The organism is Pseudacidovorax intermedius (assembly GCF_003350475.1).
GTDB classification, from domain to species: domain Bacteria; phylum Pseudomonadota; class Gammaproteobacteria; order Burkholderiales; family Burkholderiaceae_C; genus Xenophilus; species Xenophilus intermedius.
In genome coordinates this window covers 302836-360506 of sequence record NZ_QQAV01000001.1, presented here as the reverse complement: position 1 = coordinate 360506, position 57671 = coordinate 302836, and the positions used below count along the sequence as shown (strand labels likewise).

13 protein-coding genes and 1 tRNA gene (1 of these 14 running past the window's edge) are annotated in these 57671 nt (G+C 72.2%); 11 read left to right on the top strand and 3 right to left on the bottom strand.

The genetic code is table 11. The annotated features are described in order from the left end of the window. Positions 1–19, bottom strand: partial view of an efflux RND transporter permease subunit gene (locus DFR41_RS01480; RefSeq protein WP_114801443.1) — the beginning only. 3155 nt of this gene lie to the left of the window's left edge; only the first 19 of its 3174 coding nucleotides appear in the window; its start codon is at positions 17–19; its stop codon lies beyond the left edge, outside the window. 50 nt (positions 20–69) lie between these two features. Next, positions 70–1341, bottom strand: a complete 1272-nt coding sequence (locus tag DFR41_RS01475; protein WP_114801442.1) for an efflux RND transporter periplasmic adaptor subunit — start codon at positions 1339–1341, stop codon at positions 70–72. Here DFR41_RS01475 and DFR41_RS28245 point away from each other — a divergent pair. From DFR41_RS28245 to DFR41_RS01460, 3 genes are all read left to right on the top strand, one after another. After that, positions 1332–2300 (top strand): TetR family transcriptional regulator, encoded by a 969-nt coding sequence (locus tag DFR41_RS28245; protein ID WP_081682351.1) that lies wholly within the window; start codon positions 1332–1334, stop codon positions 2298–2300. The two genes, DFR41_RS01475 and DFR41_RS28245, sit on opposite strands and share 10 nt — an antisense overlap. Further along, positions 2257–2331 (top strand) — tRNA-Arg (locus DFR41_RS01465). The genes DFR41_RS28245 and DFR41_RS01465 overlap by 44 nt, the downstream gene beginning before the upstream one ends. A gap of 243 nt (positions 2332–2574) precedes the next feature. After that, entirely contained in the window at positions 2575–3468 is an 894-nt protein-coding gene (locus DFR41_RS01460) for a LysR family transcriptional regulator (protein ID WP_114801441.1), read from the top strand. Between the two features lie 49 nt (positions 3469–3517). Here the strand turns inward: DFR41_RS01460 and DFR41_RS01455 are convergent, their stop codons facing one another. Next, entirely contained in the window at positions 3518–4159 is a 642-nt protein-coding gene (locus DFR41_RS01455; protein ID WP_114801440.1) for a hypothetical protein, read from the bottom strand. A 345-nt stretch (positions 4160–4504) separates the two neighbouring features. On the opposite strand from DFR41_RS01455, the gene DFR41_RS01450 reads away from it, so the two are divergent. The 8 genes from DFR41_RS01450 to DFR41_RS01415 all read left to right on the top strand — a co-directional run. Next, positions 4505–5218 carry a SapC family protein gene (locus tag DFR41_RS01450; protein ID WP_114801439.1) on the top strand — a complete coding sequence of 238 codons (714 nt, stop codon included), beginning with the start codon at positions 4505–4507 and terminating at the stop codon, positions 5216–5218. Positions 5219–5288: 70 nt separating this feature from the next. Next, positions 5289–6797, top strand: coding sequence for a TolC family protein (locus DFR41_RS01445; RefSeq protein WP_114801438.1), 1509 nt, complete (start codon positions 5289–5291; stop codon positions 6795–6797). Then, entirely contained in the window at positions 6794–7660 is an 867-nt protein-coding gene (locus tag DFR41_RS01440; protein WP_170159300.1) for an efflux RND transporter periplasmic adaptor subunit, read from the top strand. The genes DFR41_RS01445 and DFR41_RS01440 overlap by 4 nt, the downstream gene beginning before the upstream one ends. Next, entirely contained in the window at positions 7660–9537 is a 1878-nt protein-coding gene (locus DFR41_RS01435; RefSeq protein ID WP_114801436.1) for an RND family efflux transporter, read from the top strand. Before DFR41_RS01440 ends, DFR41_RS01435 begins: the two co-directional genes overlap by 1 nt. A gap of 15 nt (positions 9538–9552) precedes the next feature. Continuing rightward, positions 9553–11700: a biotin/lipoyl-binding protein gene (locus tag DFR41_RS01430; RefSeq protein WP_114801435.1), complete on the top strand. Its 2148-nt coding sequence runs from the start codon at positions 9553–9555 to the stop codon at positions 11698–11700. Continuing rightward, the gene (locus DFR41_RS01425) at positions 11697–13652 is read left to right on the top strand and encodes a hypothetical protein (protein ID WP_170159299.1); all 1956 of its coding nucleotides are present in this window, start codon (positions 11697–11699) and stop codon (positions 13650–13652) included. Before DFR41_RS01430 ends, DFR41_RS01425 begins: the two co-directional genes overlap by 4 nt. Next, positions 13636–15222, top strand: coding sequence for an Lcl C-terminal domain-containing protein (locus DFR41_RS01420; RefSeq protein ID WP_170159298.1), 1587 nt, complete (start codon positions 13636–13638; stop codon positions 15220–15222). The genes DFR41_RS01425 and DFR41_RS01420 overlap by 17 nt, the downstream gene beginning before the upstream one ends. 171 nt (positions 15223–15393) lie before the next feature. Then, positions 15394–57671: LEPR-XLL domain-containing protein (locus tag DFR41_RS01415; protein WP_114801432.1), on the top strand; the 42278-nt coding region annotated here is incomplete at its 3' end.

Genomic DNA, 57671 nt, shown 5'->3' with positions numbered 1-57671 from the left:
CGATGAAGAACTTGGCCATAGAGGTGCTCGCGTTCCTTCTTCGTGATCAGTCGGGGTTGCGGGCCGGCGTCATTGCTTGGCCGGTGCGGCCGCGGGGGCCGAGGCGCCGGCGGCCGGGGCCGCGGCGGCCGTCGCCGGCGGCTGCCAGGGCACGGCCTTCACCGGCGTGCCGGGCGGCAGCATCTGCAGCTTCTGGAAGCCGTCGACCATCACCTGCTCGCCTTCCTTGAGGCCCTCGGTGACGATCCAGCGGTTGTTCCTGCCGGCGGTGATCTTCACGTTGCGCTTGGACAGCTTGCCGTCCTGGCCCACGATGGTCACGGTGTCGCCCTGGTCGGTGCGCGTGACGGCCTGCTGGGGCACGCTGATGGCCTTGTCGACCTGGGCCTGCTCGGTGCGCACGCGCACGTACATGCCCGGCAGCAGCTCGCCCTTGGGGTTGGGCACCTCGGCGCGCAGGGTGATCTGGCCGGTGCTCGCATCCACCGTCAGGTCGGAGAAGAGCAGGCGGCCGCGCTGGGCGAACTCGGTGCCGTCCTCCAGCACGATGCGCACGTCGGCGGCGTCCGGGCCGCTGGCGCGCTGCAGCTTGCCCTGCGCCATCGCGCGGCGCATGCGCATCACCTCGGTCGCCGACTGCGTGAAGTTGACGTAGAGCGGATCGATCTGCTGGATGGTGGCGAGCTGGGTCGCCTCGCCCTGGCCCACCAGCGCGCCCTCGGTCACCAGCGCGCGGCCGATGCGGCCCGAGATGGGGGCTGTGACGGTGGCATAGCCCAGGTTGATGCGGGCCGTCGTCACGGAGGCGCGGCCGGCCAGCACGTCGGCCTCGGCGGCCTTCTGCGAGGCGATGGCGTTGGCATAGTCCTGCTTGCTCACTGCGTTGGCCTCGACCAGGGGCTTGTAGCGATCGGCCAGTGCCTTCGCCTGGGCCGCGTTGGCCTCGGCGCGCGCCAGGGTCGCCTCGGCGCTGCGCAGCGTGGCCTCGTAGGGCGAGGCGTCGATCCTGAACAGCGGCTGGCCGGCCTTCACGTCGCTGCCTTCCACGAACAGGCGCTTCTGCAGGATGCCGGCGGCACGGGCGCGCACCTGGGCCACGCGCGTGGCCTCGAGCCGGCCGGGCAGCTCGGTCACCAGCCCGACTTCGCCCGGGGTGGCGATCACCACGCCGACCTCGGGGGCCGGCATGCCGCCACCCGGAGGGCCGCCGGCCGGTGCCGCGGCGTCCTTCTTGCCGCAGGCCACCAGGGCCAGGCTCAGAAGGACCGCGGTGGCGGCGAGGGTCAGGGGCGAACCGGGACGAAACATCGAACGACTTGCAACAACATGCGATGCAGGCATGCGAATCCTCTTGGAGTGGGATTGAAAAAGCGGAGGAAGCGGACGCGCCGCGGATCGATCATGCGTGCAGGCAGATCGGGGCGCCAGAAGCTTGCCGGGGCAGCAAGTTTACATACATTCTTGAATGTATAGTCGCGGCCCTCACGTTTCGGTTTATTTCGTTTTCTTGCCAAGGAGATGCCGTGGTACGGCGCACGAAGGAAGAAGCCCTGGCCACCCGCCATCGCCTGCTCGATGCGGCCGAGCGGCTGTTCCAGGCCCAGGGCGTGTCGCGCACGTCATTGCAGCAGATCGCCGAGGAAGCGGGGGCCACCCGCGGCGCCGTCTACTGGCATTTCAAGGACAAGGCCGACCTCTTCAACGCCATGATGGAGCGGGTCACGCTGCCGATGGAGAAGGGCGTGCGCCAGGCCGCCGAGCCGGCCGGGGTCGATCCGCTGGACCTCATCGAGCAGGGCATGACGCGGGCGCTGGCGCTCATCGCCGACGACCCGCAGGTGCGCCGCGTCTTCCAGATCGCGGTGCACAAGGTCGAGTACACGGACGAGATGGCCTCGGTGCAGCAGCGGCACCTGGGCGCGCGCGATGCGTGCGTCATGGACTTCGAGAAGGCCCTGCGGCTGGCCGCGCGCATGCGCGGGCTGCGGCTGCCGGTGCCGGCCCGCACCGCGGCGCAGGGCCTGCATGCCCTGATGTCGGGCTTGATCGACGACTGGCTGCTGGAGCCGGCGGCCTTCGACCTCGTGCCCGCGGGCCGTCGGCTCTTCGGTGTCTATCTCGCCGGCCTGGGCCTTCCCCGCGGTGGGGAGGCGGCCGATGCGGCGGCTGCCGTCCTGCCAGCGGGGCGCGCCGAGCACGCCCAGCGCAGAAGATCGGTCATAATGCCGGGTTCGCGGCCGAGTTCGGCGCGACTTTCTCGCCGTATTTCAACGGATAGAATTCGGCCCTCCGAAGGCTGAGATCCAGGTTCGATTCCTGGCGGCGGGACCAGACACAAAACCCGGCTACGTTTCTGACGTAGCCGGGTTTTTCTTTGGCTCTCGCCGATGCGAAGGACCGGAGGCCCGGCCCCGGGGCCGACATGCGGCTTCTCGAAGATAAATGAACCACCAAGTTCATTTATGCTTCGGCGATGCGGATGTTCATGCGTTCTCGAGCCCCAGAGCCCGTTCGTGCGGCGGGCCGATTTCAACCGGATGCACAGGCATCGGCTTCGGCCGTTGCTGAAGCAGCATGTCGGTCGACAGCCTCGACCTGATCAAGACCTTCCATGAAGTTGCCAGCCGTGGCAGCTTCTCGAAGGCGGCCGTCTCGCTGCAGCTGTCCAAGGCGACGGCCAGCAAGTACGTGGCGGAACTCGAGCGGCGGCTCGGCGTGCGGCTGCTGCACCGCTCTACCCGCACGATCAGCCTGACCGATGCCGGCCAGCGTCTGCTCGAGCGCAGCACCTACCTCGTTTCCTACGCAGAGGAAATGATGGACGAGCTGCGCGAATTCGGCTCGTTGCCCAAGGGAGGGCTCACGCTGAGCGCACCCTACGGCCTGGTGTTCGGCGGCTTCAGCGACATCATCGCCACCTATGTGCGCAGCTACCCGGACGTGCGGCTCACCCTGCGCTTCACCAACGAACCGATCGATCTCATCCGCGAGGGCGTGGACCTGCACTTCGGCAGCGGCACCATCGCCGACCAGCAGCTCATCGCGCGCCGCGTGATGAAGTTCGACCTGGTGCTGTGCGCCGCGCCGGCCTATTGGGAGCGTTTCGGCAAACCGGCCACGCTCGATGAACTGACCCACCACAACGTGCTGCAGTACAGCGCCTGGGCGGCGGCAAGCCTGGCGCCGACACGTCGGCCGGACACGCCGGTCGCCCATCGGCTTGGCATCATCGAGGTCAACGACCCGGTGGCCGTGGTCCAGCTGGCGCTGCGGGGCGTCGGCATCGCGGTCGCTCCCAAGCCCGCCGTGGCGTCCTTCCTGGCGAATGGGGAACTGGTCCAGGCCCTGGACGAGCACATGCCCACGGACCTCTGGGTCTATGCAGCCTATTCCGAGCGGCGCCACAAGAGTGCGGCGCTGTCGGCGATGCTGCGCCTCCTGGATCGCTTCGGCCTGGATGTCCAGTGAGCGTGGCGGGACCGCGCTCCGGGTCTCGAAGGATGCCGAAGGTCAGGGTTCAGTCTGCGTGCGCGAGGGCCGTGACGGGCGGCCGCTGCGCCGCGGCCCACGTATGGGCGCCGGCGCGCACCGCGCCATCCATGCCGCAGCGGTAGCGGCGCAGCCAGTCGGCATCGACCGTGGGCCGTGCCGGTGCGCGCAGGGCCGCGATGGTGCGCAGATGGCCCGCGTCCCAGGGATCGAGTTCCTCGCCCTCGCTGCCGGCCAGGTCCACCCATTCGGCATCCACGGCCGCCACGCAGCCGATGCCCTCGGGCCACATGGGGCGGCCAAGTGCACGCACCAGATCGGCGAGCCGTTGGCGCTCCTGGTGGGCGTCCGGCGTGCAGGGCCAGGCCACGAAACAGTCCTCGGCCAGCACCGCCACGCGGCGGGGGTCCGTCACGGCCTGGCGCAGGCGGCGCAGCAGTTCCCGGCTCGCGCCGGTCGCCACGTCCTCGCCATAGGCGGCGCGGATGGCCCACAGGTCCGGCAGCGTCACCAGCGCTGCGCGCGAGCCCGACAGCTCGCCGCCCGGGCGTGCGCCGTCCGCGCGCGCAGTGGCGCTCCCGTGCCGCGCCGGCACCGGCGGGAACAGGCAGCGCCGCACCGCGACGCGCTCGTCGGTGCCTGTTCGCAGCAATGGCAGGGGTTCCAGCATGGCTGTCAATGTAGGAAGCCCTCGGGTCGCTGCCGAGCGGAAACGGCTTCGAAATGACAAGTCGCTGACATCTGCCCACCGCGCCCGTCAAAGGCGCCGCAGCGCCCAGTCAGAGATATGTCAGCCAGTTAACACCTGATGCGCGATGCACCATCGCGGTGAAAGAGGCGCCGCCCAATACTCGTGCCGCCATCAGGAGAGCGGGGATCTGTAAGGGCTGAGGAGGTGGGTGACCGACGCAGAGCATGCGTGCAAGCAATGCCCGGCGCCGGCGTGCCGTGCCTTGGGCTCCTGGCCGCCAAGCCGATGGCAATCCGGCTTGAATCTGTCCAAGGAGAACGTCAGTTGTTTGAAAAGGTCGTGCCCGTCAACAAAGAGCGCCATGCGCAAACGCGCATCAAGGAAATCACGGGCTTTTCCTTCGCCTCCAAGTTCCACATCGCCTACGTCACCATGCACGAGTTCGCCCGTGCCGCGGCGATCTATCCCATCGTCTTCCTCGAAGACAAGGAGAAGGACGAGTTCCGGCCCGTGGCCCTGCTGGGCCTCGACGCCGGCACCAACCTCTTCGTCGGTGCCGACGGCAAGTGGGACGCGTCCTATGTGCCGGCGATCATCCGCCGCTATCCCTTCGCGCTGGCCTCGTCCGACAAGGAAGGCCAGTTCACCATCTGCATCGACGAGGGCAGCGAGCTGGTGAGCAGCACCGAAGGCAGCCCGCTGTTCGACGACAAGGGCGAGCCCACGCAGGTCATCGAGAACGTCAAGCGCTACCTGTCGGAGCTGCAGCAGATGGACGCGCTGACCCGCGAGTTCGCCAAGTTCCTGGCCGCGCACAACATGCTCACGCCGCTGAACATGCGCGTGCGCGAGTCGGCCGGCATCAAGAACATCGCCGGCTGCTACGTGATCAACGAAGAGCGCCTGAACAACCTCTCGGACGAGCGCTTCCTGGAGATCCGTGCCAAGCGCTACCTGCCTGCGATCTATGCGCAGCTGATCTCGCTGGCCCAGATCGAGCGGCTGGTCACGCTGGCCGACAAGCGCGCGGGCAAGTAAGAAGACGCGGGCCGTGCGCAGGCGGGCGTCGACAAGGCGCGGCACGAAGCCGCGCGCAGGCTGGGTCGCGATGCTGGCCGCGGGCGCCTGCGCGCTCGCGCTGCCGGGCGCGGCGGCGCAGTCGGCAGCCGCTTCGGCGGCCGATGCACGCACGCTCACGCCCCGCCGCTTCATCCAGCTGGTGGTGGATCGCAATGCCGAGATCGCCTATGCCCGCCTGCAGGCCCGCATCGCGGACCGTGGCCTGGCGGCCGAGGCCTCGCTCTACCAGCCGACGGCCTTCGGCTCGGTGCGCCACGAAAGCCGGCGCCGCCAGCGCACCGCCGAGGAACAGCTCTCGTCCCTGGCCGCCCGCACCTCGGTGCTGGACGAGATGGTCAACACCGCCGAGGCCGGGCTGCGCATGCGCGCCTCCACCGGCGCGGAGATCAGCACCAGCCTGCAGCGCTCCCTGCGCCGCAACAACCTGATCGAGGCCCTCTACAACGACGGCAGCGACCGCGAGGCCACCGCGCAGCTGGTGGTCACCGTGCGCCAGCCACTGCTCAAGGGCCGCGGCACCGATGCCGTCGAGGCCGACCTGCGCGTGGCCGAACTCGAACGCGAGGTGGGCTACTGGACCTTCCGCCAGCAGCTGCTCAAGATGGGCAGCGAGGCCCTGTCCGCCTACTGGCAACTGCAGCGTGCGTACCGCTCGCACCCGCTGCGCCAGCGCCTGCTGGACAACGCCCGCGAAGCGCTGGCCGATGCGCGCGAGCGCGCGGCCGCCGGCCGCGTGGCCGTCACCGTCGAGGACGAGGCCCGTGCCCTGCTGTCGATGCGCGAGAGCGAGCTGCTGCGCAGCAGCCAGGCCATCGTCGAGGCCGAGGCCCGCATCCGCACGCTGCTGGACCTGCCGCCCGAGGACGGCGCCTGGGCCCTGCCGGCGCTGGCGCCGATGTCCGGCGACGACGCCGCGACCGCCGGGGCCTGGGAGCGCCGCCTCGACCAGTGGCCGCCCTTCCAGATCGCCAGCCTGCGCGTGCGCCAGAACCAGCATCGCCTGGACTTCGCGCGCAACCAGGCCCAGCCGCAGCTGGACCTGCAGGCCAACTGGGGCTCGCATGGCCTCGGCCGCAATCCGCACTCGGCCATGAACCCCGTGCCGCACAACCGCTACCCCGACTGGTACGTGGGCCTGTACTACGAGCAGCCGCTGGGCGGCACCACGCGCCCCGAGGCGCAGTACCAGGGCCAGCAGCTCAAGCTGGAGCAGGCCGAGCTGGAGGCGCGCAACGCCCGCATCGGCTTCGCCAACGACTGGCGCAGCCGGGCCGACGCGCTGCAGCTGGCCCGGCGCGACGTCGAGCAGCTGCGCGCCGACCTCGACAGCCGCGCCCGCCTGCTGCGGGCCGACGAGTCCGGCCTGCGCGACCAGCTGGTGCCGCGCGCCCGCGTGCTGCGTCGCGAGGCCGAGACGCTGGAGAGCGAGCTGCGCCTGGTCGAAGGCGAGGCCCGGCTGTGGACGGCCCTCACCCTGTTCCAGCAGTCCGAAGGGCTGCTGCTCACCGCCTACGGCGTGGACGTCACATGGCAATGAAACGACGCCCCGGCACCGAGCGCCTGCGGGGCCGGCGCGCCGCCGTGCTCGACCTGCGCACCGCGGGCTTCGGCCTGCTCCTGCTGGCCGCCAGCGCCGCGCTGCACGCGCGCGAATTCACCGGCCTGGTCCATGCGCGGCACGATCTGCTGCTGAGCGTGAGCGTGCCCGGCGTCGTGGCCCGCGTGCCCGTGGCCGTGGGCCAGCGGGTGGAGGCGCGCACGCCGCTGCTCTACATCGATGAGCGCATCCAGGCCACCGAGGTGCAGCGGCGCCGGGTGATGCTGGACGACCTTTCCGAGCTGCGCGCCACCGAGGAGCGCGTGCGCACCCTCGCCCCGCTGTACGAGGACACGCGCAAGCTGCTCAACGCCCGCGGCGCGGTCAGCCGCGACGAGGTCGCGCGGCTGGAGCTGGACCTGGTCACCGCGCGCGGCCGCGTCGCCCAGTTGCAGGCGCAGAAGGTGCGCGAGCGTGTCGAGCTGGCCGCGGCCGAGCAGGAGCGCGAGCTGCGCCGCCTGACGGCCCCCGTGGCCGGGGTGGTCACGCGCGTGGACACCGACGTGGGCGAATGGGCCAAGCCCGGCGACGCGCTGATCCAGCTGGTGGACGCGGACAACTGCTACCTCAAGCTCAACCTGCCGCCGGCCGCCGCGCTGCCGCTCAAGGCCGGCGCCGAGCTGCCGGTGCGCTTCGACCCGGCCACCGGCGTGGCACCGGTGCGGGCCCGCGTGAACTACGTCGCGCCGGTCATCGACGCCGCCAGCGGCCTGGTCGAGGTGCGGCTGGGCTTCGCCAATCCGAAGGGCGTGGTGCCGGCGGGCATCAAGGGCATCGTGGACCTGCAGGAAGGAAGTCGCTGATGGGCGCGGCCGACCCTCCCCACACGCTCGGCGCGCCGGACGCGCTGGGGCTGGTGCAGGCCCTGCAGGCGCTGCGCCGCCGCTCCAGCGGCGAGCCCGGCTTCTGGGACGAATACGCCGCCGGCCTGCGCCACCTGTGCCGCGCCCGCCGCGTGTGGATCGCCGGCCGCGTCGATGGCACCGATGCCGCCCCGGCCGACGGCAGCGGCTGGCAACTGCTGGGCGCTGTCGCCGAGGTGGCCCTGCCTGTGGCGGGCGCGCTCGATGCCGCCACGCTGGCCAGCCTGCAGGCCCTGGCGCCGCGCGCGGCCGACAAGGGCTTCGCGCTGATGCCCGTCACGCACGAGGGCGTCGCGCTGTTCCACCTGGCCGTGCGCCAGGCCGGCGAGCGGCCGGTGCTGGCCCTCATCGAGATCCCCCAGCGCGAGCGCGCCAGCCTCAACGAGCTGGCGCTGCGTGCGCAGCTCGTGGCCGACATGCCGGGCGTCGGCGCCCCGGCCGGCGTGGCGGTGGAAGAGGGCGTGCCGGCGGCCTCGCCCACGCTGCCCGCGCTGCTGGCGCTGGCCACCGAGGTGCAGCGCGCGGCCCACGGCAGTGCCGCCCGGCTGGCCCTGGTCAACGGCCTGGCCGCCTTGAGCGGCGCCTCGCACGTCGCGCTGGGCTGGGTCGACGAAGGCCGGGCGCAGCTGGCCGCCATCAGCCACCTGGACCGCTTCGAGGCCGGCACCGACCTGGCCGCCCTGGTCGAGGCCGCCATGGACGAGAGCCTGGCGCACGAGGGCGTGCTGCAGGCCGACCAGACGCCCGTGCTGCAGCGCCTGGGCGAGGCCCTGGGCCTGCCCGCGGTGTGCGCCATGGCCCTCGGCCCCGAGGACGGCCCGCCCGAGGCCGTGCTGCTGTTCGCGCTGCCCGAAGGCCGCGCCGTGGACGAGCCCGGCCTGGCCCGGGTGCGCGGCATGGCCGCGCTGGTGCTGCCGCGCCTGGCCGAGCTGCGCCAGCGCGAGCGCTGGTGGGGCCTGCGTGCGCGCGACGCCCTGCGGCTGCGCCTGGCGTCCTGGTTGGGGCCGCGCCATGTCTGGCCCAAGGCCGTGGCCGTGGCGGCCGGCCTGTTCGTGCTGTATGCCGCCTTCGCCACCTGGGACTACCGCGTACACGGCACCGGCCAGCTCGCCACCGACAGCACGCGGGTGCTGGCCGCCGGCTACGACGGCCGCGTCGACAGCGCCGAGACCAGCGCCGGCGAGCGCGTGCAGAGCGGCCAGCTGCTCGCCACGCTCGACACCCGCGAGCTGCGCCAGCAGGAGAACGATGCCGACGCCGAGGTGCGCCGCTTCGGCGCCGAGGCCGACAAGGCCCGCGCCGCCGCCGCCTGGGCCGAGATGGAAGTGGCCACCGCCCGCCAGCGCCAGGCCCAGGCGCGCCTGGCCCGCGTGCGCGAGGCGCTGGCCCAGGCCGAGGTGCGCGCGCCCTTCGACGGCGTGATCGTCGAGGGCGAGCGCAAGGACCTGCTCGGCGCTCCGGTCAAGAAGGGCGACAAGCTCTTTCGCATCGCCCGCGTCGAGGGCCTGTACGTGGTGGCCACCGTGCCCGAGGGCGACATGCCCCTGGTGCCCGCGCAGGCCAGCGGCGAGCTGGTGCTGGTCAGCGACCCCGACCGCCGCATCCCGCTGCGCGTGACGGCCGTGATCCCCGTGGCCCAGACCAAGGGCCAGGACGGCAACCAGTTCCTGCTGCGCGCCGAGATGCAGCAGCCCGCCGCCGACTGGTGGCGGCCCGGCATGAGTGGCGCCGTGCGCATCGACGCCGGCGAACGCAACGTGGCGTGGATCCTGACCCACCGGCTGGTGGACAAGCTGCGCCTGTGGCTGTGGTGGTAGCGGAGCGCACACGACATGCCCGGCGCCGCCTTCAGTGACACCTGGTACCGCGTGGCCGGCCAGCGCGTGGCGCTGCAGCCGGCCGTGCAGGCGCGGGCGCAGCGCTACCGCGGCCAGCTGTGGTTCGTGCTGGAGGACGTCTACGCCCACCGCTTCTTCCGCGTCACGCCGCAGGCCTACGACTTCGCGCGCGCGCTCGACACCGGCCGCACCGTCGACGAGGTCTGGCGCGAGTACGTGCGCGTGCACGGCGCCGCCGCCCCCGGCCAGGACGAGGTGGTGCGCCTGCTGTCGCAGCTGCACGTGTCCAACATGCTCGTGACGGCCGGCTCGCCCGACAGCCATGCCATCGACGAGCGCAGCCGCCGCCAGAAGGACCGCGAGCTGCAGGGCAAGCTGCTGTCCTTCCTGTACGTGCGGGTGCCGGTGTTCAACCCCAACCGGCTGCTCGACCGCCTGCGTCCGCTCGTCATGGCCTGCACCGGCCGCGCCGCGGGCGTGGTGTGGCTGCTGGCCGTGCTGGCCGGCGTGTGGACGGCCGTGGAGCATTCCGAGCGCCTGGGCCGCCATGCCGACGGCGTGCTCTCGCTGTCCAACCTGCCCTGGCTCTACCTGGGCATGACGCTGCTGAAGGTGCTGCACGAGACGGCGCATGCCTTCGTGGTCAAGCGCTACGGCGGGCAGGTCCACACCTTCGGCGTGATGTTCCTGATCTTCACGCCGCTGCCCTATGTGGACGCCACCGCCACCTGGGGCTTCGGCAGCCGCTGGCGGCGCGCCTACGTGGGCCTGGCGGGCGTGGCCACCGAGCTGTTCTTCGCCGCCCTGGCCACGCTGGTGTGGGCCCACACGGCGGAGGGACCGCTCAACGGGCTGGCCTTCAACATCATGTTCATCGGCTCGGTCTCGGCGCTGCTGTTCAACGGCAACCCGCTGCTGCGCTTCGATGCCTACTATGTGCTCACCGACCTGGTGGAGCTGCCCAACCTCTACCAGAAGGGCCAGCAGCAGGTGATGGCCTGGTGCGACCGCGTGCTGCTGGGCAACCGCGCCGCCGCCGGCCCCGCCACCGATGCGACCGAGCGCCTGTGGTTCACCGCCTACGGCTGGGCCAGCTTCGCCTACCGCCTGCTGCTGAGCGCGACCATCCTGCTGACCACGCTGGACAAGTGGTTCGGCGTTGGCCTGGCGCTGCTGGCCACCACCGTCGTCACGCTGCTGGTGCTGCCGGGGCGCAAGTTCGCCGCCTACCTGGCCGGCCCGGCCGTGGCCGGGCGCCGCACGCGCGCCGTGGGCGCCGTGGCGGGCCTGGTCCTGGCGGCCTACGTGCTGACCGCCTGGGTGCCGCTGCCCCATGCGGTGCGCGTGCCCGGCGTGCTGGAGGCGCAGCGCCGCGCGCTGCTCTTCGTCGAATCGCCCGGCGTGCTCACCGAGCTTCGCGTGCGCCACGGCCAGAGCGTGCGCCGCGGCGAGGTGCTGGCCGAGCTGCGCAATCCCGACCTCGACCTCAACATCGACCTGGCCGCCCTGCAGCTGGACGAGCTGCGCACCCTGCAGCTGCAGTCGCTGCAGCGCACGCCCGCCGACGCCGCGCCGCTGCAGGTGCGCATCGACGCCACCCGCCAGCAGCTGGACGAACTGCGCGCCCTGCGCGAGCGCCTGACCGTGCGCGCCCCGCAGGACGGCGAATGGGTGGCGCCCCAGCTGCACGAGCGCCGCCAGGCCTGGATCGAGCGCGGCCAGTTGCTGGGCGAGGTGGTCGATGCCGGCCACTACCGCTTCAGCGCCGTGCTGGCGCAGGGCGACGCGGCCGACCTGTTCGGCGCGCCGCCGGTGGCCGGCGAGCTGCGCCTGGCCGGCCAGGCGGGGCAGGGCATCGCCGTGCAGCGGCTGGAGGTGATCCCCTACCAGCGCGAGCGCCTGGCCTCGCCGGCCCTGGGCCTGCCCGGTGGCGGCGAGGTGGCCGTGCGGCCGGACGACAGCACCGGCACGCTGGCGGCCGAATCCTTCTTCGAGCTGCGCGCGCCGCTGCCCGCCGGCGCGCCGGCCACCACCTATGCCGGCATGTCCGGCGTGCTGCGGGTGGCCCTGCCCGCGCAGCCGCTGTGGGACCGCTTCCACAAGGGCTTCCTGCAACTGCTGCAGAAGAGGTACGCGCTGTGATCCTGCCCGGCGCCGACGCCTCCCACGACAGCACGCCGGCCGCGCCCGCGCTGCGCTCGCCCTGGGCCGGGCGCAGCACGCTGCCGGGCTGGTGGCGCCTGCAGGCCTGGCGCCGGCAGGCGATGCTGGCGGCCCTGCTGCAGGCCGCCCGCGCCGCCGAGCCGCCGCTGCAGTTGCTGGACGACGAGGCGCTGGCCGCCCGGGCGCGCCAGGCCCGTCACGCGCTGCGCGCCGCCGTGGCCCGCGCCGGCGAGGCCGCCACCGGTACCACCGTGGCCGCCTGGGGCGCCGCCGCTGCGGCGGCGGCCGAGCTGGCCTCGCGCAGCCTGGGTCAGCGGCCCACGCCGGCCCAGCTGCAGGCGGCCCTGGCCGTGGCGCAGGGCCGGCTGGTCGAGGCCGGCCCCTGCAGCGGCAAGAGCCTCGCCATCGCGCTGGCCGCCGTGCTGGGCGCCTGGGCCGGCCGCCGCTGCCACCTGGTGTGCGGCAACGAACTGCTGGCTGCGCGCCATGCCGCCGCCTTCGGGCCGCTGTACCTGCGCTGCGGCGTGTCCTGTGCCGTCCTGCCGCCCCAGGCGCCGGCCGAGGCGGCACCGCAGGCCTACGGGGCGCAGGTGCTGCTCGTCACCGCCCGCCGCCTGCTGGCCGACCGGCTGCGCGATCCCGCGCTGTGGCCGCGTGCCACGCCCTGCTGGGCCCTGGTGGACGACGCCGACCGCGTGCTCATCGACGACGCCGTGCATCCGCATGTGGCCAGCGAGCCGGGCCACAACCCGCTGCTGCTGGAGGCCATCGCCTGCGCGCAGGGACTGGCCGCGGAGTTCCGTGCCGGCGAGCACTACCACGACCGCGGCCGACTGCTGCGCTTCACCCCCGCCGGCCAGGCGCTGCTGGCGGAACTGGAGGACCGGCTGCCGCCCTTCTGGCGCGCCCCGCGCCGGCGCGACGAGCTGCTGATGCAGGCGCTGGTGGTGCGCGACCGGCTGGTGCGCGGCCGCCACTACGAGGTGCAGCCCGGCCCCGCTGGCGGCGCGCGCATCGTGCTGGGCGGCGAGCTCCCGCTGGCACAGCTGGTGCCCGAGCGCAGCCTGCACACCGGGCTGCTGCAGGCGCTGGAGGCGCGCGAGGGCCTGCCCCTGTCGCATCCGCCCGCCACCCGCGGCCGGCTGTCGCACCAGGAGCTCTTCGGCGGCTACCGGCTGCTGGGCGGCATCGCCTCCTCGCTGCGCGGGCTGGAGTCCGAGCTGTGGCGCATCTACGGCGCCGTGGTGCTGCGCCAGCCGCGCACCGCCCCGCCGCTCGCCCTGCGGCATGCCCTGGCGGCGGCCGACGACGAGGTGCGTGCCCGCCAGGCCGCCGAGGCCGTGGCCGAGGCCGTGCGGCACGGCGCTGCCGTGCTGGTGGGCCTGCGCCGCATGGAGAGCTTCCGCCTGCTGGTGCCAGCGCTGCGCGCGCACGGCCTGGCCCCCGCCGTGCTGGGCGCCGCCGCCCCGGGCCCCGACGACGGGCTGCTGCGTCCCGGCGAGGTCGTGCTGGTGCCCGAGCCGCTGCTGGCCGGCCTGGATGTGCGCACGGTGCCGGTCACGACGCCGCTGCATCTGCTGCTGCCCGAGCCGCTGGACTCGGACCGTACCGAGGCGCTCTTCCATGCCCGCGGCCAACGCCTGCCGGCGGCGCGCCGCAGCCTTCGGCTGTGGTCCGCCCCCGCAGGCGCGCCGCTGGCGGCCACTGTGGCCCGGCTGCAGTCGGCCCTGCCGGCACGCCTGGCCGATCCCCTGGCGCTGGCGCTGCTGCGCACCGGCCTGCGCCTGCAGCGCGCCGGTGCCGCGCGCCAGGCGCGCCGCCAGCGGCGCCAGCTCTTCCTGCACGAGCAGCAGCTCGCGCTCCAACTCTCCTTCGCCGCCCGCGGCGAAGCCCCTGTCCTGCGAGGTGAACTGCATGCCCCCCTTCCTTGAACCGATGCGCGCCCTGCGCCGCGCGCGCCCCTGGCCGCTGCTCGTGCTGGCACTTGCCGGCTGTGGTGGAGGCGGCGGCGGCGGTGGCGGCGGCTTCTTCCTGCCCGTGCCCGAGACGCCGCTGGTGCTCAGCATGGCCGACAGCGTCGCGCTGGAGTCCGGCAACGGCATCATCTTCACGGTCAAGGTCGAGTCCGGCCCCAACGTGGACAAGACCATCACCTTCACCACGGCCGACCTGGCGCCCAACCTGGCCGCCAAGCCGGTGGCGGGCTATGCGCGCGGCGGGGCCAACTGCCCCGCCGGCGGCGACTACGTGGCCGCCAACGGCACCTCGCTGCGGGTGCCGGCCGGCGCCTCCAGCGTGACCTTCGCCATCCCGCTGTGCGACGACGGCACCTTCCAGGCCAACAAGCGCTTCCGCGTGAGCATCGGCGGCGCCTCCAATTCGCCGGTGGCCTACGGCACCATCCTCAACGACGATGCGGGCGGCCTCAACGACACCGGCATCGCCCAGTGCTACACGGCGGCGGGCGCGGCGGTGGCCTGCCCGGCCAGCGGCCTCGCGGGCCAGGATGCCGAATACGGCCGCGACAGCCGGGCCCTGACCGGCGGCGGCAGCGACGGCCCGGCCGGCTTCAGCTATGTCAAGGTCTCGGCCAGCGGCCAGGCCATGGCCTCCGGGGCCAGCGGCTGGGCCTGCGTGCGCGATGCGGTCACCGGCCTGATGTGGCAGGTGCAGCAGGGCGTGAGCCAGCCGGCCGCCACCGCCTTCGCCGACGTGCAGGCGCAGATCGACGCCGCCAACACCGCCCGCCTGTGCGGCGCCAGCGACTGGCGTCTGCCCGAGGTCGGCGAGCTCGACAGCCTGGTCAACGCCGGCCGCAGCACCGGCGTGGCCGCGACCACCGACTGGTTCTCCGACCTGGCCGGCCTGGGCAACCAGGCGCGCTCGGTGTTCTGGAGCAACACCACCTATCCCGACGATGCGCAGACCGCCTGGGTGGTGGACTTCTCGCTCGGCATCGTGGGCCCGCGCAACAAGGCCGATTCGCCCGGCAATGCCGTGTCGCTGCGGCTGGTCAGCGGCGGCAGCGCGCCGGCCCTGTCGTCGGCGGCGCCGTGCACCGCCGGTTCGGCCAAGTCGGCGTCCGACCGCTACAGCGCGCCCGGCGATGGCACCGTCACCGACCGGCGCACCCAGCTCATGTGGGCGCAGTGCCCGCAGGGCCAGAGCGGCGGCAGCTGCGAGTCGGGCAGTGCCGCCAGCTTCAGCTGGAGCGGCGCGCTGGGGCAGGTGGCGGCGGCCAATGCCGCGGGCTGGCTGGGCTACAGCGACTGGCGCCTGCCCAACCGCAACGAGCTGGCCTCGCTGGTCGAGCGCCACTGCCGGGCCCCCGCCTTCAACCGGGCGTACTTCCCCAACAGCGCGGGCGCCAGCTACTGGAGCAGCTCGCCGGCGGTGCCCAGCGCGGGCAGCGCCTGGTACGTGGACTTCGTCGATGGCGACGTGGCCATCGCGGACATGGCGGGCAACCGCCGGCTGAGGCTGGTGCGGGCGGGCCAATGACAACCGGCTGCCGGCTGGCGCCGCGCCCCCGTGCCGATCGCGCACGGGGGCGCTTCGCGCTTGCAGGCGGGCCGATGACGCAACAACAGGGCATGCCGCGGCCAGCCGCGGCGTGAGGACGAGGCGGGCCCGCGAGGGGCCCGATCGGAAACGAGAGAGACGGAGAAGATCATGAAGAAGGCACTCAAGAAGACGGTGGCGCGCATGGTGCGGGACGCCTGGCGCCTGGAAGCCCTGGAGCCGCGCGTGCTGCTGTCGGCGGACCCGGTGCTGGGCGTGCTGCCCGTGGTCATGCCCGACGACCAGGGCCATGGCCAGGCCCTGCACGGCGCCTACGACTTCGATGCGCCGGACGGCCAGGCGCCGGCCACGCCGCTGATCTCGCCCGAGGCCTACCAGGCGCTGGTCGAGCAGCCGCGCCTGACGGCCGTGCCCACCACCTTCTCCGTCGACAGCCAGGTCTTCGATGTCGGCAACCTCGCCAGCCAGGGCTACTTCGACAGCACGCTCGCGGTGGCGGCCAACGAGACGCTGTACGGCTCGGGCTCGCTCAACGTGGCGCTGCTCAACAGCGGCACCGTGAGCCCGGGGCATTCGCCCGGCGTGCAGAACGTGCTGTCGTACACCCAGTCGGCCGGCGGCACGCTGGAGATCCAGCTGGGCGGCAGCGACGCCGGCACCGGCAGCGGCCATTACGACCAGCTCAACGTCAGCCAGCTGGCCACGCTGGACGGCAAGCTCAGCGTCAGCCTGATCGACGGCTTCCGGCCCACCGAGGGGCAGGAGTTCACCTTCCTCACCTACGGCCAGCTCAGCGGCAGCTTCGCGCACGGCACGGGCTTCGTGCAGGCCGACGACGACCTGTACTTCACCATCGAGCAGCGTGCCGGCGACAACGGCGGCGGCGCACTGGTGCTGGTGGCCCACCAGCTCGACGGGGCCGCGGCCTTCCTGGTGGACGCGCTGGCCCAGACCACCGGCGGCACCACGGCCACCGACCGCATCGGCGAGTTCCTCAACCATTCCTACTTCGCCGACAACCAGAGCGTGGCCTTCAGCGGCGCGGTGGATCTGGGCCAGGGCCTGAGCCTGTCCGGCGACTTCCAGCTGGGCCACACCGCGCACCTGCTGCTGGGCGAGGGCGCCGACCAGGGCTACTACGACGTCTTCACGCTGTCGCTGGCCGGCGGCAGCGGCTACCTGGGCCTGGACGCGACCGACAGCCAGGCGCCCGGCCTCGCGTTCAGCGGCGCCGACGTGGGCATCGTCTTCATCGCCGCCACCGACGGCAGCGACCGCGGCTGGGTGATGGCGCAGGGCCAGGCCAGCGGCGCCAGCCTGCAGGGCGTGGCCATGCAGCTGGACGCGACGCAGCTCACGCTGGAATTCAGCCTGGGCCTGGGCACCGGCAACAGCGGCAGCCTGGACCTGCACAACACGCCGCTGCACATCACCGACGCGCAGCAGCAGGTGCTCTACACCTTCGACGGCACGGGCTCGGACAGCAATGCCGCCACCCTCGCCGGCCATGCCAGCCTGACCGTGGCGAGCGACCTCCGCCTGGAAGGCGATATGGGCTTCTCGGTGGCCGACGGCACGCTCCAGGCCGCGGGGCAGGACATCAGCGCCCGGCTGCAGGCCGGCGGCATGGCGGTGGGCATCGACCACGGCGCCTTCGGCCTGGTGGTCGACGGCGACGGGCTGATCGCGCTGGAGGCCTCGGGCCGCGCCTTCCTGCAGGGCGGCGACTTCGCCTCGGTCAGCGCCGACTCGGCCACGCTGCGCTTCAACCAGCAGGCGCAGTCGCTCACCGGCCATTCGCTGGCCTTCGGCGATTTCGCCTACACCTTCTCCGACCTGCCGGGCCACAGCGCGGCCACGGTGGGCATCTACGGCCTGCAGGCGGTGGTGGGCGGCAGCATCGCCATCCACGGCGACTTCTTCTTCCAGCCGGGGGCCGACGGCGCCATGGCCATCGTGGCCAGCAAGGCCTCGGTCGCGCTGCGCAGCGGCGCCTTCGATGCCGGCGTGACCGATGCCGACGTCGGCCTGCTCGTGCTGGCCGGCGGCGGCGGCACCGTGCTGGAGGCCACGGGCGGCATCGACGTCGCCCTGGGCGCGGACGTCACGCTGGCCGCCGCCGTGGCCAGCGTGCGCTGGAACAGCACCGCCGCCGATGCCAGCGGCACCGTGGTCGACGCCGCGGGCGGCAGCCACACCTTCGGCCAGGGCCTGCTCGCCGGCGTGCAGGAAGTGGCCGTCAGCCAGGGCCTGCTCGAAGTCGCCGGCTTCTTCAGTGCCACCGGCGACTTCGCGCTGCACAAGGGCACGGCGCAGATCGTGCTGGCCAGCGATCCCGACACGCCGGTGCTGGCCGACGTGCTCACGCTGGGCGCCAGCCATCTGGACGCCAGCGCCGGCCTGCTGGGCACCGCCTTCGGCCTGCAGATGACGGGCGTGGAGTTCGCGCTCGCCCTCATGAGCGCCCGCAGCGATGCGAGCCGCACCTGGACCGGCCTCAAGGCCTCGGCCGAGACCGTCTCGCTGCAGGGCGTGCCGGGCGTCTCGGCCAGCGGCAGCCAGTTCGGCATCACCATCAACCGCGCCGGCCGGGCCGGCGACCCCGTGGCCGACCTGGCCCGCAGTCCGCTGCGCGTGGCCACCGGGGCCGACGGCGGCGAGATCGTGCTCGACATGGACGGCGCCGCCGGCGAGCTGCTGCATGCGCAGGGCACGCTGGACCTGTCGCTCTTCGGCTTCGTGCAGGCGCAGGGCACCGTCTCGGTGGACCGGCGCAGCGAATCGGTGGTGCTGGCCGACGGCAGCGTGGTCGATGCGCAGCTGCTGGCCATCGGCCTGCAGGACGCGGGCGGCCATGTGGGCATTGGCGGCGTGGGCTTCGACCTGGCCGGTGCCGACCTGGGCCTGGCGCTGCTGGCCGACTCGGCCGACGCCAGCCGCACCTGGGTCAGCGCCCAGGCCACGCTGGGCACGGCCAGCCTGAGCGGCATCGACGGCCTGTCGCTGTCCGGCAGTGACCTGGGCCTGACCATCAACCAGGCCGGCCGCCAAGGCGACGCCGTGGTGGACTACCTGGCCCATGGCCTGACGGTGGGCGAGGGCGCCGATGCCGTGGCGCTGGACATGGACGGGCGCGACGGCACCCTGCTGCAGGTCAGCGGCCACCTCGACCTGCAGGCCTTCGGCTTCTTCAGCGCCGAGGGCGACTTCGCCCTGCGCAAGAGCAGCCAGACCGTGGTGCTGGCCGACGTGGCCGCCACGGCCGACGTGGACGAATCGGCCACGCCGGTGCAGGTGGACATGCTCAGCCTGGGCGGCCGCGGCATCGCCGCCTTCGCGGGTGTGCGCGACGGCCAGACCGACGCCTTCGGCCTGCGCCTGTCGGACGTGGACTTCGCGCTGGCGCTGCTGAGCGAGGCGGGCGCCGGCGCGCAGGCGCGCCACTGGAGCAGCCTGCAGGCCCGCGTGGGCGAGGCCGCCTGGGTGGGCATCGACGGCTTCGCGCTGTCCGGCAGCAGGCTGTCCATCGAGATCAACCGCGCCGCCGCCGACGGCAGCCTGGTCGACTACGCCAGCGGCCGCACCCAGCTGGCCGTGCCCGTGGCCACCGGCACCACCGTGGCCCTGGCCATGGACGGCAGCGAAGGCGAACTGCTGCGCGCCAGTGGCCACCTGCGCGTGGACGCCTTCGGCTTCCTGCAGCTCGAAGGCGACTTCGCCCTGGCCAAGTCCACCCAGACGCTCACGCTGGCCGACCACAGCCAGGTGCGGGCCGACCTGCTCACCCTGGGCGGGCACGACCTGCAGGCCTTCGCCGGCACCGGCGGCGGCACCGCCCAGGCGCTGGGGCTGCAGCTGTCGGGCGTTGACTTCGCGCTGGCCCTGTCCACCGAGCAGGTCGCGGCCGGCCAGCCGGCACGCAGCTGGACCAGCCTGCAGGCCCGGGCCGACGGCGCCGCGCTCACCGGCGTGGACGGACTCGTGGCCGCGGGCGAGGACCTGCGCCTGGCCATCAACCGCGCCTCCTCCGGCCCGGTGGTCGACTTCTCCGCCGGCGCCACGGCACTCGGGCTCGACACCGGCGCCGGTCGCCTGGCCTTCGACATGGACGGCGCCGAGGGCGCCATCACCCGCGCCGCCGGCACGCTGCGGCTGGACGCCTTCGGCTTCTTCCAGGCCAGCGGCAGCTTCGCGCTGGAGAGCTACGACACCACCTTGCGCACGGCCGACCTGGCCGGCACCGCCGCCGACGAGTCGGGCGATGTGCAGGTGCGCCTGCTGACGCTGGGCGCGCACGACCTGGAGGCCTTCGCTGGCGTCGGCGACACCGGCTTCGGCCTGTCGGGCGTGGACCTGGCGCTGGCCCTGGCCACCGAGAAGACCGTCACCGGCCAGAGCGCACCGGCGCGCCAGTGGAGCGTGCTGCAGGCCAGTGCGGGCACGGCCGGCTTCACTGGGCTCGACGGCTTCAGCGCCAGCGGGCAGGACCTGTCCGTGGCCATCAACCGCGCCGCCGCCGACGGCGTGGTGCTGGACTTCTCGGGCAGCCACGGCCTGGCCGTGGACACCGGCGCCGACACCGAATTCACCCTGGCCCTGGACGGCAGCGAAGGCGCCGTCACCCGCGCTGCGGGCCACCTCACCCTCGACCTCTTCGGCTTCGTGCAACTCGAAGGCGACTTCGCCTTCAACCGCAGCAGCGGCACCGTCACCCTGGCCGACGAGGACCACACCCAGGTCGGCGTCGACCTGCTCACCGTGGGCGCGGCCCATGCGCGCGGCTTTGCCGGCCTGGCCGGCGGCAGCAGCGACGCCATCGGCCTGCGCTTCGACGACGTCGGCTTCGGCCTGGTGCTGGCCACCGAGCAGCTGCAGGCGGCGGGCGGCACGGCCCGCCACTGGAGCGCACTGGAGGCCAGCGCCGGCAGCGCGGCCTTCATCGGCGTCGACGGGCTGGTCGCCACCGTCAGCCAGGTCGAGCTGCGCATCAACCGCGCCGACGCCGATGGCGTGGTGGTCGACTGGGCGGCGCAGCCGCTGCCCGTGGCCACCGGCCCCGACAGCACGCGCACGCTGGACTTCGCCGGCAGCGCCGGCGAGCTGCTCGAAGCCGCGGCCCACATCGAACTCAACGTCTTCGATTTCTTCGCCGTCGAAGGCGACTTCGCGCTGCAGAGCAAGCGCCAGGACCTGACCCTGTCCGACGGCAGCGTCATCCATGCGGACACCCTCACGTTGGGCGGCGCCGGCCTGTCCGCCTTCGCCGGCCTGCATGGCGGCAGCGACGACGCGCTGGGCCTGCGCCTGGGCCAGGCCGACTTCGGCCTGCTGCTGGCCACCGACCGCGATGCGCCGGCCCGCCACTTCACCAGCCTGCAGGCCAGCGCCGAGCTGGCCGACTTCGTTGGGCTCGACGGCGTGACCATCGCCGGCTCCGACCTGCAGGTGCAGATCAACCGCGGCATGCCCATCCCCGCGGTCGATGCCAGCACCGAGACGCAGAACGCGCAGTGGCGCCTGCAGCTGGCCGCCGGCACCGCCGGCACGCTGGATCTGGAGTACGGCGGCCACCAGGCGCAGCTTGCACTGGACGGCCGCGAAAGCAGCAGCGCCCTCATCGCCCTGCTCACCGGCGCGCTCGAAGGGCTCACGGGCATCGGCCAGGGCAACGTGAAGGTCAGCGGCTCGCGGGCCGAGGGCTTCACCATCGAGCTCGTCGGCGCCCTGGCGGGTGCCGAGGCCCAGGCCCTGACGGTGCAGGCCCATGCCGCACCGGTCACGGTCACCGTGGACACCGCGGCCGAGGCCACCGCCGGCGCCAGCGAGGTCAAGCAGATCGTCATCGAGGCCGAGCGCGTGCCCGCCCCGCCCGTGAGCATCGGCATCGCGCAGGTGGTGGCGGCCACGGCCGGCGCCGACGAGGTCAAGCAGCTGCTCTTCACCACGCCCTATTCGTCCCGGGGCACCTACACCCTCGAGATCGACGGCGTCGCCGGCGCGCGCACGCTGACCTTCGTGGGCAACGACGTCACCAACAACGCGCGCTACATCCACGATGCGCTGGTCGGCCTGCTGGGCGCTGCCGACGGCGACGTGCAGGTCCGCTTCGACACCCAGAGCCAGGGCGGCCACCGCTACAACATCCGCTTCCTCGGCGCACTGGCCGGCACCGACATCGGCGACCTGATCGTCACCGAGGCCATGTCGGGCGACGTGGTGCCGCTGAACATCCGCCAGGGTGGCGGCGGCTCGGGCGAGGTGCAGCGCATCGCCGTCGACACCCTGGCCGCCGGCCACTACACGCTGTCGCTGGCCTACGGCGGCCGCACCTACACCACCGCGGCGCTGGCCTTCGACGCCGATGCGCAGGCGGTGGAGGACGCCCTCAACGCTGCCTTCGCCGCCATCGGCGGCGAGGTGAGCGTCAGCACCACGGCCGGCGGGGCGCTGCTGGTGCAGTTCGGCGGCATCTTCGTCGGCCAGGACGTGGCCACCCTGCGCAGCCAGGTGAGCGTGGACGAGACGCGCCCCTCGGGCAGCTTCACCATCGAATACGCCGGCGTGCGCACCGGCCCCATCGCCTACAGCGACGACCCGGCCACCCAGGCCGCCGCCATCGAGGCCGCACTGCTCGCCCTGGACGCCTTCGCGCCCGGCGACCTGCAGGTGACCTACAACGCCAATGCCTCGGGAAGCCGCTTCGCCAGCTACGACGTGGTCTTCACCGGCGCCAGTGCCGACCAGGACATCGGCGACTTCACCACGCATTTCGGCGACCTGGACCATGCCAGCGCCGCGCCCTTCAACCTCGTGCAGGGCCATGCCGCGGGCGCCGAGTCGCAGCGCGTGCATTTCGACACCCAGGCGACCAGCGGCGGCTTCACGCTGTCCTTCAGCCACGGTGGGCAGACCTGGACCACCGCGGCGCTGGCCTTCGACAGCAGCCGCGCCGAGATCAATGCGGCGCTGGCCGCGGCCTTCGGTGCCCACATCGACGGGGCCCTGATCGAGGCCACCTTCTGGAACGGGCAGGACCTGGTGGTGCGCTTCGGCGGCAGCCTGGCCGGCGAGGACGTCGCGGCGCTGCAGGTGCAGGCCACGGCCGAGGTGCAGCAGCCCGTGCTGTCGCAGTTGCAGGACGGCTTCACCCACCACACGCCGGCCGAGCCGGCCGGCACGCTGGTCATCGACTTCGCGGCCCGGTCCGTGGACGTGGCCACCGGGCCCGGCGGCCAGGCCATGACGCTGGACATGGACGGTGCGCTGGGCGAGCTCACCCGCGTGCGGGGCCACCTGGAGGTGGACCTGTACGGCTTCTTCCAGGTCGGCGGCGACTTCGCCATCGACCGCAGCAGCAGCCAGGTGACGCTGGCCGACGGCAGCGATGTGGCCGTCGACCTGCTCACCCTGGGCGCGCATGACGCCCATGCCTTCGCCGGCCTGAGCGGCGGGCGTGCCGACGACCGCACCGGGCTGGTGCTGGACGGCGTGGACTTCGCGCTGGCGCTCATCACCGACAAGCTGGACGCCGAGCGCCACTGGACCAGCCTGCAGGCCACCGCGGCCCAGGCCGAATGGGTGGGCACCGATGGCCTGACCCTCGCCGCCACGGGCATCAGCGTGGCCATCAACCAGGCCAGCCGCGACGGCGACGCCGTGGTGGACTACGGCGACGGCGCCACGGCGCTGAGCATCGCCACGGGACCGACGACCGAACTGGCGCTCGCGCTCGATGGCGACCAGGGCGAACTGCTGCAGGCCAGCGGCCACCTGACGGTCGACGTGTTCGGCTTCTTCCGCGTCGAAGGCGACTTCGCCATCGAGAAGAGCAGCACCGAAGTCACCCTGGCCAAGACCAAGGACCAGACCGAGGCGGAGAAGGTCGAGGTCGACCTGCTCACGATTGGTGGCACGGGTGTGGATGCCTTTGCGGGCATCAATGGCGGCACGTCCAGCGCCATGGGTCTGGAACTGACTGGCGTCGAGTTCGGCCTGGCGCTGATGAGCCAGCAGATGGCCGCGGGCAGTACCACACCTGCGCGGACGTGGACGAGCTTGCAAGCAACCGCCACGAGCGCCGAGTTCAAGGGCGTGGACGGCCTGGAACTCTCTGCCGGCGCCATCGCTGTGGCGGTGAACCAGGCCGGCAAGGCCGGCGACCAGGTGGTCGACTACGGCACTGGCAAGACCGAACTGAAAGTCGGCACCGGAACCGGCAGCGACCTCGAACTGACGCTGGACGGCAGCAAGGGCGAACTGCTGCAGGCCAGCGGTCACCTGACCGTCGACGTCTTCGGCTTCTTCCGCGTCGAAGGCGATTTCGCCATCGAGAAGAGTTCGGCGGAGGTCACGCTGGCGAAGGCCAAGGACCAGACCGAAGCCGAGAAGGTCGAGGTCGATCTGCTGACCATCGGCGGCAGCGGCATCGATGCCTTTGCCGGCGTCAATGGCGGCAAGGCCAATGCCATGGGCCTGGCGCTGACGGACGTCGAATTCGGCCTGGCGCTGATGAGCCAGCAGATGGCCGCGGGCAGCACCACGCCCGCCCGGACGTGGACCAGCCTGCAGGCCTCGGCCGCCTCCGCGGCCTTCGTCGGCCTGGACGACGACGTGACGGCCTCGGCCACGGACCTGACGGTGCGCATCAACCGCGCCGGCCTGCAGGGCGACGCCGTGGTCGACTATGCCGACGGCGCCACCGACCTGAAGATCGACGTGGGCGCCGACGCGCCGCTGGCGCTGGACATGGCGGGCAGCAAGGGCGAGATGACCCGGGCCGCCGGCCACATCGCGCTGGACATCTTCGGCTTCTTCCGTGTCAGCGGCGACTTCGCGGTCGAGAAGAGCACGGCCGATGTGCAGCTGGCCGCCAAGGGCACGGCCCAGCCCGAGAAGGTCGCCGTGGACGTGCTGACCATCGGCGGCGCCGGGGTCGATGCCTTCGCCGGCACCGGCAACGCGGGCCTGCAGTTGCAGGACGTGGACTTCGGCCTGGCGCTGATGACGCAGCAGTCGGTGCCCGGCCGCACCTGGACCACGCTGCAGGCCACCGCCGGCAGCGCCTCGGTGCAGGGTCTGGGCAACCTGCAGCTGGACGCCACCGACACGCGTGTGCTGATCAACCAGGCCGGCCGCGCCGGCGATGCGGTGGTCGACTACGCCAGCGGCGCCACCGAACTGGCCGTGGCCACCGGCGATGGCGACCTCGCCTTCGACATGGCCGGCAACCTGGGCGAGCTGCTGCAGGTCAGCAGCCACCTCAAGCTGGACGTCGACGGCTTCTTCCAGGTCGAAGGCGACTTCGCGATCCAGACCAGCACCCGCACCGTCACCCTGGCCGACGGCACCGAGCAGACGCCCGCGAGCCAGGTGAAGGTGGACGTGCTGACCATCGGCGGCCACGATGTGGACGCCTTCGCCGGCCTGCACGGCGGCCAGACCGATGCGCTGGGCCTGGCGCTGCACCAGGTCACCTTCGGGCTGGCGCTGATGACCGAGGCCGCGCCGGCCCAGGGCAGCGCCGCACGCACCTGGACCAGCCTGCAGGCCACGGCCGGCAGCGCAGGCATGGTGGGCACGGGCGATCTCACGCTCACGGCCTCGGACGTGGCCGTCGCCATCAACAAGGCCGGCACCCCGGACGGTGCCGTGGTCGACTACGCGGCGGGCGCCACCCAGCTCGCCGTGGTCACCGGCAGCGGCACCGACCTGCAGCTGAGCATGGACGGCGCCGACGGCGCGCTGCTGCAGGCCAGCGCCCATCTGGTGGTGGACCTGTACGGCTTCGTGCAGGTCGAGGGCGACTTCGCCATCGAGACCCGCACGGCCGAGGTGCGCCTGCAGGACCTGGCCTCCACGCCCGATGTGGACGAGGGCGCCCAGCCCGTGGCCGTGGACCTGCTGGCCATCGGCGCCCACAACGTGCATGCCTTCGCCGGCGTCAACGGCGGCACCAGCGACGCGCTGGGCATCGAACTCGACGGCGTGGACCTGGCCATCGCCCTGATGACCAGCCAGGCCGACCCGGCCCGCCGCTGGACGGCCGTTCAGGCCAGTGCCGATCAGGCCGCCTTCGTCGGCATCGACGCCATCACCCTGGCGGCCACCGACGTGGGCATCGCCATCAACCGCGCCTCGGGGACCGGCCAGCCGGTGGTGGACTTCGCCCACATGGCCGAGCCGCTCACGGTGAACCTGGGCGGCGGCGAATCGCTGGCCTTCGACCTGGACGGCCAGAGCGGCAGCACCACGGCCGTGAACATCGGCCGCGCCACGCTCGCCATCTCCGACTACATCTACATCAGCGGCAGCTTCCACCTGGAGCAGCTGGCCACCACGCACGTGGACGTGGTCACCGGCCTGGCCGCCAACGGCACCGGCCTGTCGCCCGCGCTGCGGGCCGGCCTGGCCAAGGTGCAGGGCCTGTCGGCCGACGACCGGCTCATCGACGACCTGGAGGTCTCGGCACTGCTGCTCAGCGGCACCGACCTGGAGATCTTCGCGGGCCTGGGCCCCTACTTCATCGACAGCAACGGCAACGGCATCCGCGATGCCGGCGAGGCGCAGAACCCCGACGCCTTCGGCGTCAAGCTCGACGACATCGACGTCGGGCTGGTGATGTTCGACTCCACCCTGGCGGCCGACCCGGACTCGGTCATCCCCGACCTCTATGCCCTCAAGGTGAGCTGGGGCCAGGGCATCGACATCGACCTGGGCGGCATCTTCAAGTTCCAGACCCAGGGCCTGACCATCGACGTCAACCAGGGGGGCGCGTGGGCCGACCAGCCCACGGGCAGCGTGGCGCCCTACGTCGACTTCGCCAGCAGCTTCGAGGGCGGCCTCAAGGTGCCCACGGCCACCGGCACGCCCATCGTGCTGGACTACGACCGCGCCACCATCGCCGTCAGCCTGGCCCATGCGCTGCTGAACATCGGCGACTTCTTCCAGATCGAAGGCAGCTTCGCCTTCGAGCGCACCACGACGCAGGTGGACGTGGCCACGGGCCTGTCGGCCGCCGACAGCTTCGGCGCCCTGGGCACCGACCTGGCGCGCTTCAAGGCGGCCGGGCTGCTGTCGGCCGACAACAGCCGCTTCACGCACCTGGCGGTGGACAGCATCACCATCGGCGCCGCCGATGTGCGCATCACCATCGGCGACCCGGACGACCCGTTCTTCACGCTCGACCACATCGACGTGGCCTTCGCCACCTTCCGCGCCAGCAAGAGCGTGGACGCCAACGGCGTGATCCCGCTCATGTACGCCATGAAGGCGTCCTGGGCCAATCCGCTGGACGTGGACTGGGGCTTCATGCAGCTGCAGGTGCAGGACCTGCAGGTGCAGCTCAACCAGGGCTCCAGCTGGCGCGGCCTCACGGTCTCGCCCACCGTCGACTTCGTCTCCAGCTTCGGCGCGCAGGGCATGCGCGTGGCCACCGGCGGCGACGACGTGTACCTGGACTTCCGCCAGGCCTACTTCGGCGTGGAGGTCGGCCATGCGCTGATCGCCATCGGCGACTTCTTCTACATCGAGGGCGGCTTCTCGCTCGGCAAGGGCAAGGGTGTGGCGGTGGACATCGTCACCGGCTTCGGCGCCTACGACCCGACGGCCGCCGCGGCCGTGGGCAACCTCGCCACCCCGGGCCACTACGACCGGCTCGAGAACTACGCCATGAACATGGTCACGATCGGCCTGTCCGACGTGAAGCTGTTCGTGGGCGCCGGCCCCTACTTCGTGGACGAGGACGGCGACGGCGTCATCGACGCCACCCGCAACCCCGACGCCGTGGGCCTGGTGGTGGACAACCTCGACCTGGGCATGGCGATCTTCACCGACCCCAAGCACAAGGTCGGGCGCCTGTGGTCGCTGGAGGCCAGCGTCGACCAGATCGCCTTCGTGGGCCTGGACTTCCTCACCCTCAGCGCCGAAGGCGCCGAGGTGCGCGCCAACCAGGGCACCGCCTGGTCGGGCACGAAGATCCGGCCCTTCGTCGACTACCTCTCCAGCTTCGGCAGCGACGGGCTGGAGGTGCGCACCGGCGGCACGCCGGTGGCGCTCAAGTTCAGCACCAGCTACATCGGCGTGGACGTGGCGCGTGCCACCCTCACGCTGGAGAACTTCATCCACATCCAGGGCGGCTTCAGCTTCGAGCAGGGCCGGCGCGAGCGCTTCTCGGTCGACACCGGCGCCACCGCGGGCAACCTGCCGCTGTCGGCCGCGCTGCTGGCCGCCGGCGCCGCCGGGGCGCAGGTGTCCGAGGACCTGGGCCGCATCGACGACGTCGAGTTCCAGCTGATGACCATCGGGCTCAGCGACGTCGATGTCTTCATCGGCTACGGCAACCCCGACTTCGACAGCACCGTGCCCCTGCGCGAGCAGAGCGACCTGTTCGGCCTGGCCCTGTCCAACGTCGACCTGGCCCTGGCCATCCTCACGCCCACCGGCGCGATGGCCAAGCTGCTGCCCAAGTTCACGGCCCTCGACGGCTCGGCCGACGAGTTCGTCGTCGCCGGCGGCGAAGGCCTGTTCGAGCTGTCCAGCGGCCGCATCGAGGTGCAGATGAACTGGAGCGACGGCTGGAAGGCCGATCCGAAGGTGCATGCCTCCATCGACTTCTCCGAGGCCACCGGCCGCCCGCTGCAGGTGCGCGCGGGCGACCAGCTGCTGACCATCGACTTCGCGGCCGGCGCCTTCATCCAGGCGCAGGTGCAGGGCGCGCTGCTGTCGGTCTCGGATTTCGTCTACTTCCGCGGCGACTTCGCCTTCCGCATGGGCTCGGCCACCGACCTCACGGTCAAGACCGTGCTCGGCGCCACCACCGTCAAGGCCAATGCCATCGAGTTCGGCGCGAACAACGTGCAGGCCTTCGTGGGCATCAACGGCCCCTACCGGCAGGACAGCAACGGCGACGGCGTGGTCGACAGCCGGGACCCGGTCAACGACGAGGCCATCGGCCTGGTGATCGACGACTTCGACCTGGGCATGACGGTGCTGACCACCCAGTTCGACGCCCTCAACCCGCTGGTGCCCGCCAACACCAAGTTCGTCGGCCTGAAGGGCCATGGCGAGCAGATCGGCTTCGTCGGCTTCGGCAGCGACTTCATCCAGTTCAACCTGCAGGACATCGAGGTGGCGGTCAACGCCAGCAGCCGGCAGGACCTGGTGGCCGATTTCACCAACGGCGGCACCCGCGAAGGCCTGGCCATCGCCACCGGCGGCGAGCCCGTGGTGCTGGACTTCAGCAATGCGCTCATCGAGGCGACGGTGGCGCATGCCACCGCCTCGGTGGCCGGCATCCTGTCGCTGCAGGGGGGCTTCACCTTCCAGAAGCGCACCGTGGAGAACGTGGACTTCCACCTGCCCGGCGGCAAGCTGACCACCTCGGCCGAGGCGCTGGTGGTGGCGGGCAAGGACATCTACGCCTTCGCCGGCATCAACGGCCCCTACCGCCGCGACACCAACGGCGACGGCGTCATCGACGAGCAGGACCCGCCCAACGACGACGCCATCGGCCTGGCCATCGACGACCTGGACTTCGCGCTGGCCATGATGACGCCCACGCTGGCGCAGGGCGTGCCGCTGCCCGGCAAGTTCTTCGGCCTGTCGGCCACCGCCGGCATGGCCGGCATCGTCGGCACCGACCCCTTCCTCACGCTCAACGCGACGGACCTGCTGCTGTCCTTCAACGGTGCCTTCCTCGGGACGCTGCCCGTGCCCGGCGCCTATGTGGACTTCAGCGCCATCGACGGCGGCAAGGGCCTGCAGATCCCCATCGGCACCCAGGGCGAGCACCTCACACTCGACTTCGACAGCAACTCGCTGGGCATCCGCATGCAGGCGCACCTGGGCCTGTTCGACCTGATCGACATCGACGGCGGCTTCCACTTCGAGTTCGAGCTGCCCGACACCAGCCACCTGTTCCCGTCGATCAAGCTCTCGGGCCTGGGCGACCTGCTGCCCAAGTTCTCACCCGACCTGGACTTCCTCAAGGGCGCACTCGACTTCGTGCGCAACATCGACCTGTCCATCGGCTTCGATCCCAACCTGGGCCTGACGCTCTTCGGTTCGCTCTCGCTGCCCGACCTGTCGCTGGATCTGGGCGACTTCGTGCACCTGCGCGGCGACTTCCAGCTCAACATCGGCGAAACCTTCACCGGCACCCTCTACACCGGCCTGCCGTCCGAGGTGTCGCTCATCGAGACGCTGCTGGGCGATCAGGCGCAGTCCATCCTGGGCGCGCTGAAGGCGCTGGGCGGCGTGGCGGACGACTATTCGACCATCCAGGACGTCAGCTTCAAGGGCCTGAGCTTCGGCGCGAGCAACGTCTATGCCTTCGTCGGCCTGGGCAACCCGGACTACGAGGAGGTGCCAGGCGGCAACGGCAAGCTGCAGATCGCCAACGGCGACGATCTCTTCGGCTTCAGCATGGAAGGCCTGGACGTGGGCCTGACCATGTTCAAGGCCCAGCTGCCGAGCGTGTTCAAGGCGCAGGAATTCTTCTCGCTGTATGCGCATGCCGACAGCGCCCGCACCTACGGCATGGGCGACGTGCTCAAGGTGCGCGCCGAAGACCTCACCATCGAGCTCAACCGCGGCGGCGAGATGTTCGGCGGCCTGCTGCACGGCACGGCCGACTTCGTGGACAGCTTCCCGGCCGACGCGCAGGCGGGCCGGCCGGCTGGCTTCGAGGTGCGCACCGGCGGCACGCCGGTCTACATGCAGCAGCGCGGCACGCAGCTCATGGGGCTGGACATCGGCTATGCCGAGATCCAGGTGTCGCAGTTCCTGAGCCTCAGCGGCTCGCTGGCCTTCCGCAAGGGCGAGCGCATCGTCGGCGCCCAGGTCGACCTGGGCGGGCTGCAGACGCTGGTCAACCAGGCCACCGGCAACACCGGCACGCACTTGGCCATGGACATGGAGACGCTCACCCTGGGCGGCTACAACCTGCAGGGCTTCGCCGGTGTGGGCGGCCCCTACCGCTACGACAGCGCCACCGACGACAACGACCGCATCGACAACGACGACCCGATCAACGATGGCGCGGTCGGCGTGGCCATCGGCAACGTGGACTTCGGCCTGGTGATCGCCAAGCCGGCGCTGCTCACCAGCATTCCGGGGCTGGAGGCCGCCGCCCCGTACTTCCTGACGCTCAAGGCCGACGTGGGCTATGCCGGCCTGGTCGGCGTGGACCCGGACATCCTGGCCGTGCAGGCGCAGGACGTGTCGGTCAACATCAACACCTTCGTCCTCACCAACGACCCGACGGGCAACCTCAACCCGCTGCTGCAGCTCTTCGGCCCGCCCTCCATCGACTGGGCAGCGACCTACGACAAGTCGCCCGAGGACAAGAACGGCAACGGCGTGCTGGACGCCGGCGAGGACCTCGACGGCAACGGCAAGCTCGCCACCCGCGGCTATGCGCTGCCGGCCGGCGGCGACCATGCGGTCATCATCGACTTCGACCAGGAGATCATCCAGGCCGCCATCGGCTACGCGCAGATCAACGTGGCCGGCTTCCTGCAGCTGTCGGCCTCGATGGCGCTGACCAAGAAGGGCTCCGAGACCGTCACCCTCAACAACGGCCAGCAGACGCAGGTGACCAGCCTGGCCATCGGCATCAACGACGCCTACGGCTTCATCGGCGTGGGCGGCTACTGGCGCGACAGCAACGGCGACGGCCGCATCGACGAGAACGACACGCCCAATGACAGCGCCGTGGGCCTGGCCGTCAAGAACCTGGACCTGGGCCTCGTGGTGGCCAAGGAGCTGGTGATCGGCCTGAACTCGGTGGACGTGGGCGTGTACCTGGCCGGCCGTGCCAGCGTGGACTACATCGGCCTGGTGGGTGTGCCCGGCGCCGAGATCAACGCCGAGAACATGGTCATCGAGATCAACACCGGCGTGCGTGCTTCGGTGGGCCTCGGCCATGTGGTGCGCGACGCGGCCTCGGGTGCCGTGTCCTTCGATCCGGACCTGAGCCTGTCCTTCAGCTTCACCACCATCGACTTCAGCAAGTCGACCTGGCTGGACTCGAACGGCGTCTCGCACCAGGGCTACGGCATTCCCACGGGCAATGCCGACGAGCCGGTGGTGCTCATGTACAACGAGCAGCTGCTGCGCCTGTTCGGCGAGGCGCAGCTCAAGCTCTTCGGCCTGGTCAGCATGACCGGCGTGCTGGACTTCCGCTTCAGCGAGAGCGAAGGCCTGACGGCCTTTGCCGACGTCACCGTCTCCATCGGGCCCGAGGGCCTGAACCTCAGCCGCCACGGCACCGGCCTGGTGGTGGTGCGCGGCGGCAGCGATCCGGGCGTGGCACTGCGCCTGGCGCTGGACGCCGACCTGGCCATCGGCTCGGTGGTGCAGATCCATGCCGACCTGGACCTGTCGCTCAACACCTTCGGCCGCGACGTGGTCTACGTGGTGCCCGAGCAGTTCCGCGACAAGGTGGACTTCGACACCTTCACCATCGGCGCCGCGCCTCCGGGCAAGCCCGACTGGGTGGGCGTGTACGCGGCCGTGGTGGGCCACGGCACGATGGACCTGCTGGACGGCGCACTCACCCTCAAGGGCGACTTCAGCGTCATCGTCGCCGAGATCGACGGCGCGGTGCGCGCCGAGCTGGGCGCCACCGCCACGCTGGACCTGCCGCTGCTGGAGCCGCTGTCGGTCACCGGCACGCTGGGCATCGTGGTCGACGGCGGCAACACCGGCATCTATGGCGCCTTCGAGGTGGGCGGCAGCGGGCCGGACTCCGTCATCATCGACGGCGGCGGCGTGTTCACCGTCTCCGGCCGCTTCCTGCTGCAGATCAACACCACCGCCGCCAAGCAGGAGGTGCGCACCCTGGCGGTGGACGCCGCCGGCAAGCCGCTGGGCACCGTGTGGCTCGACCCGCAGATGCTGCGCATCTCGGGTTCGGGCGCCGTGGCCGTGGGCCCGGTGGAGATGACCGGCGCCATCGACCTGCTGATCGACAAGCGCGGCGTGCAGGCCGCGCTGGACGTGGCGCTGGAGCTGGGCGGCTTCGGCCGCGTGGCCGTGGGCGGCTCGGCCGCCTTCCTGATGGACGGCGATGCGCCCGTCTTCGCGCTCAACATCCACACCCACGTCAACATGGGCGTGGACATCATCGGCATCAGCGCCGATGCGGACATCCGCATCAACACCGGCCACAGCGACTACACCGACCTGCACGGCAACGTGATCAAGGCCAACACGCTGTTCGACATGCAGCTGAAGGGCGACATCAGCCTGTTCCTCTTCGATGTCGACTTCAAGGGCGGCATCAGCGTGATCGACAACGTGTTCAAGCTGTCCTTCGACGGCAGCCTGAACTTCTTCAACGCGCTGACCATCGACGTCGGCGGCTACGTGGATTCCGAGGGCAACTTCGAGATCCGCGGCAAGGCCGAGATCGACATCTGGCTGGGCCCGCTTCACCTCAACGCCGGGGCCTCGCTGGTGCTGTCGAGCCAGCCGCGCTTCGCGGCGGCAGTGTGGGGCTCGCTGGACTTCGAGATCGACCTGGGCCTGTTCTCCATCGACATCACGCTGGCGGGCTTCCGCGGCGAGATCGACATCAACGCTGCCAGCGCCTACCTGGCCGCGCGGGTGACGGTGATGGGCATCACTGTCTCGGGCAGCTTCAAGTGGTCGTGGGCCGATCCGCCGCAGATCGCCCACCAGGTGGGCGACACGCTCTACCTCAACATGGGCGATGCCTCGGGCCGCTACGGCGACACGGTGTACGACGACATCACCAACGAGTCCTACTCCATCGAGCAGGAGCGCGGCAGCGACACCGTGGTGGTGCATTCGCTGGGCGAGACGGCCAGCTTCACCGGCGTCAACCGCATCGTGGGCGTGGGCGGCAAGGGCAACGACTCGGTCTACGTCGGCAAGTACGTCACCGCGGCGCTGGACTTCGACGGCGGCGAGGGCAACGACAGCTTCGTCATCCTCGGCGGTGCGGCGGGCAGCGTGATCCGCGGCGGCGCGGGCGACGACGAATTCCTCAGCGGCGAGGTCAGCGGCCTGCGCTTCGAGGGCGGCGCCGGCAAGGACCGCTTCACCGGCGGCGACGCCGCCGACATCGTGGACATGGGCGAGGGCGTCAACACCATCTCGAGCGGCGGCGGCAACGACGTCATCTACGTGGGCGCGGGCGTCAACACCGTGGACGCGGGCAGCGGCGACGACCTCATCTACGTGAGCGGCGCGGGCACGCTCAACCTCAAGAGCGGCACCGGCACCGACCGCCTGGTGATCTCGCCCTTCTCCAGCACCGGCACGCTGCTGCTGGGCGACCACAGCCTGAAGGTGGCCATCGACGGCGCCGACCGCGTCATCAACTTCGACGACGCCCTGGAGCGCCTGGAGCTCAGCGACACCAGCACCGGCCGCACGGTGCTGAAGATGACCGACGGCGCCAGCTGGGGCCACACCTCGCTGCACCTGGAGACGGCCGGCATCCTCGACGTGCGCCAGACCGCGCTCTACAAGGCGCCGGATGCCCTGCTGAGCATCAGCGCCGCCGGCATCGACGGCACGCTCGCCACGCAGGTGTCGCAGCTGAACGTGGTCAACCGCGGCACGGCCGGCGCGGCCTATGCCGACATCGTGGTGCGCGAGACCGACAGCCTGAGCGTGGTGACCGACGGCTACGCAGCCGGCGGCCTGACCACGCCCGCCGGCCGCATCGACCTGCAGCTGGGCAGCCACGAGGCGCTGCTGTCGCTGGACGGCGGCCAGATCTCCACCGGCACCGGCGGCGGCGCCATCGCCATCGTGGCCGACGACGTGGACTTCGCCTCGGGCGACGACCGCGTCAGCGGCACCGGCAGCTTCAGCCTGCGCAGCTTCTCGGCCGACCAGGGCTACCGCGTGGGCGGCGCGGCCCAGGGCACCTATGGCGGCGACTACTCGCTGGGCAACGAGACGGGCTTCATGGAACTCGGCATGCGCGACCTGGCCGCGCTGCGCGACGGCTTCTCGTCCATCGCCATCGGCCACGCCGCGACCGGCGTGCGCATGTATGTGGGCGACGTCGAGGACGCCGTGGTGGGCACGCAGTTCTACTCGGCCCTGCTGCGCGACGACGCCACGCTCATCGCCGACCGCATCACCGTGCAGGGCGACGTGCAGTCCACCGAACGCCTGACCTTCGCCGGGCGGCTGATGGAGATCCAGCGCCAGAACGTGCGCGCGCCCATGGGCGTGCCCGACGCGGGCATCCATGCCCGCGAGACCGTGCTGCGTTTGACCGAGCAGCTGGTCGTGAGCGGCTGGCTGCGCGGGGATGACCTGCTGGACGTTCAGGTCGTGGGTAGCACCGGCGCCGGCGCGCTGGTGGGCTACGGCACCGAGGTCAACAGCATCACCGCCGACAAGGGCGCGGCCATCGAGACGATGAAGGCCGGCAGCCACCTGTTCCTGGGCGGCTCGGGCTCGGTGGTGATCGCCGCCGGCGTGTGGGCCCATGGCGACGACGTGCAGCTGCAGATCGCTGCCGGCGCCTCGCTGCGTGTGCTCGAAGGCGCCACCGTCTCGGCCGAAGGCGCGCGCTCCGTCATCGCGCTGAGCGCCACCGGCGCGCTGGGCCTGCTCTCCGGCAGCGCGGTGCTCTCGGGCGCGCGCTTCGGCGCCGACGGCCTCACGCCGGAGCTCACCGGCGCGGATGCCAGCGTGTCGATCCAGACGGCCGGCGAGCTGATGCTCGCGGGCTCGCTCACCGCCGCCGGCGCGCTGCACATCGATGCGGGCGCCGTCAGCGATCCGCATGCCGACTACTTCGACACGCTGCCCGGCCGCACGCTGGCCACGCTCAGCGACGCGCAGAAGTTCGCCGCCATCATCGAGGCGCTGAACCGCGGCGACATCCACGTCGACCTGCGCCAGCTCTTCGGCGGCGCCGACACACCGCTGGCCGCGCTGGCCTCGGCCACGGCCCTGGCCAACTACACGCCCTTCGCGGAGCTGCCCGACGACGCCAAGGCGGCGCTGGTCGCCTCGCTGGGCTACACCACCTACGAGGACGGCGGCTACTGGAACGCGCAGACGCACAGCTTCCGCACCGCGCTGACCGAAGGCGAGCTGGTGGCCTACCGCAACGCCGACATCGACTGGGGCAGCGCCGGCGCGCCGGCGACGGACGCCGGCTTCGACCAGCTCACGCTGGCGCAGAAGAAGGCCGTGGCCGCCTCGCTGGGCTATGCCACCTACGACGGGCTGGTGTTCACCCACACCGCGGCCGATGGCAGCCTCACCGTGGCCACCGGCTTCACGCAGGGCGTGGCGCACGACTACGACAACAGCCGCATCGACTGGGCCGCCGCGGGCGTGCCCGCACCGGCGGCCGGCACGGCCTTCGACCAGCTCTCCGGCGCACAGAAGCTGGCGGTGGCCCAGGCCCTGGGCTACACCTTCGACTACTACGCCATGCCCGGCGACCTGTGGAACGGCACGGGCCTGGACGCCACGCCGATCTCGCCGCTGCCCGCGGTGGACGCCGGCTGGAGCCAGCTCACCGCGCTGCAGCGCCAGATCGTGGTGGACTACCTGGAGCACGGCAGCGGCGAGAAGAACTTCTTCAACTACAGCGCCGCACCCGGCAAGAAGGTCCTGACCACCTTCAGCGAAGGCCCTGCCACCGACTACAGCAACGCCAGCATCTACTGGGGCAGCGCGGGCCAGCCCGCGGCCGATGCCGATTTCGCGCAGCTCACCGATGCGCAGAAGAAGGTGGTGGCCCGTGCACTGGGCTACGAGGTGCTCGATGGCCTGCACTTCATCAAGGCCGACGCCGACCGCACCGTGCGCATCGTCGACGGCTTCGCGCAGGGCCAGGCCGCCGACTACAACCTGGACGCCATCGACTGGGGCGGTGCCGCCGCCCCGGCCGCCGGCGCGACCTTCGAGGACCTCGACCCCTCGCAGCGTGCCGTGGTGCTGGACGCCCTGGGCTATGCGCAGGTGGACCGCGAGGTGTTCCACAACGCGACCACCGGCCGCACCGTGGCCCTGCTGGTCGAGGGCGAAGGCCGCGACTACCGCAATGCCGACATCGTGTGGACGGCGGCCGATGGCCATGCGCTCACCGTGCCGGCGCCCGGCACCACCTTCGACCGCCTGAGCCTGGAGCAGCAGGACGCGGTGCTGCGCCAGCTGGGCTATGCCCGCTGGGACGGCACCGTCTACTACAACGCCAATGCGTCGGCCGATGCGCAGTACCGCCTGAGCTTCGAGGCCGGGGTGGACTACCACGCCGAGACCCTGCACTGGAGCGACGTGGCGCGCCCCGCCGACGGCACGGCCTTCGCCCAGCTTTCGGGCGACCAGCTCTTCCGCATCGTCGACCAGAGCGGCTTCAAGTCCTACGCCGGCACCGTGTACTACAACGCGGCGGCCGTGGACGGCAAGCAGGTCATGACCGGCTTCACCGAGGGCGTGGACTACCGCAACGACACCAGCGGCGCGGCCGGCACCGACCGCTGGGTGGTGCGCGACGGCAGCCATACCTACGTGGTGCAGGCCTACGACGCCAACAACGACGGCGTGGTCGACGAGATCCGCGTGCTGGAGCCCCATCCGCTGCTGGGCCAGCGCGGTTTCGGCTTCCTGCTGACGGGCACCGTCACCACGCTGCAGGACGATGCGGACTTCGTGGTCTCCACCGCCGACGACGTCATCGTGCGCGGCAACATCAACCTGCTGGGCCAGGGCTCGGACCTGGTGCTGCAGTCGGACAGCTGGGTCTACTGGGAAGGCCAGGCCCGCATCAACGGCAGCATCACGCTGGTGGGCGGCGTGTCGCTGGACGGCACCGACCTGCACGGCGCCAATGCCGACGGCACCAGCGTCTACGTCAACGCCTCCTCGGTGCTCAACACCACGGCCGCGGGCAGCAGCATCACCGTCATCGGCAGCCGCGACGTCGAGCTGCATGGCGCGCTGGTGGCCGGCGGCATCATCGGCAGCAGCGGCATCCAGTGGAGCGGGGCGGACTCTTCCATCCGTGTGCAGGCCGGCGAACAGGTGCTGGTGGACACGGCCCTGCAGGCCACGCGCGCGGTGCAGATCCAGACCATCGGCCTGACCGGCGCGGACGACGATGGCTGGGGCGTGGTCATCGGCAGCGCGGCCGGCCTCAATGCGGCGGGCATCACCAGCGACGGCTCGGGCGGGCTGGTCTCGGTGGACGCCTACGGCGGCATCACCATCGGCGGCAGCATCCTGTCGGGCGGCACGCTGCAGCAGAGCGGCGCGCCGGGCACCGGCGGCGAACGCACGGAGACCATCGACTGGTCGACCGAGGCCTCGCGCGTGGTGCTGCGCTCGGCAGGCCAGCTCTACCTGGGCGCCCAGACCACCGGCGCCTCGGGCGCCACCGTGGAGGTGGGCGCCACCATCCGCGCCAGCGAGAGCGTGGAACTGGCCGGCGGCTACAGCAGCGACGGCATCGGCGTGCGCATGCCCGGCAGCGCGCGCGTGGCGGTGCACGACGCGGACGGCCGCATCGTGGTGAGCGCCTCGCAGGACGCGCAGCTCGACGGCCTGCTGGTGGCCGGTGGCGAGGTGGTGGACCACTTCGACCCGGCCGGCATGACGCTGGGCAGCACCGTCCACACCTTCGGCGGCGACTCCACCATCAGCATCACGGCGGGCCAGCAGGTGCGCCTGGGCCGCGACCTGATGGCCGGCAAGGCCATCGAGGTGCGTGGCGGCATCGGCGCCGGCACGCCCACCAGCGCCAACCCCTGGGCCGACCAGGGCGTCGTGCTCGGCGGCAACGTGCACCTGAAGACCTGGTCCGAGGACAGCGCGATCACTCTGTCGGCCGCGGGCGACGTCTCGGTGCTCACGCCGGCCTGGACGCAGGAGCTGACGGCGGCGGGCTTTGCCGAGTACGCCGACGGCCACCTGAGCCGCGACGCGAGCCTGGTGCTCACCGTCAAGGATGGCAGCTACCTGCGCAGTGCCACCCTCACCGTGTCGGCGTCGGCCACCGCGGGCAACGCCGGGCTGGCCTCGCTGGTGCAGGACCTGCAGGCGGCCATCGACGCCGCGCCCGAACTGTCGGGCTACGGCCTGACGGCGCGCCTGACCGATGGGCGCCTGATGATCACCGGCGACTACGCCTTCACGCTGGCCGATGCCGGCGGCGGCGCCGGCCTGCTCGGCTTCACGCAGGCCGTGTCGGCCCCGGCCGATTCCGACCGCGGCTGGGCGCTGGACGCCAGCGCCCGCGGCTCGGTGGTCAACCTGGGCCGCGCCAATGCGCCGGGCGGCGAGATCACCATCGCCGGGTCCATCCGCGCCTACGGCGCCATCAACCTCTATGCCGGCACCAACGCCCTGGGCAACCAGACGGTGGAGCTCACCGAGACCGGCCTGCTGGAGACCCTCTCGGGCGGCATGTACCTGGCCCCGGCGGGCAACGCCATCATCCGCGGCGACCTGGTGGCGCGCGGCGCCAATGCCGACATCGTCATCGAGGCGCGCAACACCCTGGAGCTGCGTGGCGACCTGACGGCCCAGCGCGACATCATCGTCAGCGTCGGCAGCCAGGTGCGTGCCGGCGAGCTGAGCCTGGTCACCACCAACTCGGCCCACTTCAACACGCTGGACGCCAACGGCCGCATCCTCTTCAGCGGCGTCAACGACGTCTCCATCAACAGCGCGCTGGGCCGCGACAGCGGCGGCACGGGCCTGGTGCAGATCGTCTCCAGCCAGGGCACGCTGACGCTGCAGCACGAGGCCGGCTGGATCGAGACCGGCGGGCAGATCGTGCTGTCGGGCCGCAACGTGGACCTGGCCGGCACCGTGCGCAGCACGGCGGCCACGCCGGCCACCTACGACTACGAGGTCGACATCGCGGCCGCGCAGGGCGTGCAGCTGCATGCCGACATGCAGCTGGCCGGCTCGCTGCGCGTGGTGGCGGGCGGCAACGTGGCGCTGTACGGCTCGCCCATCACGGCAGCCGCCGCGGGCCAGAGCGTGCTGGTGCAGGCGGCGGGGGACATCGCCGTCGGCTCGGTCGGTGCCGCCAGCGGCGGCGCGGTGATCACGGCCGACCGGCTGCTCGAACTGCGCGCCGGCGGCAGCATCCGTTCGGCCGCCGATGGCCAGCTGGTGACGCTGGCCGCGGCCAGCGTGCTGCGCCTGGACGCGGGCGCACGCATCGAGCTGGCAGGTGAGGCCTATGCCGGCGGCCGTCAGCTGGACGGCGCCGGGGCCCAGATGCAGCTGCGCGCGGCGCTGGACATGGTGGTCGCGGCGCACCTCTCCGCCAGCGGCAGCCTGCAGGTTCTGGCGGGCACCGACGTGGCCGGCAACGGCCTCACGGTGACCTCGGCCGGCCGGCTGGGCGTGGGCGATGCCGACGGCCAGATCGTGGTCTCGGCCGATGGCGACCTCATCCTGCGCGGCGACGTGGTGGCCGAGGGCGAGGGCGCGGACATCACCCTGAGCTCGCGCTCGCAGGTGGTGGTCTCGGCGCTGGTGCGCGGGGACGACCAGGTGCGCGTCGAAGGCGGCACCGATGCCGCCACGCGCATCGGCGTGCTCATCGACACCCTGGTGCTCGACGCCGACGGCAAGCAGATCTCCGGCGGCGTGCTCGACACCGGCGAGGGCGGCACGGTCACCGTGCGCGCGGCCGACGGCATCACCATCTCGCACGTGATCGGCGAACGCGTGGACGGCAGCAGCCCCACCCGCGCCCACGTGAAGGACGTGGTGATCGCCTCCACCTCCGGCGACGTCAACGTGATGCGCAACATCGAGGTGCAGGAGAGCGTGGCCATCACCGGCGCCAGCATCAACATGACGGCCGGCAGCCATGTCTTCGCCTTCGGCGAGGACTCGTCCATCTACATGCAGGCGCGCACGCGCCTGGTGCTGTCCAGCGCCTCCGCGGCGGGCAGCGACTCGCCCATCGTCAAGGCCGGCTCGCTGGTGCACCTGGCGGCGCCCACGGTGGTCATCAACGGCAACGTGCAGGTCGACCAGGACGCCGAGCATGGCCTGCTGCTGGTCAACGCAGGCACCTCGCTCACGCTGGGCGGCTTTCTGGGCTCCCGGCACGACGTGCACCTCAACGCGGGCGTGGACCTGGGCTGGAGCCGCGAGCGGCTGGAATCCGACATCGCGCGCGCGCAGCTGGCGGGCGGCAACATCCTGGTGCTGGAGCAGGGCAAGGTCAATGCCGAGGGCACGCTGGTCGTGCAGGCCGGCGGCGACGTGGTGCTCAAGTCCTCGCAGCAGCTCAAGGCCGTGCAGGCCGTGGAGGTCACCAGCTACACCACCACCGAGCAGACGGTGGACGTGGTCACCGGCTACCAGCAGGTGGCCGACGGCACCATCCAGGTGCCCGAGGTGAGCTGGCAGACGACGCAGGTCACCGAGCAGGTGGGCACCGAGCTGGTCAAGGTGGGCAGCAGCTATCACACGATGGACGTGACGCTGTCGCAGACCGGCTACTACAACCCCTCCGCCGCGGCCGACCAGCAGTTCCGCGAGTTCTTCATCGAGGGCGTGGACTACTTCAACACGGCCGAGGAGAAGGCGCTGAGCACGCTGCCCAACAAGGCGGCCATCCCGGTGATCGACTGGACGCGCGCCGGCGACGAGCAGAACCCCGGCCGCACGACCACCGCACCCAGCGGCGACTACAAGAGCTCGGACTACAAGAGCTTCTCGCAGCTCACCGATGCGCAGCGCTGGGCCGTGCTCAACACGCTCGGCTACATGCCGCTGTACGACTTCGGCTACGACAACGCCGTCACGCACCAGACGCTCAATGGCAACACCACCGAGTCGGCCTGGGCGCCGGACTGGAAGAACAACGCGCTGCAGGTCTTCTACGTCAACGTGGCCGGCTGGCGCGACAAGTACGTGCTGATGCCCGTGGGCGCGCAGGAAGACGTGCTGCGCGTGGTCAGCCAGGGCAGTGCGCTCTACCTCGACGGCGACACCAGCGCCGACGGCAGCAACGCCGGCGGCCACTGGGTGACGGACACGGTGTCGCACAGCGGCGAGCTGGTGGGCAGCTACATCGACAGGAGCAAGGTCTTCTACACGCAGGTCAGCTCCAGCTTCACGGGAACGGCCAGCAACTTCGACTGGTCCAACCAGTCGCTGGACTTCGACCATGACATCGGCCGCTGGAAGGTCAGCTACATGGACGGCACCGGCACCCGCCAGTACCTGGACATGGCCGACGACCACGACGCGACGATCAGCTACGCGCCCAAGTGGTCCTGGTTCGACAGCGAGGGCGCCAAGGTGCGCGCCAACAATGCCGCCTTCGGCATCAGCGCCATCCTGGCGAATGAGGACTACCGCGCCACACTGGCCTCGGGCACCGCCTCGCTGGTGCTGCAGTCCTCGGCCTTCGCGGGCACGCAGCAGGTCGGCGTGGCGCCGGGCATCCAGTCGGGCTATGCCGGCCCCGTCTTCTACTGGTGGGCCAACTACGTGGGCTATGCGCTGGAGGTCAAGAACGACACCAGCAACCTCGTGGGCAACTACAACGGCTCGCGCGGCGGCGACGACTGGAACGACGACATCCAGGCCGTGCGGTTCAGCTCGGCCACCTATGCGGTGCAGGTCTTCCAGCACAAGAACTACGGCGGCTGGGAAGAGAAGCTCACGAGCAGCAAGCAGAACTTCGGCGGCCACAACGACGAGATCACGGCCATCAAGGTCTGGGGCTACCGCTACGAGAACTACTGGAACTACACCTACCAGTGGACGGCCAAGACCGAGAACGTCTACGACCAGCGGGTGCAGCTCAAGTACCAGCTGGCCACGGTGGCGCAGGACATCGATGACTACCGGCCGGTCTACCAGACCACCACCAAGGAGGTGATGGTCACCACGCCGAAGGACGTGACCGTCTGGAAGTCGGTGCCGATCATCCAGAAGGTCACGCAGCTCGTCCCCGAGGCGCACACCGAGACGGTGGGCAGCAGCTACGGCGACTTCGGCGATGCCGCCGCGCTGGGCGCGAAGAACATCGTCATCGACGCCGGCGCCTCGGTGCGCCTGTCGGGCGTGGTCAGCGCCAGCGACCGGCTGGACGTGAGCGCCCGCACGCTGGTGCAGGTGCAGGGCGTGGCCGATGCGCTGGGCCAGGCCGTGCAGACCACGCTGCAGGCCCACAGCCTGAGCCTGGCCGCCGGCACCAGCCTGGAGGTGGCGGACAACGCCACCCTGCTGGGCACCGGCAGCGGCGCCACCGTGATGCTGCTGGCCGCGCAGGACCTGACGCTGGGCGGCGCCACGCATGCCGGCACCGGCACGGGCGACAGCCTGGCCAGCGTGACGGTGGATGCGGGTCGCGACCTGTTCCTCAGCGGCGCCGTGACCGCCGGCAGCATCGACCTGGAGGCCGGCTCGGCCGCCGCCGGCACGGCGCGCGACGGCGGCATCGAGGCCGACGCACAGACGGTGCTCAAGGCCACGGAGGGCGGACTGTCGCTCACCGCGGGCCGCTTCGGCGGCGACATCGTGCTCGACCATGCGACGCTGGAGGCCAGCGTCACGCAGGGCGTGCTGCATCTGCAGGCGCAGGCCGGCTTCATCGAACAGCGCCGCGACCTGGTGCAGCTGCCGGGCACCACGGGCGACGAGAACAAGGTCTGGGTGGCCGTGGGCACCATTGCCGCGCGCCGCCTGGAGGCCTCGGCCGAGACCGGCCTGACCCTCGGAACCCGCGTGTCTGAGGCGCAGCTGGCGCTCACCGGCGTGGGCAACATCGACCTCGTCAACACCGGCGCGCTGAGGCTGGACGCCCAGACCGCCGACGGTGGCATCACCGTGAGCAACACCGGCCTGCTCAAGGCCGTCCGCGTGCTCACACTGGGCGCGAGCGACCGCAACGACATCGCGCTCTCCGCCTTCAGTGCCGCCGGCCTGACGGGCGACCTGGTGCTGGGCGACGTGCGCAACGACGCGCGCGGCGACGTCACCCTCAGCGCCCAGGGCCAGGTCTGGCACGACGACGACACCCGCGTGGTGGCCGACGAGCTGGTGCTGACGGGCACCGGCGCGGTGGACATCGCCACCAACGTCAACAGCCTGCGCCTGGCGGTGCAGGACGCCGCCAGCGCCACCGTGGCGCAGGGCGAGCGCCGCCTGACGGTGCAGGACGTGCAGATCGCCGATGGCAGCTTCACCCTCACCGGCGAAGGCGTGGTCGAACTGGTCGAGGTGGTGCTGCGCACCAACAAGGCCGGCAACGACGTCAAGGTGGATGCGCTGCAGGACCTGCTGGTGCGCCATGTCTCGGCGGGCGTCCATGCCGCCACCGCGGCCGACCTGCCGGTGGTGGATGGCCAGGCCCAGCAGAGCCTGAGCTCGGCCGGCCTGGTGACGCTGATCTCGCGCCAGGGCGCCGTGGCCGAGTCCTTCGCCGACGCGGCGGTGGACGTGGTGGCGCAGCGCCTGACGGTGCGCGCCGCCACCGGCATCGCCGGGCTGGAGATCGCCGTCAACGAACTCGACGCAACCACCACGGGCGGCGACATCGCGCTGCACGACTTCGACGGCGTGGGCGAGAAGTACACCGGCCTCACCGTCGTCCAGGCCCTGAGCAGCGTGACCGCCGGCACCGGCAACACGCGCGTGGCCATCGAGAGCGAAGGCAGCCTGCTGGTGGACGTGGACGGCCGCATGGCGGGCGACACCGTGTCGCTCACCAGCCACCAGGGCAGCGTGGTCGTCAAGACGCCCAAGGCCGGCGATTCGCTGGCCTACAGCCGCGGCGTGGTCTTCGACGCGGCGCAGACGGTGGAGCTCTACCGCTTCTTCGAGGCGCCCGAGTGGATGGAATACCGCGCGGGCAAGTACTTCGTGTTCGGCACCGAGGCCTCGCGCGGCGAGCCGGTCACCAAGCTGCTGCCCACCACGCTCAGCGCCGACACGCTGATCCTGCAGACCGGCGAGAGCCTGAACCTCAAGGACGTGACGCTCAGCGTCAACCGCCACCTGGAACTGGTGGCGGGCCAGAACGTCAACCTGAGCGGCACCGTCGCCGTCAAGGCGCAGCACTACGACGGCAGCGCCGCGCTCGATGCCATCGAGCAGGTGATCGTGCGCGCCGAAGGCGCCACGGCCGTGCAGCAGTCGGTGGACGTCAACGCCAGCGGCAGCACCTCGGTCAATGCGCCGGCGCAGGAGACGGGCTTCATCAACCTGCAGGTGGACCAGCTGCCCGCGCTGCGCTTCGACCTGCGGGCGCGGCAGGACATCTTCGTCCACGTGCAGGACGACCTGACGCTCAGCGGCTTCGTCGGCGGGCTGCAGGGCTTCGATCCGGCCCGCAACGTGACGCTGATCGTGGACGGCACGCTGGCCGTGCAGAGCGGCATCGTGGCCGCGGCCACCACCGGCGGTGTGCTCAGCCTCACGGCGCAGGCCGTCACGAGCGACGGCGCCTCGGTGTTCATCTCCGACCGCCTGGAAGTGCAGACCGCGGGCGACGCCCAGCTCAACACGCTGGTGGACACGCTCAAGGTGCGCTCGACCGTGCACGGCGCCATCCGCATCAACGAGGCCACGGGCCTGGTGGTGGAGCTGGCCAGCGCGCGCGACGGCCTGATCGACATCGCCGCCGGCGGCGACCTGTACCTGCGCGAGGTGCGCAACTTCGCCGGCGGCAGCGACATCGACCTGCGCGCGGCCGGCGTCATGTACGTCGACCTGGTGGAGGCCGCGACCGACCTGGGCGCCGAGAAGACCTCCGGCCGCATCACCGCCGACGCGCTGCACGGCGTGAAGGAATGGAAGGCCCTGTCGGTCGCCACGCTGCAGCCCGACGGCACCACCACGGTGGTGACCGATGCCTATGACGACCGCACCGCCGACCTCTACGGCCACCAGGTGACGGTGCGCGGCGCGGCGCAGATCACCCAGCTCACCGACCCCGGCAAGCACGGCAATGGCGACGACGTCGAGGTGCGCACCATCGCCGCCGGCGGCTTCAGCTACGACCCGCAGAGCACCGTCACCGAGCATTCGCTGCTGGAGGCCGGTGGCGCCATCGTCAACCTGCAGGGCCAGACGCTCACGCCGGCCGGCGTGTCGGTGGCGCAGGTCAGCACGCTGGCCTTCGGCATCCAGCCGGCGGCGGGGCAGATCTACGCCGTCACCGTCAACGGCCATGCCTACAGCGTGACCGCGGCCCAGGGCGACACGGCGGCCGGCGTGCTCGGCGCGCTCAAGACACGCATCGAGCAGGGCGAGGCCATCGCCGTCACGGTGGATGCGGACAACCTGCGGCTGGTGCTCAGCGCCGAGCAGGGCAACACGCCCTTCACCCTGGCCGGCGTGTCGCTGACGCTGCCCACGCTCGATGCCGTCACCGGCGGCGTGGCCAAGGACGGCAGCAGCCTCGACACCGGCGCCGGCGACGTGGCACCGGGCTTCGACCAGGCGCAGCACACCAACGTGCTGTTCGACAGCGGCACCGCGCCGCAGTCCGGCAAGCTCTACGGCCTCACGCTGGACGGGCACGACTACCTCGTGCGGCTGGGCACCAATGCCTTCATCGACGTCACCGGCCTGGGCAACGGCAGCGGCAGCCTCGACGTGCTGGCGCTGCAGGCCGACAGCCGCCTGGGCACGGCCAGCGGCACGGCCTCGGGCAACGACGTCACTGTCGACCTGGCGGGCCTGTCCGGCATCGTCGCGGGCGCGCACTACACGCTCACCGTGGCCGACGGCAAGCGCTTCGACGTGATCGCCGTCGACGGCGACACCCGCGCCAGCATCGCCGGCAAGCTGGCGGCGATGGCCGACGCCGACCCCACCATCGCGGCGCAGGCCTCGGGCACCGTCATCACCTTCAGCGCGGGCGCCACGCTCGCGGCCACCCAGGTCGGCGGCAGCTCGATGCAGAGCGTGCAGGCCGGCCAGGCGGGCCTGCTGCAGGACGGCACCACCGAGGGCGGCCGCCACTTCGACCTGAGCAGCCTGCAGGTGCAGCAGGGCTGGCGCTACGTGTTGACCGTGGGTGGCCAGAGCTTCAGCTACACCGCAGCCAGCGGCGACGGCCTGGCGGCCGTGGTGCAGGGGCTGGCGGCGGCGGTCGACGCCCATGCCAGCTACGGCGCCACCGCCACGGTGGCCAGCGTGACCGACTGGGCTTCGCTGCGCACGGCGCTGGCGGCGCAGATCGAGCGCGGCGAGGCCATCGACGCCACGGCCTACGACGGCCGGGTGCTCGACCTGCGCAGCCTGACGGTCGCGGCCGGCACGGCCTACACCATCACCCTCGACGGCACGGCCTACAGCTACACCGCGCAGGACGGCGACAGCGCCCAGGCCGTCACGGCCCAGCTGCTGACGCTGATCCAGGAGGGCGGCTACAAGGTCAGCAGCGACTTTGCCGATCCGCAGTCGGGCGCCGGCGGCGTGCTGACGGTGCTCAGCACCTCCTCCATCGCCTCCGCCTCCACCAGCTTCGGCGCCAGCGTGGCGCAGCGCAGCGTGATCGGCCTTGCGGCCGAGGCGGTCAACGACGCCTTCGGCACGGTGGCCCTGGGCCAGTCGGGCGCAGTTGCCGCCACCTTCGACACCGACATGGACGCGGGCACGCAGGTGCAGCAGAAGAGCCATGTGGTCTTCGCCGATCCGGCGACGGCCGGCTACACGCTGGCCGCGGGCAGCGTCTTCACGGTGCAGGTCAACGGCCACAGCTACAGCGCCACCGTGGGCAGCGGCGGCGTGACCGCCAGCTGGGCCTCGGTGCTGGGCGCCCTGGCCACCGCCATCGAGGCGGGCGAGGTGGACGGCGGCCATGCGCTGCTGGACGTGGGCTTCGATGCCGCCACGCGCCAGCTGGTGCTGACGGCCAACGATGCCAACCAGGCCTTCACCGTCGACGACGTGACGGTGCAGCGCCTGTCGCAGACGGCGGTGGCCGGCGGCGTGATCGACGCGGGCAGCGTGCTGGCCGCGGCCGGCCAGGACGCCACGCAGGCCAGCCGCCTCACGTTCAGCGGCACGCCGCAGGCGGGCGTGGACTACACCGTGCAGGTGGGCGCGCGCAGCTACACCGTGCATGTGGGCGACACCGTGGGCGGCCAGGCCGTCACGGCCGACTGGGCCTCGGTGCTGGGCGCGCTGGAGCAGCGCATCGAGCAGGACGGCGTGGTCTCTGCCAGCGTGCAGGGCAGCACCCTCACGCTCACGGCGCTGCAGGCCAATGCGGCCTTCGAGCTCAAGGGCAGCGTGCGCGATGCCGCCGCCACCCAGGCGCTCACCAAGAGCGGCGACTATGTGCTGATCGTCCCCGACCGCAGTGCCGGCGATGCCAGCCTGCTGGTCAGCGGCAGCCTGACGGTGGTCAACCTGCCCACCTACGACGGCGACAACCTCACGCTCGGCGCGGGCCGCGACCTGGTGGTCGTCTCCGACATCGACGTGGGCAGCGGCGGCACGGTCACGCTCAGCGCCGGCGCCTCGCTCACGCTGGGCGGCACGCTCAGCGCGGGTGCGCTCACGGTGTCGGCCGGCCACGACCTGACGCTCACCACCGAGGTCGGCACGCTGCAGGTCACCATGACCGGCGACGGCAACCTCACGGTGATCCAGACCGGCGCGCTGGAGATCACCGGCATCCAGATGGCCGGCGGCAACATCACCATCGTGGCCGATGGCGACGTGCGCATCGGTGCCATCACCGGCACCGCGGGCGACGTGAGCATCACCTCGCGCACCGGCGCCATCGCCATCGACAGCATGGCCTCGGCCGGCGCGGTGACGCTGACGGCGGCCGGCGCGGTGTCGGCGGGCCGGCTGGTCAACGGCGCGGTGGTCGGCACCATCGAGGCCGACACGCTGACGGTGACCGCCGGCTCGGCCATCGACATCTACGAGAAGGACGGCATGACCGTCACCCAGGCGCTGAGCACCAGCCACGCGGCGGTGCACCTGCAGTCGGGCGGCGCCATGACCGTCGACGGCGCCATCGCCACCACCGGCAGCGCCGGCATCTCGCTGGTCACCACGGCCGGCGTGCTGACGCTGAACCAGGCGCTGTCCAGCGCCTCGGGCGACGTGACGGTGCGCGGCCAGGGCGGCCTGGCCATGAGCGGCCAGGGCGACATCACCAGCGTCTCGGGCGCGGTGACGCTGGACGCCGGCGCCGGCAGCCTCTCGATGGAAGGCGACACCGTCGTCAATGCCGGCAGCGGCGCCATCTCGCTCGATGCGGGCGGCGCCATCCTGCTGGGCAAGCTGCGCACCACCCACGACGGCGAGCTGCGCATCGTGGCCGGCGGCGTGCTGGACGTGGCCGAGGGCAGCACCGACGTCATCGCGGCCGACGCGCTGCTGTACATCCGCTCCAGCGGCGGCATCGGCGAGGACGGCAATGCGCTCGAAGTGCAGGTGCGGGCGCTGGACTTCGTCAACACCGGCCACGGCGACGTGTTCATCGAGGAGGTGGACGGCCTGCAGCTGGTGGGCGTGGACCAGCAGGCCGCGGGCCGCGTCTCGATCCTGGCGGGCCATGGCGACATCGACGTGCTGTCGAGCGGCACCGGCGTGCACAGCGCCGGCGGCGACCTGGCGCTGTATGCGGGCGGCAGCCTGCACATCGGCCAGGCGGTCGACACCACGGGCGGCAGCATCGCCCTCACGGCCGAGGGCGGCGACATCTCGCTGGGCGCCACCGTCAAGGCCGGCGGCAGCGGCAACATCGGGGTGCGCGCGCTCGCCGGCTCGGTGGTCAACGACAGCGCCGCGCTGGGCTGGCTGCGCGACGGCAGCGGCTTCGACGCCGACATCGACTGGATGCTCTCGCGCAACAAGTTCACCATGGACCAGGCCACCGGCCTGATCGCCGTGGCGAACCTGGAGGACTACAACGCCGCCTCGCACGTGCCCAACGGCACGGTGCTGCGCAGCGCCGGCGGCCCCATGCTGTCGGCCGCCGGCGGCGGCATCACCATCACGGCCAAGGGCTCGGTGGGCCAGCGCTACGAGGACTTCACCTTCAGCCCGCAGGCCATCGTGGTGGACGCGCAGTCGCTCACCGTTTCCAGCACCAGCCGGCAGGACGTGGTGGTGTTCGCCACCGGCTCCATCGTCGTGCACTCGGACGCCGCGGCGGCCGGCTCGCGCGGCGGCCAGACCGACGTGGCGGCGCTGCAGGGCGAGCAGAAGTTCGTCAACGACGTGGACGCGGGCGGGCAGGACATCACCATCCGCTCCGACCAGGTGAGCATCGCCGCCGACGTGCGCAGCGCCGGGGCCACGCTCACCTTCAAGCCCTCGGACCCGACCGGCACCGTGGTGCTGGGCGATGCCGGCAGCACCGGCGGCGGCATGCAGCTGAGCAACGACTCGCTGTCGCACCTGCAGGACGGCTTCGGCCAGATCGTCATCGGCGGCACCGACACCGCGCTCAAGGTCTACCTGGGCGGCGAGGGCGTGTCCGGCGGCACGATCCAGGTCAAGGACGACCTGGTCATCCTCAACCCCAACCTGGGCGGCGAGGTCTACATCAACCAGGAGCTGGTGCTGACGCACGACGCCTCGCTGACCATCAGCGGCTCGGGCAACACCACCACGGTCTCGGCCAACGCGTCCTCGGACTCGGACATCACCATCAACGACTCGGTGCGCATCAACGGCGGCACCGCCAGCGCGCCGATCACCCTGCGCGCCGGCACCGACGGCACCGGCAGCCTGCAGCTGGGCAGCCTGCCCTCGCACATGCTCAACGGCAACCAGGACGCCACGCCCGACTACCTGCGCCTGGAGGCGGCCGACAACATCGTCATCAGCGGCACCGTGGGCGGCGACGATGCGCTCGAAGGCCTGACCATCGGCGGCGTGACGGTGGGCAGCGAGGTCAACCTGCCCAACAACGTCACCTTCTACGGCCCGGTCACCGTCAACGGCGACCTGCAGATCACCGCCAGCGGCGTGGTCACCTTCTACAGCGACGTGGTGCTCACCTCGGGCAAGCTGGTGATCCAGGGCGCGAGCCAGGTGATCTTCAAGGGCGGCGTAGTGGTGCAGGGCGGTGGCGACATCGTGCTGCAGGGCGACGAGATCGACTTCCAGGGCGGTGACGAGTCCATCGTGGGCACCGGCAAGCTCTGGCTGCGGCCCACCACCACCAGCCTCAACATCGAGGTGGGTTCGCCGATCAACAGCGTGACCAACGCCACGCTCAACATCAACGACCAGGAGGTGCGCAAGCTGGCCGACGGCTTCAGCACCATCGTGATCGGCGGCTACGACAGCAGCACCGGCCATGCCACCGGCACCGGCACCGTGCGCATCGCGGCGCTGACCACGGCCGGCCAGCCGCTGCTGCGCGACAACCTGGAGGTCTATGGCCAGAACATCACGGTGGAGGATGCCAACCTCGCCAACCAGACGCTGCTGGTGGAAGGCACGGTCAAGCTCGACGCGATCGGCAACATCCGCATCGGCAACACCATGGAGGCGCGCACCGCGGCGGGCGTGCAGGACATCGTCCTGTACTCGGCCACGGGCTCGGTGCAGCAGTTCGACGCCGCCACCGACGGCGCCACGGGCGAGGCGCTGATCGGCGGCCACCTGACGGTGACCGCGGCCTCGGGCATCAACCTGGGCGCCACCCAGCTCGACAGCGTCAGCGCCACGCACACGGGCACCCTGGGCGACATCACCATCCGCGAGACCGCGGCCGGCGGCGACCTCACGGTGCTGGGCGTGGCCCAGACGCAGGCGGGCGCCAGCGGCAACATCGGCGTGGCCACCACGGCCGGCCAGCTCACGGTGGCGGCTTTGGGCACCGGCGTGCTGCAGGCCGGCAGCGGCAGCGTGTCGCTGACAGCCGACGGCGGCAGCCTGGTGGTGCACCAGGCCATCGCCAGCACCACCGGCGCCGTGTCGCTCACGGCCAGCGGCGGCATCGTGCTGCTGGACGACACCACGCACGACGGGCGCATCGCCACCACCGGCGGCAGCGTGACGCTGCGCGCCAATGGCGGCAGCGCCTCGCTGGGCGGCGACATCGCCGCCGCCGGCGGCCTGGTGGACGTGCGCGCCAGCGCCGGCATCGCCATGGCCGACGGCACGACCATCGGCTCGCTCAACGCCGGCAACACCGGCGCCGTGACGCTGACGGCCGACAGCGGCGACCTCTCGCTCAGCCGCATCCTGGCGGGCGGGCTGGTGACGCTCACAGCCACCGGCGGCGCGATCCGCGACAACCTGAGCGGCGACGGGCCCAACATCGACGGCGACACCGCCGCGCTGCGCATGAGCGCCGCGGCCGGCATCGGCGCCGCCTCGGCCGCGCTGCAGACCCGCGTGGCCCAGCTGAGCGCCACCAACGGCGCCACGGGCGGCGTGTACGTGCAGGAGGCCACGGCCCTGCGCCTGGTGGCCTCGGGCATGACCGCCATCGACAACGCCGGCAGCGGTGCCATCGTGATCCAGACCACCGACGGACGGCTGGTGGTCGAAGGCACGGTGCGCCAGACCGGCAGCGGCCACATCCGCCTGCGCAGCGGCGAGGCGGCCGAAGGCACCGATGCCACGCTGGAGCTGCGCGCCGACGTGAGCACCGCCGGCGGCGGCAGCCTCTCGCTGCTGTCGGCCGACGGCATCGTCGGCAGCAGCGCCTTCAAGGCGCAGGCCCTGGGCGGCAGCGCCACCGTGGAGCTGGCGGCCGACGCCGGCATCGCGCTGGACGCCGCGGCCCGCGTGCTGAGCGCGGGCGGCAACATCCGCATCGATGCCGCCGGCGGCGACGCGGTGATCGGCACCGTGGGCACCGGCAGCAGCAGCGCGGGCCTGATCGCCATCGGCGCCTCGGGCTCGATCCTGGACGCGGATGCCGACGGCGCCTCGCCGCAGCTGGTCAACCTGACGGCGGGCGCGGTGCGCCTGGTGGCGGGCGGCAGCATCGGCACGGCGGCCAACCGCATCGAGACCTCGGTGAGCACCCTGGCCGCCAGTGCGGGCGGCGGCGGGCTCTTCGTGGGCGAGGAGAACGGCCTGACGATCGGCAGCGTGGCGGCCGTGGCGGTCAACCGCATCGGCGCCGACGGCAGCAGCGTCTCGTCCGCCAGCGGCACCACCCTGGTGGGCCTGCGCAGCGGCGACGGCGGCGCCATCGTGGTGACCAACGGCCTGTCCCGCGCCGGCGACCTGATCGTGGACGCGGCCGTGACGGCCGGCGGCAGCGGCAACGTGCTGCTCGCCAATGCCTGGACCGGTGCCACGCCGGGCAGCCTGCAGATCCGCGCGGCCGTGGGCTCCGGCAGCGGCGACCTGACGCTGAGCGCGGGCGGCGCCATCGCCCAGGCCGCGGGCATTGCCCTGGCCACGGGCGGCGGCCACATCGCGGTGCTGGCCGGCACCAGCTTCACCATGGGGGCGGGCGCCGTGGCCCAGACCGACGGCGGCAACATCCAGGTGATGGCCACCACCGGCTCGGCCACGCTGGGCCTGCTGGATGCGCGCAGCGCCGCCGACCGCACGGCCGGCAGCCTGAGCGGCCAGTCCGGCTGGGGCTCGGTGAGCGTGCAGGCGGGCGCCTCCATCCTCGACGACGAGGGCGAGACCGTGCCGTCGGTGGACGTGTATGCGCGCAACCTGCGCCTGCTGGCGGGCAGTGCCGCAGGCAACGGCATCGGCAGCGGCAGCAACGCGCTGGAGATCGAGGCGGCCGTGATGGGCGCCGCGGCCACCGGCACGGGCGGCGTGTTCGTGGCGGACGCCAGCGACCTCACGGTCGACAACATGAGCGTCATCGTGGTGAACCGGGTGGCCGTGGACGGCGTCAGCACCGGCACCTCCGCCGGCCGCATCTCCGATGTGGTCAGCGGCGGCAGCGTGGTGCTCACGGCCGCGGGCAGCCTGACCGTGGACGAGGGCACGGCCAACGACCGCGGCATCGACGCCGCGGGCACCCTGCGGCTGGAGGCCGGCACCGACCTCGCGCTCAATGCCCGCATCGGTGCGGGCGGCGCGGCCAGCCTGATCGCCGGGCGCGACCTGCTGCAGGCGGCCACGGTGGCCAGCAGCGGCACTGGCGCCAGCGTGGAGCAGGTCGCCGGACGCGACCTGCTGCAGACGGCCGGCAGCGGCCAGACCCGCACGGCGGGCGGCAACGTGGTCTTCACCGCGGCGCGCGACGTGGGGCTGGAGTTGGTCGACGCCGGCAGCGGCAGCGTGGCCATCGCGGCCACGGCCGGCAGCATCCTGGACGTGGATGGCGGCAGCGACCTGGACGTGAGCGCCACGGCGCTGCGCCTGACGGCCGGCACGGCCATTGGCAGCGGTGGCAATTCGCTCGACACCTCGGTGGGCACGCTCAGTGCCGCGGCGGGTGCGGGCGGGCTGTTCGTCAGCGAGGCCGACGGCCTGGTGGTGGGCAGCGTGACGGTCGACGCGAGCCGCGTTGCCGCCACCGGGCTGGCCGGCACCGTGGCCGGCACCGCGCAGGAGGACCTCTCGGCCACCGGCGCGGGCGCCATCGTGCTGCAGGTGCAGGCGGGCAGCCTGACCGTGGGCGCCGGCACGGCCGGCACCGCGGGCGTGAGCGCGGCCAGCGGCACCGTGCGGCTGCAGGCCGCGGGCGACGTGACCCTCGCGGCGGACGTGGGCTCGGGCAGCGGCAGTGTGAGTGTGCTTTCCACCGGCGGCAGCCTCGCGCTGTCGGCGGGCGTGGTGCTTTCCACCGGCGGCAGCGGCACGGTGGACCTGCAGGCGCAGGGCAACGTCGCCATCGCCGACGGCAGCGTGCTGCGCACCGGCGGCGGCAACATCCGCGTGGAAGCGACCACCAGCGACCTCACGGTCGGCCTGGTCGATGCGCGCACCGCGGCCGACCGTGCGGCCGGCAGCCTGGCCGGCCAGTCCGGCTGGGGCGCCGTGAGCCTGGTGGCCGGCGGCGCGATCCTGGACAACGCCAGCGAGGCCACGGCGGGCGCCGTCGATGTGCAGGCCTCCCAGCTGCGCCTGTCGGCGGGCGGCGCCATCGGCAGCGGCGCCAATGCGCTGGAGACGGAAGCGGCGGTGCTGAGCGCCTCGGCCGGCGCCGGCCTCTTCGTCGCCGAATCCACGGCCCTGACCGTGGGCGCGGTCGGCGAGATCGCGGTGGTGCGCGTCGGGCTCGACGGTGGCAGCACCGCGTCGCGCGCCGATGCCGCGCAGGCCGCCTTCACGGCGGGCGGCGCGCTGGTGCTGGGCACCGCGGCGGGCACGCTCACCGTGCAGACGGCCGGCACTGCCGGCGGCAACCTGCGGCTGCAGGCCGGCGGCACCGGGGCCGACCTGGTGATCGATGCGGCCCTCACGGCCACGGCCGGCCACATCACGCTGGCCGCCGCGCAGGACCTGCGGCAGAACGCCGCCGTCGCCACGCTGGGCAGCGGCGCCACGGTCGGCGCCACCGCCGGCCGCGACCTGGTGCAGGCGCAGGGCAGCGGCACCATCGCGACGGTGGACGGCAACGTCCTGCTGAGCGCGCTGGGCGGCGACCTGACGCTGGAGTCGGTGGACGCCGGCAGCGGCCGCGTGGCGCTGAGCGCGTCGGGCCGCATCGTCGACGGCGACGCGGCCGGCGACACCGACGTGGACGTGCGCGCCAGCGCCCTGCGCCTCGACGCGGGCACGGCCATCGGCAGCGGCGCCAACGCGCTGGAGACCACCGTCGCCACGCTGAGCGCGAGTGCCGGTGCGGGCGGCCTGTTCATCGCCGAAAGCGATGGCCTGGCGGTGGATGCCGTCACCGTGGACGTGCAGCGTGTGCAGGCCGACGGCAGTGCCGTGGCCACCCAGAACGCGGCGCAGGAGGACCTGGCCGCCACTGGCGCCGGCGCCATCGTGCTCACCAGCGCCACCGGCGACCTGGTGCTGCGCGCCGGCACGGCCGGCAGCGGCGGCGTGAGCGCCGGCAGCGGCTCCGTGCTGCTGCAGGCCCTGACCGGCGCCATCACCCTCGACGGGGCGGTGGTGTCGCAGGGCGGCGCGATCAGCGTGCGGGCCGGCACCGCGGTCACGGCCAATGCCGACATCCGCAGCAGCGGTGCCGGCAGCCTGGACGTGCAGGCCGGCAGCGGCGCGCTGACGCAGGCGGTGGGCAGCAGCTTCGCCACCGGCAGCGGCGACATCCGCCTGCAGGCGGGTGGTGCGGCCACCCTGGCGCGCGTCGGCACCACCGGCAATGTGGCGGTGACGGCGGGCGGCGCGATCCTCGACGCCGACGCCGCGGGCGACAGCACGGTCAACATCCAGGCCGCGGGCCTGCGGCTGGATGCGGGCGGCAGCATCGGCACCGGCGCCAACGCGCTGGAGACCACGGTGGCCACGCTCTCGGCGCGCGCCGGGGCCACGGGCATGTTCCTGCTCGAATCCGACGGCCTGGCCGTCGGCGCGGTGGCGGCGAGCGTGCAGCGCGTGGCGGCGGACGGCAGCCTCTCGGCCCTGGCCGATGCCGCGCAGTCCGACATCGTCACCACCGGCAACACCGGCGTGGTGCTGCGCAGCACCACCGGCGACCTCGTGCTCGGCGACGGCGGCAACGCCGACGGCGTGGCCGTGGCGGCCGGCAACGGCAGCGGCGCGGGCGGCCATGTGCGCATCGAGGCGCTGGCGGGCCGGGTGATCGCCGACGCGGCCATCACCACCAGCGGCAGCACCGGCGGCTTCGTCACGGTGCTGGGCCAGACGGGCGTGCGCTTCAACGGCGCGGTGGGCATCGCCACCGGCCTGGTGGGCGGCGTGGACGTGGAATCGGCCCTGGGCAGCATCGTCCAGGCGGCCGGCAACACCATCACGGCCGGCGGCACGGTGCGCCTGCTCGCGGCGCAGGACGTGGTGGTGGGCGTGATCGCGCTCACCTCGGCCACCGGCGGCGTCTCGGTCACCGCCACCGCGGGCAGCATCCTCGATGCCGACGCGGACGGCGACAGCAGCGTCAACATCACCACCGGCAATGTCTCGGGCGGCCTGCGCCTGGCGGCCGGCACCGGCATCGGCGCCGCGGGCAACCACCTGGAGACGGCCACCGTCAACCTCAGTGCCCAGGCGGCCGGCGGCGGCCTGTTCCTGAGCGAGGCCGACGGCGTGACCGTGACCACCGTCTCGGTGGCGGTGCAGAAGGTGAATGCGGCCGGCACGCTGGACGCCGCCACCGTGGACGCGGCCCAGTCGGACCTGCGCACCACTGGCGGCAACGGCAGCATCGTGCTGCGCACCGGCGGCAGCGGCACGCTGACGCTGACCGACGGCCAGCCCGGCTCGCTGGACGGTGCGGCCGTGTCGGCCAACGGCAGCGGCAATGTGGTGCTGCAGAGCGCCGGGGCGATCAGCGCCGCGGCCAATGCCGACGTGCTGAGCGGCAGCGGTGCGATCAGCCTGCGTGCGGGTGGCGCCATCGGCTTCGACGCCGGGGCGGACCTCCGCACGGGCGGCGCCGGCACGGTGGACGTGGACGCGGCGGGTGCCCTGACGATGAACGCCGGCAGCCTGCTGACCAGCGGCACGGGCACGGTGCGCGTGAACGCGGGCACCACGGCCACCATCGGCCGCATCACGACCGGCGGCACCGTCTCCATCGTGGCCGGCACGGCCATCGTGGACGCGGACGCGGCCGGCGACAGCACGGTCAACATCGAGGCGGCCAGCCTGCGCCTGCAGGCGGGCACGGCCATCGGCAGCGCCACCAACGCGCTGGAGACCAAGGTCACCACACTGAGTGCGAGCGCCGGCAACGGCGGCGTCTACCTGCTGGAGGCCGACGGTCTGACCGTGGGCGACGTGGCGGCCAGCATCAACCGCGTGGGCGCCGACGGCACCACGACGGTGGTGGCCGATGCGGCGCAGTCGGACCTGCGCACGCTGGGCGGCAACGGCGCGGTGGTGCTGCAGAGCACGACGGGCGACCTGGTGCTGGGCGATGGCACGGCCAACGGCGCGGGCGTGAGCGTGTCGGCCCATGGCAGCGGCAACGTGCTGGTGCAGGCGCTGGCGGGCAACGTGACGGTGCAGGCCGACGTGCTGAGCACGAGTGGCGCGATCAGCCTGCGTGCGGGCGGCGCCATCGGCTTCGACGCCGGGGCGGACCTCCGCACGGGCGGCGCCGGCACGGTGGACGTGGACGCGGCGGGCGCCCTGGCGATGAACGCCGGCAGCCTGCTGACCAGCGGCACGGGCACGGTGCGCGTGAACGCGGGCACCACGGCCACCATCGGCCGCATCATGACCGGCGGCACCGTCTCCCTCGTGGCCGGCACGGCCATCGTGGATGCGGACGCGGCCGGCGACAGCACGGTCAACATCGAGGCGGGCAGCCTGCGCTTGCAGGCCGGCACGGCCATCGGCAGCGCCACCAACGCGCTGGAGACCAAGGTCACCACACTGAGTGCGAGCGCCGGCAACGGCGGCGTCTACCTGCTGGAGGCCGACGGTCT

Excerpts from the sequence above, each read along its gene's own strand:
- DFR41_RS01430 (WP_114801435.1), top strand. The coding sequence starts at position 9,553 with ATGCCCGGCGCCGCCTTCAGTGACACCTGGTACCGCGTGGCCGGCCAG.
- DFR41_RS01445 (WP_114801438.1), top strand. The coding sequence starts at position 5,289 with ATGCTGGCCGCGGGCGCCTGCGCGCTCGCGCTGCCGGGCGCGGCGGCG.
- DFR41_RS01435 (WP_114801436.1), top strand. The coding sequence starts at position 7,660 with ATGGGCGCGGCCGACCCTCCCCACACGCTCGGCGCGCCGGACGCGCTG.
- DFR41_RS01475 (WP_114801442.1), bottom strand. The coding sequence starts at position 1,341 with ATGCCTGCATCGCATGTTGTTGCAAGTCGTTCGATGTTTCGTCCCGGT.
- DFR41_RS01420 (WP_170159298.1), top strand. The coding sequence starts at position 13,636 with ATGCCCCCCTTCCTTGAACCGATGCGCGCCCTGCGCCGCGCGCGCCCC.
- DFR41_RS01460 (WP_114801441.1), top strand. The coding sequence starts at position 2,575 with ATGTCGGTCGACAGCCTCGACCTGATCAAGACCTTCCATGAAGTTGCC.
- DFR41_RS01455 (WP_114801440.1), bottom strand. The coding sequence starts at position 4,159 with ATGCTGGAACCCCTGCCATTGCTGCGAACAGGCACCGACGAGCGCGTC.
- DFR41_RS28245 (WP_081682351.1), top strand. The coding sequence starts at position 1,332 with ATGCAGGCATGCGAATCCTCTTGGAGTGGGATTGAAAAAGCGGAGGAA.
- DFR41_RS01440 (WP_170159300.1), top strand. The coding sequence starts at position 6,794 with ATGAAACGACGCCCCGGCACCGAGCGCCTGCGGGGCCGGCGCGCCGCC.